The organism is Actinomycetospora chibensis, assembly GCF_028737215.1.
In the GTDB taxonomy this organism is placed as follows: Bacteria; Actinomycetota; Actinomycetes; order Mycobacteriales; family Pseudonocardiaceae; genus Actinomycetospora; species Actinomycetospora chibensis.
In genome coordinates this window covers 1-57671 of record NZ_JAQZAM010000022.1, presented here as the reverse complement: position 1 = coordinate 57671, position 57671 = coordinate 1, and the positions used below count along the sequence as shown (strand labels likewise).

Below are 57671 nucleotides of genomic sequence, written 5' to 3'. Positions count from 1 at the left end.
GGTGCCCGTCGAAGCTGACCTGGCTGCGGGAGCACCTCGGGCTCGCGGGACCGGTCGTCGTGCTGCGGGCGCGGGTCGAGGACCTCGCCGCGGTGTGGGCCGCCGGCCTGCGCGCCCGCGACGGTGCCCGCCCGGCGACGCTCGCTCCTGCGCCGGGCGCGGTGGAGACCCACGCGGTGTGGATGGCCACCCCGGACCAGGTGGCCGTCCTCGACCGCTGCGAAGGCCGCGGCGAGCGCTACGACCTCGTGCGCCTGGGGACCGGGCGCGTGGTCACCGAGGACGGCGCGCGTCTCGACGGCGTGTGGGCGTACTGGGGGGGCGCCCCGCTGCGGGCGCCGCTGCTCGTCGACGGCGCCCCGGTCCGCTGCGACGACGTCGACCAGGTGGCGGCGCGGGACCTCGTCGGCTCACCCGCGCCGCTCGATCCGGGGTCGGTGACGGTCCAGGACGGGGCGCCGGACCCTGCGGCGTGGCCGGATCGGGTGTTCGTCTACGGGACGCTCATGCCGGGCCGACGGGCCTGGCCCCTGATCGCGCCGCACGTGGTCGGGGACCCGGAGCCGGCCTGGCTGCCGGGCCGCGTCCACGACACCGGGCGCGGCTACCCCGCGCTGCGGCAGGGCGGGCCGGGGCGAGCCCGCGGGACGGTGCTCCGGCTGGCCGACCCGGTCGCGTCGCTTCCCGTGCTCGACGAGTACGAGGGGCCGGACTACCGGCGGGTGCGCGCGCTCGCGCACGGGACGGACGGGTCGGCGCCCGCCTGGCTCTGGACCTGGCGGGGAGAGCTGCCCGGCGCGCCCGTCTCCGGGCTGTGGTCGCCGCCCGAGTAGACGCCGCCCGAGTAGACGCCGCCCGAGTAGACGCCGCCCTAGAGACGAGTGCGCACGGCCACGAAGCCGCGACGAGGGGCCGACGTGACCGGGGCGGCAGGAACCGGGGCGGCAGCCCTCGGCGCGACGGGGATCGGGGCGGGGACGGGAGCCATCGGCTCGGCCGGCGGCTCGGCGGCCTCCGCCCGGCGCCGGACCTGGGCTCCGCGGACGAGGAACACGATCCCGGCGAGGAACGACACCCCGGCCAGGACCAGGGCCCCGGCGGCCACCGGCGCGGGGATCCCGGGCAGGCGCGGCACGCCGGGCACGGCCAGAGGCACCGCGCCCATCAAAAACAGGAGGGTCACACCCGCCACCGTCAGCAGCCGCATCATCGGCTCCCCTCCGCCCCCGCGAGATCCCGCACTCTGCTCGGGACGTCGCCCCTGCCACCAGATCTCGTTACGACGAACGGGGTCACGATGTGGTCCCGGTCCCGAGTGGCCCGGGCAGGTGATCTCCGACATCCTGACCCGCCGGCCCGGGAGGTGGGGAGAGCGATGCTCGAGATCGACGGGGTCTCCAAGCGGTTCGGGTCCACGGTGGCCCTGGACGGGATGAGCCTCACCGTGCGCCCCGGCGAGCTCTACGGCTTCGTCGGCGCCAACGGGGCCGGCAAGACGACGACGATGCGGATCGCGCTCGGCGTGCTCGCTGCCGACGCCGGCGAGGTCCGGCTCGACGGACGTCCGCTCGACGCCGCGTCGCGCCGGCGGATCGGCTACATGCCCGAGGAGCGGGGCCTCTACCCGCGGATGGCCGTGGGGACGCAGCTGCGCTACCTCGCCGAGCTCCGCGGACGGTCGGCCGCCGACGCCCGCGCCGCGGCCGACCGGTGGACCGAGCGCCTCGGCATCGCCGACCGCCGCGGTGACGAGGTCCAGCGCCTGAGCCTGGGCAACCAGCAGCGCGTCCAGCTCGCCGCCGCGCTCGTCGCCGACCCGGACGTGCTCGTGCTCGACGAGCCGTTCTCGGGCCTCGATCCCCTGGCCGTCGACGTCATGAGCGAGGTCCTGCGCGAGCGCCGCGACGCCGGCGCGCCGGTGGTGTTCTCCTCCCACCAGCTCGAGCTCGTCGAGCGGCTCTGCGACCGCGTCGGCATCGTCCGGGCCGGGCGCGCCGTCGCCGAGGGCACCGTGGAGGAGCTGCGCGACGCCTCGGCCCCCGAGCTCCTCGTCGTCGCGCCGCACGCCCCGCCCGGCTGGGCCGACGCCCTGCCCGGCGTGGCCGGAACGCGCGCCGCGCACGAGGGCACGGTGGTGACGCTCGCCGACCCCTCCGACGCCACGCTGACGGCCGTCCTCGACGCGGCCCGCCGGACCGGGCCCGTGCTCGAGTTCCGGCGCCTCCGGCCCCCGCTGGCCGAGATCTACCGGGACACGGTGGCCTCCACGGGCACGCCCGCCCCGCCCGAGGCGCCCGGAGCCGCCGCGTGAACGGAGCCCTGCGCCCCGTCGCGCTCATCGCCCGGCGCGAGTTCGCGTCGCGGGTCAAGGGCCGGGCGTTCATCGTCGGCACCCTCGTCGTGCTGCTCCTGCTGGGCGTCTACGCGGCGGTGGTGGCCACCCTCGCCTCGGGGGAGGACACCGCGCGCGTCGGCGTCGCCGGTCCCGCCGTGGCGCTGACCGGGCCGCTGGAGCGCGCGGCGCCCACCGAGGGCCTCACGCTCACCGTCGTGCCGCAGCCCGATGTCGCCGCGGGCGAGGCGGCCGTGCGCGCGGGCGACCTCGACGCGCTCGTCGCCGGCGACCCGATCCGCCCGCGGGTCTCCGTCGAGTCCGAGCCCGACGCCGCGCTCGAGCGCGTGATCGTCGACGCGACGAGCGCCGTGGCCCGCGACGCCTACCTCACGGGCCGGGGCGTCGACCCGGCCGGCCTGGACGCGGCGGTCGCCGAGTCCGGTCCCGTCGTGGTCTCCGCGGAGCCGCCGGACCCGCAGGCCGGGCAACGGCTGGGTCTCGGGCTCGCCGGGGCGTTCCTGCTGTTCTTCTCCATCCAGACCTACGGCGCGATGGTCGCGCAGGGGGTGGTCGAGGAGAAGGCGAGCCGGGTCGTCGAGATCGTGCTGTCGTCGGTACGGCCCTGGCAGCTGCTGCTCGGGAAGGTGCTCGGTCTCGGGGCCGTCGGCCTCCTCCAGCTCGTGGTGCTGGGCGGCGCGGGGCTCGCCGTCGCCGGCGCCGCCGGGGTGCTCTCGGGCGGGGCCGGGCTCGTGTCGACCGTGGTGTCCGTGGTCGTGTGGTACCTGCTCGGCTTCGCGCTCTACGCGACCGTGTTCGCGGCCGCCGGCTCGCTGGTCTCCCGCCAGGAGGACACGCAGAGCGTCCTGTCACCGATCACGATCACGGTGCTGCTCGGCTTCGTCGTCGGCTTCAACCTGCTCACCTCGGACCCGCGGGGCACGGCGATCACCGTCATCTCTCTGCTCCCGCCGTTCAGCCCTCTGTTCATGCCCGCGCGGATCGCGCTCGGCGTCGCGCCGGTCGGTCAGGTCGTGCTGGCGTTCGCCCTGACGATCACGTTCACGGCCGTCGTGCTGGCCCTCGGCGGGCGGATCTACGCGAACTCGGTGCTGCGCACCGGCGCCAGGGTGAGCCTCCGCGAGGCCTGGGGTCGCGCCCGTTCGTAGATCGGCCGGGAGTGTGACCGACGTCGACCCCGGGGCGCCCGGAGATCGTCCAGCACTCGCCGATCGGTCCGTGCCCTGCAAGGATCATCCGATGCTCCGACGTCCCGCCCGGCTCATGGGCGCCACGATCGCCGTCCTCGCGTTCGTCCTCGCCGGCTGTGGCGGGCTCTCCGGCTCGGGCCAGCCTGCCGCCGAGGGCGGCAGCCTCGCCGCCAGCGGGATCAACCTCGCCGGCCAGACCTACACGGTCGGCGGTCAGGAGTTCGACGAGCAGCTGCTGCTCTGCAAGATCAGCGTCTCGGCGCTGCAGTCGGTGGGCGCCACCGTCAACGACCGCTGCAACATCACCGGCTCCGCCGCGGCCCGCCAGGCCCTGCTCTCCGGCGAGATCGACATGGGTTGGTCCTACACCGGCACCGGGTGGATCGCGAACCTCGGCAACACCACGGCGATCCCCGACTCGCAGCAGCAGTACGTGGCGGTCCGCGACCAGGACCTGCAGCGCAACCAGATCGTCTGGACCAACCCGACGCCGTTCAACAACACCTACGCGATCGCGACGACCCGCGCCTTCTCCGACCAGAACAACATCCGCACCACCTCGGACTGGGCGAACTTCATCAACAGCGGCAACCCGCAGGCCACCACCTGCGTCGAGGCCGAGTTCGCCAGCCGCAACGACGGCCTGCCGAACCTGCTGACGACCTACGGCGTCACGCGTCCCTACGACGCCCCGCCGGCCCTGACGGTGCTCGACACCGGCGCGATCTACCAGGCCACCGCCAACGCCAACCCGTGCTTCTTCGGCGAGGTGTTCACCACCGACGGCCGCATCCCCGCGCTGAACCTCGTGTCGCTGGCCGACGACAAGAACTTCTTCCCGAAGTACAACGCGTCGAACACCATCCGCAAGCAGGTCGTCGACCGGAACCCCCAGGTCGTCCAGGTGTTCGACCAGATCTCGCCGCGCCTGACCGAAGACGTCATGCTCAACCTCAACGGCCAGATCTCGTCGCAGGGCCGCGACGCCCAGCAGGTCGCGACCGAGTTCCTCCAGCAGCAGGGCTTCATCGGCGCCTGATCGCCACCCGGTTCCTGATCCGACCGAAGGGCACCATCGCTCGGCTATCCCGAGCGTTGGTGCCCTTCGTGCGTCAGGGAGCGTCGAGTGTAAGTCCATCGTGATCAACGACCCGTCTCGATCACGATGGGCGCACCCTCAGCTGCGAGCTGATGGCCCGCCAGTCGCTCAGCTGGCGTTGCCGGCTGCGGCGTCCGCGATGCACTCCTCGCGGGTCATGCCCGTCTGCTCGGTGCACGAGTCGAGGGCGGCCTCGCCGGGATCTCCGTCCGTCGCGTCGGTGTCCGCGTCGTGGGCACCGCCGACCAGGAGGCCGTCTGCGGCGTCATGGCAGCCGATCGACATCAGATACGGCCTCAGCTCAGCGTTCGACAGGTCGGACCGCATTGCGATGCGGTCGCACTCGTCCGCGGACACCTCGTCGTCGTCCATGGTCGTGGTGAGCTGTTCGGTGGTCGCCGACGGCGTCGTGGAAGGGGACGGCAGGACGATGCTCGACGACGGGATGACCACAGGAACCGGCGGCAGCGGTACCTCGGCGACGACTGGTGACGGACCAGACGCGGCGCACGCCGTGAGGCCGAGGGCGGCGAACGCCGTGCCGAGGGCCAGTCCGAGACCTGCGCCGTGGTTCACACACGGATCTTCGGCTGGCCGCCCCGGTCGTTAGCCGGACCGCGCCCTATCCGCCGTCCATCACCCGAACGGGATCGGGATCTGTGCGTGATCATCCGTGTCAGGGCACGGGCAAGGGCGCACGAGACCGGAGGTCACAGGGCGTTGAAGCGGGCCAGGGCCTCCTGGCGCTCGGCCTTGTGGTCGACGATCGGCGCCGGGTAGTCGGACGGGGGCTCGGCGAGTGTCCAGGGCTGTTGGACCTTCTTGCCCTCCACGTCAGCGAGCTCGGGCACCCAGCGCCGGACGTACTCGCCCTGCGGATCGAAGCGCTCCCCCTGGGTCACGGGGTTGAACACGCGGAAATAGGGCGCGGCGTCGGTGCCCGTGCCCGCGGCCCACTGCCAGCCGTGCTGGTTGGACGCGAGGTCGCCGTCGACGAGCAGGTCGAGGAAGTGCCGCGCGCCCCACCACCACGGCAGGTGCAGGTCCTTGACGAGGAACGACGCGACCGCCATGCGCATGCGGTTGTGCATCCACGCCTCGCCGCGCAGCTGGCGCATCGCCGCGTCGATGGCGGGGAAGCCGGTGCGTCCCTCCTGCCAGGCACGGAACTTCTCGTCGGCGGACGTCCCGCTGTCCAGGGCGATCCGGTCGAACTTCGTGTCGAAGTTCTCGCGCGCCGACCGGGGCCAGAACCAGAGCACGGCGGCGTAGAAGTCGCGGAAGCAGAGCTCGTTGCGGTACGACGCCGGGCCCTTGCCGGAGCCGCCCAGGTCCGCGAGGAGCGTGCGCGGGTGGACGACGCCGTACTTCAGGTACACCGACATCCGGGACGTCGCCGGCCGGTCGGGACGGTTGCGCAGGTCGTCGTAGTCGCTGAGGTGCTCGTCGACGAACGCCTCCCACTGCTCGCGGGCGGCGCGCTCACCGGCCGTGGGCAGCTCGGCGTCCGGGGCCTCGTCGTCGGGAACCTTCACGGCCCGCGGGCCGCCGTCCTTCTCGCCCGGGTCCATCCAGTCGACGGTCGACGCGTCGGTCTCGGCGGGCGCCCGCCAGCCGTGCTGCGCCCAGGCCCGGCTGAACGGGGTGAAGACCTTGTAGGGCTCGCCGTCGGACTTCGTGACGCGCCCCGGGGCCACCGCGTAGGGCGAGCCGGTGCGCACCAGATCGACGTCCCGCTCACCCAGGGCCTTCTCGACGGCCTCGTCGCGCTCGCGGCCGTAGGGCCCGAAGTCGGCGGCGATGTGCACGCTGCCGGCCTTCACCGCGCCGGCGAGCTTCGGGATCACCTCGGCGGGATCGCCCCGGACGACGAGGAGCCGCCCGCCCAGCGACTCGTCGAGGTCGCGCAGGCTGCGGTAGAGGAAGGTCCGCCGGGCCTTCCCGGACGGCCCGAGCAGCGTCTCGTCCAGCACGAACACCGCGAGCGAGCGCTGCGCCCGTGCCGCCGCGGCATCGAAGATCGGCTGGTCGTGCACCCGGAGGTCACGGCGGAACCACACGATCGCCGTGTCGTCGAGATCGCTCATGGCACTCGGCTACCCGGGCTCGCGAGCACTACGCCCTGTGCGCGCGAGCGGAAGAACGAACGGCGCTTTCGCTGCTTCGAATGCAGCGAGAGCGCCGTTCGTTCGTTCTCGGGACGAGCCCGCTACCGCTGGTCGAGGTTCACGTACGAGCGCTCGGTGGGTCCGGTGTAGACCTGCCGGGGACGGCCGATGCGGGTGTCCGGGTCGTCGATCATCTCGCGCCAGTGGGCGATCCAGCCCGGCAGGCGGCCGATGGCGAAGAGCACCGTGAACATCTCGGTCGGGAAGCCCATCGCCTGGTAGATCAGGCCGGTGTAGAAGTCGACGTTCGGGTAGAGCTTGCGCTCGACGAAGTAGTCGTCGTGGAGCGCGTAGTCCTCGAGCCTCATGGCGATGTCGAGCATCTCGTCCCCGCCGCCGAGCTTCTCGATGATCCCGCGGGCGGTGTCGCGCACGATCGCCGCGCGGGGGTCGTAGTTCTTGTAGACGCGGTGGCCGAAGCCCATCAGCCGGGCGCCCGGCTCCTTGTTCTTGACCTTGCGGACGAACTCGTCGGCGTTGCCCTCGTTGTCGCGGATGCCCTCGAGCATCGTGAGCACCGCGGCGTTGGCGCCGCCGTGCAGCGGGCCGAAGAGCGCGTTGATGCCCCCGGAGATCGACGCGAAGAGGTTGGCCTGCGACGAACCGATCATCCGCACCGTCGACGTCGAGCAGTTCTGCTCGTGGTCGGCGTGGAGGATGAACAGCATGTCCAGCGCCTTGGCCACCTCCGGGTCGACCTGGTACGGCTCGGCGGGCAGGCCGAAGGTCAGGCGCAGGAAGTTCTCGACCAGACCCAGCGAGTTGTCCGGGTAGAGGAACGGCTGGCCGATCGAGTTCTTGTAGGCGTACGCCGCGATCGTCGGGACCTTGGCCAGCAGGCGGACGCTGGAGAGGTCGACGTTCGGCTCGTCGAACGGGTCGAGCGCGCGCTGGTAGAAGGTCGACAGGGCGGAGACCGCGGACGACAGCACCGGCATCGGGTGCGCATCGACGGGGAAGCCGTCGAAGAACTTCTTCAGGTCCTCGTGCAGCATCGTGTGCCGCTGGATCTGGTCGGTGAACGTCTCCAGCTGCTGCTTGTTCGGCAGCTCGCCGTAGATCAGCAGATAGCTGGTCTCGACGAAGGTGGAGTTCTTCGCCAGGTCCTCGATCGGGTAGCCGCGGTAGCGCAGGATGCCCGCGTCGCCGTCGATGTAGGTGATGTCCGAGCGACAGGCGCCGGTGTTCACGTAACCCGGATCGAGGGTGATCAGCCCTGTGTCGCCGAGCATCTTGCCGAGCGACACACCCGAGGCGCCCTCGGTCGCCTCGACGATCTCCATCGTGTGCTCGCCGCCCGGGTACGACAGCGTGGCGGTGCGCTTCTCGGAGTCCTCGCTGGCCATTCGCAGTCAGTCCCTCTCACGCTGGTGTGAGCGGGAGGGGCGGCCCGGCCGCCGGGGGTTGTCCCCGCGGCGCGCTCCCGCAGCATCGGGGTCGTTCGAGCGCGAACCGTAGCGCCCGCGCGGTCCGTGACGCATCACGAGGCGGCCCGTTGCCGAGCGTGGTGCATGTCACTGTGTGTCGGCCGTGTTACGGGCGGTCGTCCGAGGTCCCCGATCGAGCTCGGCGCGCCACGGCGGCTCGGCGCCCGCGCGGGACACGGTCCAGGCGGCCGCCCGGGCCGCGAACCCGAGCGCGTCGGCCCAGGCGTCCGCGTCGAGCGTGGTGACGGCGGCGCGGTCGAGCGCGTCGTGGTCGGCGAGCCACGCCAGGAGCGCGGCGTGCACGCTGTCGCCGGCGCCGATCGTGTCCACCAGCGGACCGACCTCGTCCGAGGGCACCGAGACGACCCCGCCGCCGCGCGTGTGGGCCGTCAGACCCGAGGCGCCGCGGGTGAGCACCACCGCGCCCGCTCCGGCGTCGAGCACGTCCTGGGGGGAGCGACCCCACCGGTCGGCGTCCTCGTCGGACATCTTGACCAGGCCCGCCACCGCGGCGATCCCGTCGAGGCGGGCGACGACGGCGTCGGGGTCGTCGACGAGCCCGGGCCGCAGGTTCGGGTCGAGGCTCACCAGCCGACCCCGCGCGGCCTCCCGGACCGCCAGCGCCGCGTAGCGCGACGCCCCGGGCTCGAGGACCAGCGAGAGGGTCCCGACCGCCACGGCGGCGGTGTCCTCCGGGAGCTCGCCGGGGTCGGCGACGAGACGGTCCGCGGTGCCCTCGACGTGGAACGTGTAGCGGGCGGCACCGTCGGCGTCGAGCGTCACCACCGCGAGCGTCGTCGGCTCCGGCCCGCGCTGGACATGCGCGGTGTCGACGCCCTGGGCCTGCAGGCGGGCCACCAGCGCGTCGCCGAACGGGTCCGTCGACAGGCGCGTGAGCATCGTCGTCGGCACGCCGAGGCGCCCCAGCCCGACGGCGGTGTTGAACGGCCCGCCACCCAGGCGCGGGGCGAGGGGGCGCAGGGCGGGGTCCCCGGCGTGGTCCCCGCCGGTCGGCACCAGGTCGACCAGGGCCTCGCCGCCGACCACGATCCGTCCGGTCACGACGCGTCCCGAGCCGTCACACCCCACCGGAACGACCACGTCTCCCCCGGCGCCACGATCCGCAGGTCGGTGCCCGAGTGCGCGGCGTCGGGCGGGCAGGTCATGGGTTCCACGGCGACGGCGCGGCCCCGTCCGGCGAGGTCGTCGGGGGTGAAGACCTGGACCCACCGCACGTCGGGATCCGCCCACAGGGCGGTGGCCCGCCCGTCCGGCGCGGTGAGGACGCCGAGGATCCCGCCCGGCCCGGCGGCGGCGCCGAAGCACGTGTCGAGCGTGAGGTCGGCGACGCGCCGCCCGCCGCGGAGGTCCTCCTCGGGGGTCACCGGCCGGACGCCGGTGGGGATCAGGGCGTCGTCGACGTCCACGATCCGGTCGGCGGCCAGGGTGAGCGTGCAGTCCGACGGCGCGGCGTCGCCGGCGCGCAGGTAGGGGTGGGCGCCCAGGCCGGCGGGGACGTCGACGTCACCGGTGTTGGTCAGGGCGTGGGTGACCGCCAGGCCCGCCGCGTCCACGGCGTAGGTCGTCTCGACGTGCAGCGGACCGGGCCAGCCCCACGAGGGGTCGACGTCGGCGGCGAAGGTCACGGCGTCGGCGGCGCGGTCGCGGATCGTCCACGGACGGCGCCGCAGGAAGCCGTGGATGGCGTGGCCGCGGGCCGGCTCGGTCACCTCGAGGGCGTACTCCCGCCCCCGCCAGGAGTACCCGGCACCGGCGATCCGGTTGGGCCAGGGCACCAGGACCATGCCCGCGCCCATCGGCGGGGTCGCGTCGGCGTCGAAGTCCTCCACACGGGCCCCGCCGTCGACCTCCAGCGCCCGCAGCCCGCCCCCGACCTCGGTGACGACGGCGTGCGTCGCGCCGGCGACGAGGTCGATCTGCTCGCCCGTCGGGTGCACGGCGCAACACGCTAGCGGTTGTGACGATCGGTTTGCGTCCAGTGTTCTCGGGTTTCGCGCACCGGTCGGAACGGACACTGTGCCGGACATGACGGAGGAGACCCGACGTGGCGGCGGAGCCGAGGACGGACGACCGCCGAAGGTGGTCATCGTCGGCGGCGGGTTCGCGGGCTTCCAGGCGGCGCGATCCCTGGCGAAGCGCATGGGCGACGAGGTGGACATCGTCCTCGTCAGCCCCACCAACTACTTCCTGTACCTCCCCCTGCTCCCCGAGGTGGCCGCCGGCATCCTCGAGCCGCGCCGGATCTCGGTGGCGCTCGCCGCCGCGCTGCCGCGCTGCGTGCGCCACGCCCCCGGCGAGGTCGACGAGCTCGACCTCGACGGACACACGATCGGGTGGCTCGACCCCGAGGGCGTGCACCACGAGGCGCACTGGGATCGCCTCGTCATCGCGGCCGGCAGCGTGCACAAGGTGCTGCCGGTGCCCGGGGTCACCGAGTACGCGCAGGGCTTCCGCGGCGTCCCCGAGGCGCTCTACCTGCGCGACCACCTCATCCGGCAGGTCGAGCTCGCGGCGATGTGCGAGGACCCCGAGGAGCGCGCCGCCCGGCTGACCGTCGTCGTGGTCGGTGGGGGCTACACGGGCACGGAGGTCACCGCCCAGGGCTACCTGTTCACCAAGGAGCTCGCCGCCAGCCGCGGCCTGGAGGAGGTCCCGCGCTGGGTGCTCGTCAGCCGCGGCGAGATCCTCGCCGGGCTGGCCGGGCACCTCTCCCGCAACGCCGACCGGGTGCTGCGCGAGCGCGGCGTCGACGTCCGAACCCACGAGGAGGTCGACGAGGCAACCGGCGACGGGGTGCGGCTGTCGTCCTCCGGCGAGCACATCCCCACCCGCACCCTGCTCTGGTGCGTCGGCGTGCGGCCCGACCCGTTGATCGACGACCTCGGGGTGCAGGTCGAGCAGGGCCGGATGGTCGTCGACACCCGGCTGCGGGTCCCCGACCACCCCCACGTCTTCGCCTGCGGGGACGCCGCCGCGGTGCCCGACCGGGCCCGTCCCGGCGAGTACACCGCGATGACCGCGCAGCACGCCGAGCGCCAGGGCCGCCTCGCCGGGCGCAACGTCGCCGCCTCGCTCGGCACGGGACGGTCGCGGACCTACAAGCACCGCGACCTCGGCTTCGTCGTCGACCTGGGTGGGTTCGACGCGGCGGCCAACCCGCTGGGCGTCCGGCTCACCGGCTTCCCCGCCCACGTCGTCGCCCGCGGGTACCACCTCATCTCGATGCCGGGCAACCGCGTGCGCACGGCCGTCGACTGGTTCCTCGACGTCGCGCTCCCGCGCCAGACCGCCCAGCTCGGGCTCGTGCGCTCCCCCGCCGTGCCGCTGGACTCGGCGTCGCCCGAAGTGCCGCAGCACGGGCTCGGCTTCCCGCACGGTCCGGCCTCGACCCGGGAGTCGGGCCCGGAGGCGGGGGAGGTTCAGTCCTCCGGGACCTTCCCCGGCCGCTCGGGCGGGTCGGCCGAGGCCGCGTCGCCGGAGGGCTCGGTGGAGGGCTCGTCGCCGGCCAGAGGGGCCCGGTAGCGCCAGAAGACCGGGAAGATCGCGACCACGACCACGGTCAGCACGATCACGCCGACGCCGCCGACGAAGGTCGCGACGCCGGTGCCCCACGCCTCGGCGGCCGGGCCGTGCCACAGGTCGCCGAGGCGGGGCCCGCCCGCGACGACGACGGTGAACACGCCCTGCATGCGCCCGCGCATCTCGTCGGTGGCGACCACCTGCAGCATCGTCTGCCGGAACACGGCGCTGACCAGGTCGGCCGCACCCGCGAGCGCGAGCAGGGCGACGGCGAGCCAGAGCATCGACGTCAGCCCGGACAGTGCGACGCCGGCACCCCAGACGCACACGGCGAGCGTCACCGCCACGCCCTGGCGCCGGATGCCGTGCAGTCGCCCCGAGAACAGCCCGCCGAGCGTGGCGCCGATCGCGATCGAGGCGAACAGCGCCCCGAGCGCCGGGCCGCCGCCCGGCGGGTCGCCGAAGGTCTGCTCGGCCGCCTCCGGGAACACCGCGCGGGGCATGCCCACGGCCATCGCCACGGTGTCGACGAGGAACGAGACGAGCAGGACCTGGCTCATCGCGATGTAGCGGAAGCCCGCCAGGACGCCGCCGATCCCGGCGCTGCGGCGCACCGCCAGGAACACCCCGCGCACGCCCCCCGGTCCGTCGCCGACGGGGAGGCGGGGCAGGTTGTACGCGGCCCAGATCGAGGCGGTCAGGCAGACCGTGTCGACGAGGTAGAGCGTGCCCACCGACGTGAACGTCAGCGCGACCCCGGCGAGGAGCGGCCCGGCGATGGCCCCGAGCTGGGTCACGGTGAACAGCAGCGTGTTGGCCGCGGGCAGCTGGTCGCGCGGGAGGAGCCGCGGCAGCACCGCTGCCCGGGTGGGCTGGTTGATCGCCAGGAACGCGGTCTGCACCGCGTAGAGGGACAGCACCTCCCACGGCCCGCCGATGCCGGTGACCGTGGCCAGGCCGAGCAGCAGCGACGTCACCGCGAGCCCGGACCCGGTGAACACCAGCAGCCCGCGGCGGTCGACCGCGTCCGCGATCGCGCCGCCCCAGAGCCCGAAGACGATGAGGGGCACCAGCCCGAACAGCCCCGTCAGGCCGACCCACGCCGACGACCCGGTCAGCTGGTAGAGCTGCGTCGGGACGGCGACGACGGACAGCTGCGCGCCGACGACCGTGACGATCGCGGCGATCCAGAGACGCTTGAAGGCCGGCGTGCGCAGCGGGGTGGTGTCGGCCAGGAAGCCGCGTGCCGTACGTGCCACGGCGGCGATCCTGCGCCCCTACGGCGCGAGGCGCTCCACGACCCACCCCGGATCGGTGCGCCGGAAGCGCAACCGGTCGTGCAGGCGATCCGTGCGGCCCTGCCAGAACTCGACGTGCGTGGGCACGATCCGCCAACCGCCCCAGTGCGGCGGCGGCGGGATCTCCTCCTCGTCGGCGAAGCGGTCGGCGACACCGGCGAGCAGGTCCTCGAGGGCGGCGCGGTCGCGCACGACCGCCGACTGAGGCGACGCCCACGCCCCGAGCTGCGAGCCGCGCGGGCGGGTGCGCCAGTAGGCGAGGGTGTCCTCGCGGGACAGCAGCTCGACGGTGCCGATCACCGTCGCCTGCCGCTGGAGCGCGATCCAGGGGAACGTCGCCGACGCCTGGCGGGTCTGGCGCAGCTGGTGGCTCTTCTCCGAGGTGTAGTTGGTGAAGAACGTGACGCCGCCGCCGTCGACGTCCTTGGCCAGCACCGTGCGCGTGGTGAGGCGGCCCTCGTCGTCGCCGGTGGCCAGGACCATCGCGTTGGCGTCGGGCAGGCCGGCCTCCCGGGCGGCGCCGATCCACGCGATCAGCTGCTCGTGCCACGTGGCGGCGAGGTCCGCGGCGTCGAGCGTCGCCGCCCGGTAGTCCTCGCGCATGCCCGGTAGCCCCGCGGTCTCCCCCGCCATCCGTCTCCCTCGTCCCCTGCCGTCCGCAATTCCCGCCGCACGGTAGGCGACGGGGCCGTGCCCACCACGTGAGCAGCGACACAAGCCGTCCGGCGACACCGGGAGTTGCCCCTGCCGCGGACCGCGGAGCACGGTGCTGCTGGGCCACCACCGTCGCACCCTCGGCGGATCGGCGGCCCCTCCGGGCAGCGGGGCCCGACCGGGATCCCGTGCCGCGACGCGAGGAGACGCCGTTGAGCACCGCCCCCGTCACCGCCCCCGGGCCGGCCGTCCCTCCCCCGCCGCCGGGTTTCTCCCCGGGGCTCGAGGGCGTCGTCGCGTTCCGCACCGAGATCGCCGAGCCGGACCGTGACGGCGGGGCCCTGCGCTACCGCGGGGTCGACATCACCGACCTCGTCGGCCACGTGGGGTTCGGCGACGTGTTCGGGCTGCTCGTCGACGGCGACCTCGGGCGCCCGCTGCCCCGCGAGGAGCCGGGGCTCGAGCCGCCGTTCTCGGGCGACGTCCGCGTCGACGTGCAGGCCGGGCTCGCGCTGCTCGGGTCGCGCTGGTCCCTGCCGCCCCTGCTCGACGCCACCCCGGAGCGGGCCCGCGACGACCTCGCCCGGGTCGCGTCGGCCGCGCTCGCCCTCGTCGCCCGCTCGGCCCGCGGCGACGGCCTGCGCCCCGTGCCCGAGACCGAGCTGTCCGCCGTCGACGACCCGGTGGCGCGGTTCCTGGTGCGCTGGCGCGGCGAGGCCGACCCGACGCACGTCCGGGCTCTGGACGCCTACTGGGTCTCGGCCGCGGAGCACGGTCTCAACGCCTCGACCTTCACCGCCCGCGTCGTGGCCTCGACCGGCGCCGACGCCGCCGCCTCGCTCTCGGCGGCGGTCGGCGCGATGTCGGGCCCGCTGCACGGCGGCGCGCCCGCCCGCGTGCTGCCGATGATCGCCGAGGTCGAGCGCACGGGCGACGCCGACGCCGTGGTGGCGGGCATCCTCGACCGCTCCGAGCGCCTCATGGGCTTCGGGCACCGCGTCTACCGCGCCGAGGACCCGCGCGCCCGCGTCCTGCGCGGCACCGCCCGGGAGCTCTCCGCGCCGCGCTTCGAGGCCGCCGCCGCGCTCGAGACGGCCGCATTGAGCGCCCTGCGCGAGCGCCGCCCGGACCGCGCGATCGAGACCAACGTCGAGTTCTGGGCCGCGGTGATGCTCGACCTCGCGGGCGTCCCGGCGGAGGTCATGCCGGCGATGTTCACGTGCGCGCGCACGGCCGGCTGGTCCGCCCACGTCCTCGAGCAGCGGCGCACCGGGCGCCTCGTGCGCCCGTCGGCGCAGTACATCGGGCCGGGCCCGCGGGGCGTCGCCGACGTGGCGCGGAGCGCCTGAGCCCGGGAACCTCGCATGGTCGTGGGGGCTTTCCTGACGTTGTGCGTCAGCATGGCCGCCGGGCTGGCACGACCGGGCAGTGGCCCACGCGACAGCGATCGTCGCGGGACGCTGGGAGGATGTCCGGCGTGACCACGTCGACCGACACGCTGCAGATTCCCGCCGAGCTCCTGCCCAGTGACGGGCGGTTCGGGTGCGGTCCCTCGAAGGTGCGCCCCGAGCAGCTCGCCCAGCTGGCCCAGGCCGGTGACGTCATGGGGACGTCGCACCGCCAGAAGCCGGTCAAGTCGATCGTCGGACGCGTACGGTCCGGCCTGCGTGACCTGTTCTCGATCCCCGAGGGCTACGAGGTCGTGCTGGGCGTCGGCGGGACCACCGCCTTCTGGGACGCCGCGGCCGCCGGCCTGGTGCGCGAGCGCAGCCTGCACCTGACCTACGGCGAGTTCTCCTCGAAGTTCGCCTCGGTGACCAGGGGCGCCCCGTTCCTCGCCGACCCGATCGTCGTCTCCGCCGACCCGGGCAGCGCGCCCGAGCCGACCTCCGACCCCAGCGCCGACCTCATCGGCTGGGCCCACAACGAGACCTCGACCGGTGTGGCCGTGCCCGTCACGCGCCCGAGCGGGTCCGGCGAGGCGCTCGTCGCGATCGACGCCACCTCCGGTGCCGGCGGGCTGCCCGTGCAGATCAGCGAGTCCGACGTCTACTACTTCGCGCCCCAGAAGTCGTTCGCCGCCGACGGCGGGCTCTGGATCGCGATCATGTCGCCGGCCGCGCTCGAGCGCGTAGAGCAGATCGACAAGGACCGCCCGGGCGGGCGCTGGATCCCCGAGTTCCTGTCGCTGCCCACGGCGCTGGACAACTCCCGCAAGGACCAGACCTACAACACCCCGGCGGTGGCGACGCTGCTGCTGCTGGCCGACCAGATCGAGTGGATGAACGCCGGCGGCGGGCTCGACTGGGCCACCGGGCGCACCAAGGACTCCTCGGACCGGCTCTATCAGTGGGCCGAGAAGTCGCCGGTCGCGACGCCGTTCGTCGCCGACCCGGCACACCGCTCGCAGGTCGTCGGCACGGTGGACTTCACCGACGACGTGGACGCCGCCGCCGTCGCGGCCGCCCTGCGCGCCAACGGCGTCGTCGACACCGAGCCGTACCGCAAGCTCGGACGCAACCAGCTGCGCATCGGGATGTTCCCCGCGGTCGAGCCGGACGACGTCACGAAGCTGACCCAGTGCATCGACTGGGTCATCGAGCGCCAGTCGTGACCAGTCGACTGGGCCGAACGGGCTAGCTCAGTGGTCACGTCCGCCCCGCCCGTGTCTCCCGTCCCACGCAGACGTGAGACACGGGCGGCGCGCCTCCCTCGTCCGAGGAGACCGCTCGCCTAGCGTCGGTGGGCGAGCACCGCACCCCACCGCCGCCGCAGGGCGGCACCGACGTCCGGGGTCCGGGCCCGCGAGCCGACGGGGAGGCCTGATGCGTCAGCTGCGCGTCGTCGGCCTGGGTGACGACCACGAGACCGTGATCCTCGAGGATCCGATCCGCCACGAGCGCTTCGCGGTGTCGGGGGACGAGCGACTGCGGGCCGCCGCGCGCGGCGACGTCCGGAGGCTGGGGCAGATGGAGATCGAGATCACGAGCCCACTGCGGCCTCGCGACATCCAGGCGCGGGTGCGGGCCGGCGAGTCGGTGGACGACGTCGCGGCGGCCGGCGGAGTCAGCGCCGCGCACGTCGAGCGCTTCGCCTACCCGGTGCTGCTCGAGCGCGCCCGGGTCGCCGAGATCGCCCGCCGTGCCCACCCGCTGCTCCCCGGCGATGCCGCCCGCACCGACGAGCGCACGCTCGGCGAGATCGTCGCCGCGACGTTCGCCGCCCGCGGGCAGGACCTCGACGAGGGCCGCTGGGACGCCAGCAAGGCCGAGGGCGCGTCGTGGGTCGTGACGCTGTCCTGGCAGGCGGGGCGCTCGGACAACGTCGCCCGCTGGGCGTTCAAGCCCGGCGCCGCCGGCGGCACCGTCGACCCGCGCGACGACCCCGCCCGCGAGCTGCTCGGGCAGGAGCCGACCGGGGGCCCGCGCCGGGTCGAGAAGCCGGAGGACCCCGAGGCCGGCGACGGCCCGGCGGGCGTTCACGACGCCCTGGACGAGGCCCTCGAGCAGACCCCCGCGATGGCCGCCTCCGGCGACGTCGCCCCCCGCCGACCCGCGGGGACGGGGCACGCCTTGCCGGCGCACGGCACCGGACAGGCCCGCCGACCCGAGCGCGGCGCCGCCCGCCGCGGCGGCCGTTCGGCACGCCCGGCGATGCCGCCGGCCTCTCCGCCCCCGCGACCCGGCTCCTCGGGTGGCGACCAGGTGCCGGTCCCCCGCGCGGGCCGGCGCGACGAGACCGACGTGCCCACGGTCGACCCCGGGCCGGCCGCGGCCGAGGTCGTCCCCCCGACCACCGACCCCGGCGAGGGCGGTCGCCGGGGCCGGCGCGCGCACCCGATCGTCCCGTCGTGGGAAGACGTCCTGCTGGGGACGCGCTCGCCCCGCACCTGACGGGCCGGGACGGGCTAGAACGCCGCCACCGCGAGGAACACCAGCGCGAGTCCGGTACCGAGGAACGTGCCGTACACCGCCCAGCGCCAGGTGGGCACGTGCCGGTTGAGCCACAGGGCCGGCACGAGGCCCGCGACGACGGCGGCGTCGACGGCCAGCCCGATCACGCCGAGACCGGTCACCAGTGGCGCGGCGAGGGCGAGGTTCGCCAGCAGCACGACCCCGGCCACGAGGGCGACGAGGAGGAGCCCGACGCCCCAGGGGGTCGGTTCGGCGGCCGCGGTGGCGGCGTCGAGCTCCTGGCCCTCGGCGGACAGGTGGGGCGTCGCACCGTTGCCGTTCTCGCTCGCCCGGACGGGCAGCGGCGGCACCGGCGGCGGGTACGGGGTCCGCGTGACGGCGCGGAGCGCCACACGATGGCCCGTCACGGGGTCGCAGTAGTCGACGGGCGCGTCCAGCTCCACGGACAGGCGTGCGGCGAGCCGGCGGCCGCGATGGCTGATCGTCTCCGTGGCCGGGTCGGGCGTCGCGGCGCCGGGCGCCGGCGCGGGGACCGACGCGGCCACGCGCGCCCACTCCTGCAGCGCGTCGACGAGGTCGGGCGGCAGGCCCCAGGTCCGGCCCCCGGCGCCCGGGCTCCCGCTGCCCGGACCCACAGCGCCCGGACCCACAGCGCCGGCCTCCCCCAACGGCACCCCGGCGACCATCGCCCGCCCCCGCTCGACGCGGACCTCGACGACCTTCACGACGCCGATCCCGCCGGGCCCGCCGTGGCGTGGAACGCGACCGCCGCGGCGGTGGCGACGTTGAGCGAGTCGACGTCGCCAGCCATCGGGATGCGGACCCGGACGTCGGCGGCGGCGAGCGCCTCGCCGGACAGCCCCGGCCCCTCCGCGCCGAGCATGAGGGCGACGCGCTCGAGCCCGGCGAGCTCCGCCAGCGCCCCGGGGTCCCCGCCGGGCGTCAGCGCCGCGAGCGTGAACCCCGCGTCCCGCAGGGCCGTCACGGCCGCCCCGAGCCCGGACGTGGCGAACGGCACCCGCAGGACGTGGCCCATCGAGACGCGGACGCTGCGGCGGTAGAGCGGGTCGGCGCACTCGGGGCCCACGAGCACGGCGTCGACCCCGAGGGCGGCGGCGTTGCGGAACAGCGCGCCGAGGTTCTCGTGGTCGTTGACGCCCTCGAGCAGCGCCACCCGACGGGCGCCGGCCAGCAGCGCCGCGAGGTCGGGCGCGGGCGCCCGGTCGGCGCTGGCGAGCACGCCCCGGTTGAGGTGGAAGCCGACGACCTCCGCCATCGTCGCGGCGTCGGTGACGTAGGCCGGCACGTCGGCCCCGGCCAGGTCGGGCGCGAGGTCCTCCAGGCGGCGGGCCACGCCGAGCAGGGCCCGCGGCGGGTAGGGCGAGGCGAGCAGGCGACGGACGACCACCGTGCCCTCGGCGAGCACCAGACCACGCCCGCCGGGACGGTCGGGACGCCGGTCGGCGCGGGCGAGGTCGCGGAAGTCGGCGAGGCGCGGATCGGCCGCGTCGTCGACCGTCACCACACGCGCCACGTGCGTATCGTCCCAGACCCGACTGGCGGGATCGGAGGCGGCGAGGCACCGTCCTGGGCGAGCGGAGCGACGGGGAAGGCGCGGCGAGCGGAGCGACGGGAGAAACCGTCCGCGGCGAGCGGAGCGACGGGAGAAACCGTCCGGGGCGCGCGACCGGGTCCGTGTGTCGTCCGGACCGGGCGGGGCATCCGGGTCGGGCAAGCGCCGCGGCGGGATTCGGCGGGACGGAAGCTCTCCGGGAGCGCCCGGAGACGTGGGAGGCTGGGACCGTGAGCGAGATGCGGGTGGTCGGCGTGCTGGCCGTGGACGACGCGACCCAGCAGGGCGGCGGCTCGGGTGCCGGGCCGGGCGAGAGCCGGCACCCCGTCGTGCTGCTGCAGGAGACCGAGGGCAAGCGCTGCCTCCAGATCTGGATCGGGCTGGCCGAGGCCGAGGCGATCGCCCTGGAGCAGCAGGGACGGCTCCCCGAGCGCCCGCTGACCCACGTCCTGATCTCCGACGTGGTCTCCGCCCTCGGGCGGCGTCTCGAGCGCATCGAGATCACCGAGGTCCGGGGAGGCACGTTCTACGCCGACCTCGTGTTCGACCGCGGGCTGCGGGTCTCGGCGCGTCCCAGCGACTCGATCGCGATCGCGCTGCACGCCGACGTGCCGATCCACGCCACCGAGGGCGTCCTCACCGACGCCGGGGTGGTGGTCGAGGACGACGAGGCCGAGGAGGCCGCGACCACGGCCAGCAGCGCCGGCGGCGCCGACGAGGACGAGGTCGACCGCTTCCGGGCGTTCCTCGACAACATCTCGCCGGAGGACTTCGGGCGCAGCGGATGACGCGAGGCCGAACGGCCGCGCGAAGGTCGCCCCGTCGTGGGCCAGAGGTCACCCTGTGTCGACGAACGGTCGGCCACCGAAATGGCCTACGCTGAACGGACTCTTTCCGCGGGCGGACGGCCTGGGCGGGTGGCGTCGACCTCCGGGCTGTGTCAGCGTGTCCGGTCGTCGGGGTTCGCGTGAGTCGGGGGTGCCGCGCCGGTCGTGGCGGTATCCGGTGGACGTGTCGGATCGTGGACGGGAGCCGGGCGGGTCATGGGCCAGCACCTCGCCGCCACCCTCTTCACCGCCTCCGACCAGGCTCGGTACCGACACCGGATCCACCGTTGCCTCGAGGCGTTCGGCCGGATGGTCACCGAGGGCCGCTTCGCCGCGGACGAGCCCAGCACCGGGGTGGAGATCGAGCTCGCCCTGGTCGACGAGGACATGCGCCCGGCGATGCTCAACCACGCCGTGCTCGACCGCTCCGCGTCCGACGTGCTCACCTCGGAGCTCGGCCGCTGGAACCTCGAGATCAACCTCCCGCCGCGGATGCTGCCCGGCGCCACCGCCCGCGACCTCGAGAAGGACATGCTCGACGCAGTGTCGAGCGCCGGGGAGTGCGCCCGGGGCGTCGGCGCGAGCGCCGTGACGATCGGCATCCTGCCCACCCTCGGCGCCGAGCACCTCGCGTCCGACCAGCTCACCGAGGACCCTCGCTACGCGCTGCTCAACCGGCAGATGCTCACCGCGCGCGGCGAGCCGTTCCGCCTCGACATCACCGAGCCCCCGGCGGCCCGCGGCGGGCCGTCGGACGGGTCGCCGGCCGAGCACCTCGTGCTCGACGTCGACTCGATCGCCCCCGAGGCGGCCTGTACGTCGCTGCAGCTGCACCTCCAGCTGACCCCCGAGACCTTCCCCGCGTACTGGAACGCCGCGCAGGCGATCGCCGGCCTGCAGGTGGCGCTCGCGGCGAACTCCCCCTTCCTGCTCGGCCGCCGGCTCTGGGCCGAGACGCGGGTGCCGCTGTTCACCCAGGCCGTCGACACCCGGCCCGTGGAGCTGCGCAACCAGGGCGTACGGCCCCGCGTGTGGTTCGGCGACCGCTGGGCCCAGTCGGCCTACGACCTCTTCGAGGAGAACGTCCGGTACTTCGGCGCGCTGCTCCCGCTCGCCGAGGACGAGGACCCGTTCTCCGAGCTCGACGCCGGACGTGCGCCGAGCCTCCACGAGCTGCGCCTGCACAACGGCACGGTGTGGCGCTGGAACCGCCCGGTGTACGACGTCGCCGACGGCGTCGCGCACCTGCGGCTGGAGAACCGCGTGCTGCCCGCCGGCCCCACGGCGATCGACGCCGTCGCCAACGCGATGTTCTTCTACGGGCTCATCCGCGCGCTCGCGGAGTCCGACCGCCCGCCGTGGCAGCAGATGTCCTTCGACGCCGCCGAGGCGAACTTCACGGCCGGCGCGCGGCACGGGATCGACGCCGCCCTGTACTGGCCCGGGATCGGCACCGTCCGGGCCGACGAGCTCGCGCTGCGCCGCATGCTGCCGCTGGCGCGAGAGGGCCTCGCGGCCTGGGGTGTCGACGGGTCGGAGGCGGACCGCTACCTGTCGGTGATCGAGGAGCGCTGCGTGCGCCGGTGCACGGGCGCCGCGTGGCAGATCCGGGCCGTGAGCGAGGCCGAGCGTCGTGGCGCCGACCGCCCGACCGCGATCCGGCACATGATGCGCGCCTACCTCGAGGGCATGGAGGCCAACGAGCCCGTGCACACCTGGCCGGGGATCTGAGGTGCCCTTCGGGCTCGTGAGCACTTCGAGGTGCTCGAGCACCTCCTAGTGCTCACGTGCGCGCAGCGCACACGGCCCGGTGGAACACCACCCGGCCGAAGGTGCGCGTCCGGCGGGCCACGGCGTCCACGTCGGTGAAGCCGGCGTCGCGCAGCATCGTCGCGACGTCGTCCGCCCCGGTCAGGTGCGGCGAGCCGTGACCGTGCCCGTGACCGCGCCCGTGGCCCTCGCCGTGGTCGTGGCCCGCGAACCAGCCCAGGATCCCGGGGTCGGTGCCGTCGGGGTCGACGAGGTGCAGGCTCCCGCCCGGCGCCAGGACCCGCCGGGCCTCGGCGAGCATCGCCCGCTGCTCCGCGGGCGGCAGGTGGTGGAACATGAACGAGGAGAGCACCCGGTCGACGGAGCCGTCGTCGTACGGGAGCTGGTCGGCGTAGCCGCGCACCAGGCGCAGGGGGACGCCGCGCCGTGCCGCCTTACGGCGGGCCAGGTCGAGCACGGCCGGGTCGGGGTCGAGGCCGACGAGCGTCGCCCCGGGCGCGACGCGGGCGGCCAGCAGCAGCACCTCGCCGGTGCCGGTGCCCAGCTCCAGCACCGTCTGCCCGGGCGCGACCCCGGCCTGCGCGACGAGCTGCCAGTGGATCGCGCGCGCCCCCAGGACGCGAGTGAACACGTCGTAGGTGGCGGTGGGCGCGCCGAAGCCCATCGCCGGCAGGAACGGGCGCTCGCCGGCGGGCGCGGACTGGGACACGATGGCCTCCGTCAGGGACATGAGGACGGTCTTCCGGGTACCTCTCCACCCTGCGGGCGCACCCACCTGCGGACAAGGGACGAAGCATGGGCGGGACGGGACGATCCTCGGTTCCCCTGGTGGGCTTCCCTCGGATCCCGGGCGCCCCGCCGGTGGCGGTGGAGCGCTGGTCCGACGCGACCGCCCGGCGCGCGGCGGTGGTCGGCGGGGCCCACGCGCACGACTTCCTCGTGCTGCTCCACGTCGAGCGGGGCCGGGGGCCGGTGCGCGTCGACGACCGGGTCTGGGAGCTCGAGGACGGCGACGTCCTGGTGATCGCGCCCGGCGCGGTCGTCGCACCGCCGGAGGACCGCGTGAGCGCGGACGCCCTGATGTGGGCGGTGTTCTTCCCGGCGGACGCGGTGGACCCGGCCGGGGTCGCGCCCTTGGTGTCGTGGCGCGCCCACCCGCTGCTGGCGCCGTTCTCCGGCGGGCGCGCGGGCCGTTTCGGTGGGGGGCAGCGGCTGCGGGTGCCCCCGGACGAGCGCTCGGCCTGGCGGGCGGAGCTCGAGGCACTGGCGACCGAGCTGGCGCAGCGGCGCGAAGGCGTGGCGGAGGCCGTGCGCGCGCACCTCACGCTGCTGCTCGTCCGGCTCGGCCGCCTCGAGGTCGACGTGGCGGGCGCGCTGGCCGACCGTCCGGTGCTCGCGGCGGTGTTCGACGTGCTCGAGCGCCGGTTCGCGGAGCCGATCACGCCGGTGGACGTCGCCCGCGAGGTCGGCCTCACGCCCGGTCACCTGACGACCCTCGTCGGGCGTGACACCGGCCGCACCGTGGGCCAGTGGCTCACGGAGCGGCGGATGCGCGAGGCTCGCCGCCTCCTCACCTCCGACGATCTCACCGTGGCCGCGATCGCCCCCCGCGTCGGCTACCGCGACCCGGGCTACTTCGTGCGCCGGTTCCGTCGCGAGCACGGCGTGCCGCCGCAGACGTGGCGGCGCGCGGGCGAGGCAGCCACCTAGACAGGCACGGCGGCGGCAGTCGTCCTCGTGCGCCGCCAGACGACCCACAGCCCGGCGATCACCGCGGCCAGCACCGACGCCACCCCGCCGAGTACCAGCGGCGCGCGGCCGCCGAACTCCTCGGCGAGCCATCCCAGCGCGGGCCCGCCCACCGGGGTGCCACCGAGGAGCACGAGCATCCACAGGCCCATGACCCGCCCGCGCACGGACTCGTCGACCCCGAGCTGGATCGCGGCGTTCGCGGCGCTGGTGAACAGCAGCTGGGCCGCACCGGTGGGGATCAGCAGCAGCGCCACGCCCAGGTAGCTCGGCATCAGCCCGGCGGCGGCCTCACAGACGCCGAAGACCGCGGCGGCCAGCAGGACGGTACGCAGACGGGGCCTGCCGACGCGGCGCGCGGCGTGGAACGCCCCGAGCAGGCAGCCGACGGCCAACGCCGAGGTCAGCAGGCCGTAGGACTCCGCGCCGCGGCCGAAGACGTTGCGGGCGACGATCGCGAGGGTCACGAAGAAGTTGATGCCGAGCGTCGACACGAAGAAGACGATCACCAGGAGCAGCACCACGTCGGGGTGGCGCCGGACCTCGCGCAGGCCCGAGAGCACGGCCCCGCGCTCGCGGGGGGCGCGGGCGTAGACGAACATCTCGGCCGGGCGCATGAGGGCGAGCCCGGTGAGCACCGCGACGAAGGTGACCGCGTTGAGCAGGAACACCCACCCGGTGCCGACCGCGGCGACGAGCAGGCCCGCGATCGCCGGGCCGACGACGCGCGCGGTGTTGAACGTCATCGAGTTCAGGGCGACGGCGTTGGCGAGCGCGCCCGACCCGACCATCTCGCCGGCGAACGACTGGCGCACGGGGCCGTCGAGCGCGGAGATGCAGCCGAGCAGCACGCACAGCACGTAGACCTGGGTGAGCGTCACCAGGCCGCCGACGTCGAGGACGCCGAGCACGAGCGCGCACGCGCCCATGCCGACCTGCAGGCCCATGAGGAGGCGGCGCTTGTCGTAGCGGTCGGCGATCGCGCCGCCCCACAACGAGAGCAGCAGCGTCGGCCCGAACTGCAGGGCCGCGGCGACGCCGAGGGCGACGGGGCTGCCGCCGGAGAGCTCGAGGACGAGCCAGTCCTGGGCCACCCGCTGCATCCAGGTGCCGACGAGCGACACGACCTGGCCCGAGGCGAAGAGCCGGTAGTTGCGGACGCGCAGCGCCGCGAACATGGCGCCGGTCCGGCGGTCGGTGTGGGTGGTGTCGACCTCGCTCACGGGGTCTCGCCGTCCCACACCACGGTCTTGAGCTTACCTAACGAGTTGGAGGTCGGCGGGGTGGCGGCGACGGGCGGCGCCACCCCGCCGCGCGATCAGGGCTTGGTGTCCTCGAGGGCGAACCCGACCTTCAGCGTCACCTGGAAGTGCCCGACCTCGCCGTCCTGCACGTGACCGCGGATCTCGACGACCTCGAACCACTCGACCTGACGCAGGGTCGAGGAGGCGCGACGGATGGCGCCGCGGATGGCCTCGTCGACGCCCTCCGCCGAGCTGCCGACGATCTCGGTCTTGCTGTACGCGTTGTCCGCCACGCGGGCTCCCTGTCCTCTGACGATGTACGGGTTCTCCCGAACCGGTACCCGTTCTCCGACGGACACCCACGTGACGCCGGCCGAGGTGGGATCACACCGGCTGCGGACGGACGTGGTCGACGGCCGCGCCGAGCGCGAGGGCGAGGACCTGGAGGTCGCGGTGGAGCCGGGCGAGCATCAGGCCGCCCTGGACGGCGGCGAGAACGGCCACGGCCATCTCGCCGGCGTCGCGGGCCGGATCGACCACCCCCTGCGCCTGGCCGCGGGCGAGCAGCGCCGCGATGCGCTCCTGCCACTGCCGGAAGGCCGCGGCCTGGTGCTCGCGCCACCGGGGCTCGGCGTCGACCTGGCCGCTGAAGACCCCGAGGGGGCAGGCGAACGGCCCGCCACCGTCCCGGTGCAGCTCGACGAGCGACGCCGCCCAGGCGCGGACGTCGTCCTCCCGCGAGGCCGGATCGAGCGCGGGCTGCGCGGCGAGCACCCGCTCGAGCTGCCGGTCGATCACGGCCAGGACGAGGTCGGACTTGCCCTCGAAGTAGTGGTAGAGCTGCGACTTCCCGGTGCCACTGGCCTTGAGCACGTCGCCGAGCCCGGTCGCGGCGATGCCCCGCTCGTGCATGAGGTCCGCCGCGGCGTCGACGATCGCGTCGCGGGTGCGCCGGCCCCGGGCCGTCGGGGGACGGTGCCCCGGGTCGAGGCTCATCGGCCCGTGCTCCTCCCCACGCCTCGAATTGTACCGATAGGTACAGTCTGCGCTAGGGTCCCCGCATGACCACCGTGCGCCCCACGGACCCGCCCGAGGCCGGGACCGGTCCGGAGCCGCGCGTGGCCCCCGAGCCCGAGTACGGCTTCCCGAGGGCGCTCTTCCGCGCCGTCGGCCGGATCCCCGTGCCCCCGCCGGCCGACCCGAGGACGTGGCGCAGCCCCCTGCGCGGGACGTGGCTGACCTCGGTGTTCGGGGCGGTGCTGCTCGTCGGCCTGCCGATCGTGATCGTCACGGGGCTGCTCTCCTACATCGCCTACGGCCCGCAGTTCGGCCAGGCGATCCCCGCCGACGTCGGCTACCTGCACCTGCCGTACTTCGACTGGCCGTCGAACCCGGCCTGGCTCTACCGGCTCACCCAGGGCCTGCACGTGACGCTCGGGATGGTCCTCACGCCGATCGTCCTGGCCAAGCTCTGGTCGGTGGTGCCGAAGCTGTTCGTCTGGCCGCCGGTACGCAGCGTCGGGCACCTGCTCGAGCGGATCTCGCTGCTGGCCCTGGTCGGCGGCATCCTGTTCGAGTTCGTCACCGGGCTGATGAACGCCCAGTACGACTACTCGTTCGGCTTCAGCTTCTACCTCGCGCACTACTACGGCGCGTGGGTGTTCATCGCGGGCTTCGTCAGCCACGTCGTCCTCAAGGTCCCGACGATGGGCCGGGCGCTGCGCGCGGGGCCGGGCGGCACCGGGGCCTTCGGGCGCTGGCTCAACGACGGGGTCGCCGAGACCGAGCCGGAGCCGATCGACGAGACGGGGCTCGCTCCGCTGGCCCCGAACCGGCCGACGCTGAGCCGTCGCGGGCTGCTCGCCGTGGTCGGCGGCGGCAGCGCGCTGGTCGCGGTGCTGAGCGTCGGGCAGACCTGGGACCCCCTGCGCCCGCTGGCGCTGCTGTCGCCGCGCGGGCAGTCCTACGGCACCGGCCCGAACGACTTCCAGGTCAACCGCACGCTCGCGGGCTCCGGCATCGACCCGTCGCGGCTCGGCGCGGGCTGGCGGCTGACCCTGCGCGGCGGGGCGACCGAGGTGTCGCTCACCCGCGACCAGCTGCTCGGCATGGCGCTGCACACCGCGACGCTGCCGATCGCCTGCGTCGAGGGGTGGTCGGTGTACCGGACGTGGACGGGGGTCCGGCTGCGCGACCTCGCCGCCCTCGCGGGCGTGCCCGACCCCGCCAACGCCTTCGTGCAGTCGGTCGAGACCACCGGCGCCTACGCCCGCGCGACCCTGCAGAACAACCAGGTCCTCAACCCGGACTCGCTGCTCGCGCTGCGCGTCGGCAACCCGGGCGAGGAGACCGTCGACCTCGCCCCCGACCACGGCTTCCCGGCCCGGGTGATCGTCCCGGCGCTGCCCGGGGTGCACAACACCAAGTGGGTGTCGTCGATCGACTTCCGCCCGAGGACCGGCTGATGGCGGCCCTGCGGTCCTGGCGCCGCTTCTACGGCGAGAACCCGCTGCACCTGCTCTCGGTGCTCGGGTGCTTCGCCCTCTCCGGGTACGTGGTGTCGCTGGTCTACACCGACCCGAGCGCGATCTGGCTCGCGGTCTGGTTCCTCGGGGCCGTCATCGCCCACGACCTGGTGCTCTATCCCCTCTACGCCCTCGCCGACCAGCCGCTGACGATCAGCCGGTGGGCGCGGCGCCGCTACGGTCCCGACCGCCCCCCGCTCGTCCCGGCGATCAACCACGTCCGGGTGCCGGCGTTGGGCTCGGCCGTCCTCTTCCTCATCTACCTGCCGACGATCACCGGGCGCGGCGAGGACGCCCTCCGGTTCACGTCCGGACTGAGCACAGCCGGCATGTGGGACCACTGGCTGCTGATCACTGCGGTTCTCTTCCTGGGCAGCGCGGTGATCTACGCGGTGCGACTCGGGGTGGCGGTACGACGCGACCTCGCCGACCGCGACGGCTCTCCGGCGCCCTCCGACGGCGAGGACGGCGGCGGCGAGCCCACGTCCACGCCCATCGCCCCGGGAGCGGCGTCGGCGGGCGCCTTCGCGAGCAGGTCGGCCCTTCTCGTCGGCGCCCTGCTCCTCTCGCTGGTGCTCGGCCGGACCTAGGGAACCCGCGCGACGCAGGCGAACGTCGCGAGCATGTACTCCGGCCGCGGCTCCCAGCCGTCCATCGTCGCGTGGGCGGCCTCCCACCGGGCGAGGTCGTCGGGCCCCGCGAGCCCGGCGGCGACGAGGGCCTCCCGCGCCGCCCACGCCGGGCCGCGCACACCGGTCGGGACGGGCCCGATCTCGAACCAGCCGCGGAACTCGAGCACCTCGAGGCCGGCCGCGCGCGCCAGCGTCGCCAGCCGCCGCCCCACCCGCAGGTCGTTGCCCTGGTCGACGTGCCAGCGCCGGTAGCGCTCGACCAGGTCGTCGGCGTCGGGCGGGGCCGGCGCGACGCTGGCGCTCAGGGCGTCGACGTCGAGCAGGTAGACGTGCCCGCCGGGGCGCACGAGCCGGACGAGGTGGTCGACGATCGACTGCTCGCCGCCGCCGTTGTGGGCCAGGACGTGGCGCAGGACCGCGACGTCGAACGTGCCCTCGGGCAGGCCGGTGGCCTCGGCGCGCGCCTGCCGCACCTCGGCGCCGACGGCGCCCGCCGCGTCCAGCCCGGCCCGGGCCGTCGCCACCGCCTCGGGATCGGCGTCCACGCCGACGACCCGACCGGCGGGCGCCACGGCCTCCGCGAGAAGGGTCAGCACCGCGCCGGGTCCGCACCCGACGTCCACGGCGCAGGCGCCCGGTCGCAGGCCCGCGAGGTCCCACAGGTCCGCCTCCCGCTCGCGGGCCCGCACGGCCATCATCCGGTAGCGCGCGACCTCCTCGTCGGACAGGCGCAGGGCGTAGCCCCTGGTGCTCACGGCGCGCTCACGGGTTCGGCCGGGGCCGTGGACGACGGTGCCGCGGCGGTGAGCGCCCCGGCGCGCTCCTGGGCGACGAGCAGCCGTCGCAGGATCTTGCCCGACGGCGAGGTGGGGATCGCGTCGACGAACGCGAGCTCGCGGGGGCACTTGTGCGGCGCCACGCGTGCCGCGACGTGGGCGAGGATCTCCGCGGCGGAGACCCCGCCGGCCGCCACCACCACTGCCTTGGGTCGCTCGCCGGCCCGCTCGTCGGGGATCGGGATCACGGCGGCGTCCGCCACCGCGGGGTGGGTCCGCAGCACGGACTCGACCTCGGCCGGGGCGACCTGCAGGCCCTTGACCTTGATGAGCTCCTTGAGCCGGTCCTCCACGAACACGTTCCCGGCGGCATCGATGCGGGCGAGGTCGCCGGTGCGCAGCCAGCCGTCGGCGTCGACCGTCGCGGCGGTGGCCGCGGGGTTGCCGAGGTAGCCGGTCATCAGCTGCGGGCCCCGGACCCACAGCTCGCCGGTGCCGTCGGCGGGCAGGTCCTCGCCCGTCATGACGTCGACGATCCGGGCCTCCACGCCCGGCAGCAGGACCCCGCACGAGCCGGGCAGGATCGGCGCGGCCGTGTCGACCAGCGTGATCGCGGCGACCGCCTCGGTCATCCCGTAGCCCTGGCCCACCGGGGCGCCGACGCGGGCCGCGCACTCCTGCTGGAGGTCGGCCGACAGCGGCGCGGCGCCGCAGCCGACGAGGCGCAGGGAGGACAGGTCGAAGCGGTCCACCGCGGGGTGGCGCGCCATCGCGAGCGCGATCGGCGGCACCACCACCGAGATCGTGAGCCGGTGGGTCTCGATGAGCCCGAGGTAGGCCTCGAGGTCGAAGCGGGGCAGCGTGACGATGGTGCCGCCCGTCCGCAGGGTGACGCCCGCGACGACGTTGAGCCCGACGGCGTGGAAGAACGGCGCCACGGCCATGGCCCGGTCGTCGGCGGTCTGCGCGAGCGCGACCTGCATCTGCGCGATGTTGGTGACGATCGCCCGGTGGGTGAGCATGACGCCCTTGGCCAGGCCCGTCGTGCCCGATGAGTAGGGCAGCAGGGCGAGGTCGCGACCCGGGTCGATCAGCGCGACCGGCATCCCCGCTCCCTCGGCGCCCGCGGCGAGGACGTCGGCCCACGCCGTCTCGCCGTCCGGGTCGCCGAGCACGACGATCTCGACCGGCCGGTCCCCCAGCGCCCGCGCCGCGCGGACCAGGGGCAGGAACGGGGGGATGGTGAGCACCCAGCCGGCGTCCCCGTCGCGGAGCTGGGCGGCGATCTCCTCGGCCGTGTAGAGCGGGTTGATGCCGGAGACGGTCCCGCCGGCGCTCATCGCGCCGTAGCAGCCGACGAGCCACTCGGGCATGTTCGGAGCGACGATCGCGAGGACGTCGCCGCGGCCGAACCCGCAGCGCGCCAGGCCCCGGGCGCAGCGGCGCACGTCGCGGCGCAGGTCGCCGTAGGTCAGCGTGCGGCCCGACGGGCCGTCGATCACCGCCGGCGCGTCCGCGCGGGCCGCCGGATGGTCGAGCAGGAACTCGGGCACACCGACGTCCGGGACGTCCACGGCCGGCCACCGGCTGCGGTACGTGCGGTCGTCGGTGCGGGTCGTGGCCGTCATCGGGGCTCCCGGGTCGGTCGTGGCGGGGCGTGGCCGTCCAGCAGACCGGCGATCCGTCGCCCGGCGCGTCGGGGCCGGACCCCGAGGATTCGCGGCTAGTCAGTTCTCCTGATGGTGCGCCGGTCCCGCACCTCCTACCGTCGACCTCCACGGGGACGAGCGACGCGACGGAGAGCCGCCGATGACGCGCGGTGCGACGATGACGGGTGCGGGCGTCCTCGAGCGCGACCACGAGCTGTCCGTGCTCACCGGGGTGCTCGACGCCGCGGCCGCGGGGCGCGGCACGCTGGTGTGGGTCGAGGGGCCGTCCGGGATCGGCAAGACCCGGCTGCTCGAGACGGTCCGCGAGCGGGCCGGCGCCCGCGGGATGACGGTGCTCGCGGCGCGGGCCGCCCGCCTCGAGCGCGACTTCTCGTTCGGGGTGGTGCGGGGCCTGTTCGAGCCGCTGGTCGCCGCGGCGTCCGAGGTCCGCCGCGCAGAGCTGCTTGCGGGCGCCGCCCGGTTCGCCGCCCCGGTGGTCTCCCCCGACGTCCCTCCCGATCCCGCGGAGACCGGCGACACCGACGCCGGCAGCACCCTGCACGGCGTCTACTGGCTCACCGCCAACCTCGCCGAGGCCGGCCCGGTGCTGCTCGTCGTGGACGACGCGCACGTGGCCGACCCGGCGTCCCTGCGGGCGGTCGCCTACCTGGCGCGCCGCCTGGCCGAGCTGCCCGTGGCGATCGTGCTGGGCGCCCAGCCGCCCACCGTCGACACCGCGTCGCCGGTCGTGGACGCCCTGCGCGAGGCCGAGGCGACCACGGTGCTACGCCCGGCGCCGCTCAGCCGGGACGGGGTGTCGGCCCTCGTCGGCGCCCGGTTCCCCGTGGCGCCGGACCCGGCCTTCTCGGCGGCGTGCCACGAGGCCACCGGCGGCAACCCGCTGCTGGTCCACGCCCTGCTCACCGCCGTGCTCGAGGCCGGCGGCGACGCCGACGCGGCCGGGGTGGCGGCCGTGGCCGAGCTCGCGCCCGCGGTCGTGGCGACGTTCGTGGCGCGGCGTCTGCGCGAGGCCGGCGAGGAGGCGGCCGCCGTCGCCGGGGCCGTCGCGCTGCTGGAGGGGCGCGCCGAGCTGCGCCACGTCGTCGCGGTCACCGGGCTCGACCCGGCGGCGGTCGCCCGCGGCGCGGAGACCCTGGTCGGGGTCCGGCTGCTGCGGCCCGGCCGCCCGCTGACGTTCGCCCACCCGCTGTTCGGGCAGGCCGTCGCCGAGCGCGCCGACCCCGCCGCACGGCACCGTGGGCACCGCCGCGCGGCGGACGCCCTGGCCGCCGACGGCGCCGGCGCCGAGCTGGTGGCCGCGCACCTCCTGCACACCGAGGCCCTCGGCGACCCGGTGGTGGTCGCCCGGCTGCGCGCCGCGGGTCGTGCCGCCCTGGCCAAGGGGGTCCCCGAGACCGCCATGACCTACCTGCGCCGGGCCGTCGCCGAGCCGCCCCCGCCCGAGGAGCGGCCCACGGTGCTGCACGAGCTCGGGGCCGCCACCGCCCGGGTGTCCCACCGCGAGGGCGTGGCGCTGCTGGAGGATGCGTTCGCGGCGGCCGTGCACCCGCACCGGCGCGGGCTCATCGCGCTGGAGCTCGCCCGCGCGCTCAGCGTCACGCTGGCGTTCGACCGCGCGCTGCAGGTCCTCGACGAGGCCGCCGCCGGCCTCGACGACGGCAGCGAACTGGCGACCGAGCTCGCGGCCGCGACCGTCGGCCTCGCCCGGCGCGACCCCGCGCGTCGTGCCGCCTCCGCCGAGCTCACCCGCACGCTGCGCCGCGATGGGCGTCTCCCCCGCCACGGCGGCGCGGCACTGCTCGCGACCACCGCGCTCGACGCCCTGCAGACCGAGGCGGACACCACCGCGGTCGACCTCGCCCACGAGGCGCTGGCCACGACCCTGCGCGAGAGCGCACCCGACCCTGGCGTGATCCTCCCGGCGACGATGGTGCTGGTCGCGATCGACCACCTCGAGCCGGTGCGGGCGGCCGCCGAGGGCATCCTCGCCAGTGCCCGGCGGCGCGGCTCGACCTACGACTTCATCTCCGCCTGCGTGCTGCGCACCCAGACCCGGTACCTGCAGGGTGAGCTGGCCGAGGCGGAGGCCGACGCGCGGCTCGCGGACGGGCTCGCCGTCGAGCACGCGGTCCACGCGGCGCGCCGCTACACCCTCGCGTGGCTGGTGATCGTCCTGGTCGAGCGGGGCCTGGCCACCGAGGCCGACGAGACGCTCGCCAGAAGTGGGGTGCGGGGCGACCTCGCCTACCTGATGGCCGCGCGCGGGCTGCTGCACCTGGCGCTCGGCCGGCCCACCGAGGCCGTCGACGCCTTCGTCGCGTGCGGGGACCGCCTGGCCCACCGCGGCATCCACCACCCGGGGGTCCTGCCGTGGCAGTCCGGCGTGGCGGTGGCGCTGCACCGGCTCGGGCGCGACACCGAGGCGGTGACCGTCGCCGACGAGGCCGTGCGCACGGCCCGCCGCTTCGCCGCCTCGCGGGCGCTCGCCGTCGCGCTGCGCACGCGCGGCCTCGTCGGCGGCACGATCGAGCCGCTGCGCGAGGCGGTGACCCTGCTCGAGCCGACCCCGGCCCGCCTCGAGCTCGCCCGCACCCGGATCGAGCTGGGCGGCGCGATGCGCCGGGCCGGTCAGCGCGTCGCCGCGCGCACCGAGCTCGCCGCGGGCCAGGACCTGGCCCGGCGCTGCGGTGCCGACCCGCTGGTCGCGCGGGCCGGCGACGAGCTGCGTGCGTCGGGCGCCCGGCCTCGCCGGCTCGCCATGACCGGGGCCGACGCGCTGACCGCCAGCGAACGGCGGGTCGCCGAGCTCGCGGCCGACGGGCTGAGCAACCGCGACGTAGCCCAGGCCCTGTTCGTCACGACGAAGACCGTGGAGACCCACCTCGGGCACGCGTACCGCAAGCTCGGCGTGACCGGGCGCGACGAGCTCGCCGCGCGCCTGCCCTAACCGCGCTGGTCGATCGGGGGGTAGTCGGCGTGACGGTGGGTGAGCCACCAGCGAACGTCGAGACGCCGGAACCCGTGTGTGACCCGCAGGGTCATCGGCCGCGGCGCGCCCCCGTCCACCCGCACGACGCCGCGCTCGAAGCCGACCGTGAGGCCGAGGTCGCCACTGACCGCGATCACCGTGTACTCGGGCGGTTCCATCACGCCGTCGCTGAAGCGGGAGGCCACCCACGAGAACGTGCGGGTGACCTGCTCGTGGCCCTGCTCGATCGGGCCCCAGGCGCCGTAGAGGGTCACGTCGTCGATGTCGGCCCAGAGCGCCGCGTACGGCGCCGGGTCGCCGACGAAGATCGCGTCGAGCGCCCCGGCGACGCGGTCGAGGAACGCGAGGAAGTCCGGCGGTGCGCTGACCGCCTCGGTGGTCGTCATGGCCGCGAGGCTCCGCCCGACCGCGCCCACCCGCGTCGGGGCGCCACCCCGAGATTGCAGGCGGGACGTCAGCGGTGGTCGCCGGTGCGGGATCGGCTCCGGGGTCTCCCCAGGCCGGTCCGCCCGACCCTCGGCGAGGCCGTCCTGGTAGCTGGCGAGCCGGTCCTCGAGGTCCGCCGGGGCCGGGCGGGCCGCGACGTCGGGGCCCGGACGCCGGGCGGTGCGGCGCGTCGATCGCCCCCGGGACGAGCTGCGCGAGGGGATCCCGCTGCGGGAGGCCGGCGTCGGTGACGCCCGCGGCGGGAGGCTCCACGGCCGCCCGGGCGGCGCTGTGGCCGGCGTCGGCGGGCGACGACCAGCGCGGTCCCACGACGCGTCGTCGAACGTCGAGAGCCCCGGTCCATCCGGGCGACCAGCAGCTCGAGCTCGAGATCATCTCGTACGACGTCCATCGGGCCCCCCACGACACGGGCCCCGCTCACGAGGCCCGCGCCATCGCGTGCCGCACCAGCACGACGAGCATCTCGACGGTCGACTCCCGGGCGTCGCAGTAGCGCAGCGGCGTGCCCGCCGGGAGCTCCATCGCCTCCCGGACCTCGTCGAGGTCGTGCCGGCGGGCCCCGTCGAAGGAGTTGACGCCGACGACGTAGGGCAGCCCGCGAGCCTCGAAGAAGTCCATGGCCGCGAAGCACGCGTCGAGCCGGCGGGTGTCGGCGAGGACCACGGCACCGATCGCCCCGCGCACGAGGTCGTCCCACATGAACCAGAACCGCTCCTGTCCCGGCGTGCCGAACAGGTAGAGGATCAGGTCCGAGGGCAGGGAGATCCGCCTGAAGTCCATGGCGACGGTGGTCGTGGTCTTCCCGGGGGCCGGCGGGAGCTCGTCGACCCCGGCGCCCGCCTCGGTCATCACGGCCTCGGTGACCAGGGGCGCGATCTCGGACACCGCACCGACGAAGGTGGTCTTCCCGACCCCGAACCCCGGCGACGACGATCTTCGCCGGGGCGGGGGACGCCTGCGGCGGGGCGATGTCAGAGACGTTGGAGGCCATCGAGCACCCTCTCCATCAGCGCCAGGTCGGGACGATCGGTCGAGGCCACGTGCAGCACGACGAGACCGTCGCCGGCCATGTCGTCGAGGAGCACCCGCACCACGCCGAGGGGCAGGGCGATCCGGGCCGACACCTCGGCCACCGAGATCGGGCGGACGCACAGCCGGCAGATCGCCTGCTGCTCCTGCGGCGCACCCCGGGGATCGGCACCCGAGGCCGTCTCGACGAGTGTCTCCACCGCGAGCGCCACTCCGGTCCGCGTGCGCCCGCGGGTCATCGTGTAGGGCCGGACACGCGGGGAGCGCTCGGGTCCGGCGCCGGAGGTCATGTCGCCCGGGCGGTGCGCAGCTCGCGACGCACCGCCGGGGTGAGGGCCTTCCCCACCCGGTCGGCCAGGAGGGTCATCTCGTAGCCGACCAGGCCGCGGTCGCAGTCGGAGGTGGCCAGGCAGACGAGGCTCGAGCCGTCCCGGATGGCCATGAGCAGCACCACGCCGTGGTCCGTCTCGACGACGGTCTGGACGACCTCGCCGGCGTCGAAGCACCGCGCCGCCCCTCCCGCCAGGCTCACGAGCCCCGAGGCGATCGCGGCCAGCTGGTCCGCCCGCTCGTCGGGCAGGTGCTCCGAGCGGGTCAGCAGCAGACCGTCCACGGAGATCACCACGGCGTGGGCGACGCCGGGGACCCGCCCGACGAAGTCGTCGACCAGCCAGGAGAAGCGGTGCGTGGGAGGGGTCCCGGTCACGTCATCGACCTCCCTGATCGTGGTGCCCGCCGCCGGCCGCGGCACCGGCACCGGCGTCGAAGGGCTCGCCGGGGTCGGTGTCGGTGTCGGTGTCGATGTCGATGTCGGTGTCGCTCTCGCCGTCGACCTGCTCGAACGAGTCCGTGTCGACGTCGCGGCGTCCCCGCCGGATGCCGTCCTGGAACGAGCCCATCCGCCCCCGCAGGGCCTCCGCGTCGACGGCCCGGCGCGGCCGCGGCACGTCGTCCGCCTCGGCGGGGGCGCCCCCCGGCACGAGCTCGGCGCCGCGGCGGCGTCGGGGCAACCCGGACCCGGTCTGCTCGCGCGGCGTCTCCGTCGTCCCCGCGGTGCGCGCGGCGACGGCACGCCATCCCTCGTCGGCGGTCGAGCGCCACGCGGGCGCCGCGTCCTCCGCGGACGCCCGGGGCGCCGGCGGACCCTCCTCGGAGAACCACGCCGAGCACATCTCCCGGAAGATCGGGCTCTCGTCCGCACCGTCCTCGACCCCGACGACGGGAAGGCGGTCGGTCAGGGGATCGCTCTCCGGGTCGCCCACCGGATCGCCGGCCGCACCGGCGCGCGGCGCCGGGACCACCGGGTCCGGCTCGACCCGCACCGGGCGGACGAGCAGCGCGGCGGGCACCTGCACGCTCGCCGCGATCCCTCCGTCGTCACCGGGGAGCAGCCGGGCGACGATGTCGTGCCGGCGTGCGAGCGCGCCGACCACGAACAGGCCCATCTGGCGCGGCACCGAGCTGTCGAGCAGGACGGGGCGCTCGAGCCGGGCGTTCGCCTCGGCGAGCTCGTCGGCGTCCATGCCGAGGCCCTGGTCGGTGACCTCGAGGACCAGCCCCCCGTCGGGCGCGCGCGAGGCGCTGACCACCACCGGGGCACCGGGCGGCGAGTAGGTGGTCGCGTTGTCGAGGAGCTCGGCGAGCAGGTGGGTGAGGTCGTCCGCAGGACCCCCGCGGACGTGGACGGCCGGCGCCGGGCGGACGTCGACGCGCGTGTAGTCCTCGATCTCCCCGACCGCCGCGCGGACCACGTCGGTCAACGGCACGGGGTCGGTGCCACCCCGTGCCGGCGCCGAGCCGCCCAGCACCAGGAGGTTCTCACCGTTGCGGCGCAGGCGGGTCGCGAGGTGGTCGAGTGCGAACAGCTCGGCGAGGACGTCCGGGTCCTCCTCCCGGCCCTCGAGGGAGTCGATGACGAGCAGCTGGCGCTCCACCAGCCCCTGGGAGCGCCGGGAGAGGTTGACGAACAGCGCGTTGAGGTTGGTGCGCAGCCGGGCCTGCTCGCCGGCCAGTCGCACGGCCTCGCGGTGGACGGTGTCGAACGCGCGGGCCACCTCCCCGACCTCCTCGTCGGTGTGGATCGGGACCGGCTCGACGTCGGTGTCCTCCTCGTCCCCGCTCCCCTCCTCGAGGCGCTGGATCGACGTGGGGAGGCGGCGTTCGGCCACGTCGAGTGCCGAGTAGCGCAGGCGCCGCAGGGGCGTGATCAACGAGCCCGCGATCAGGGCCGCCAGCACGACGGCGAGCAGGACCCCGAGGACGACGGCCACCGCCACGATCAGCACGGTGGTGCCGGCCCGGGAGACGAGCGCGTCGGCGGTGCCCTCGAGCTCGGTGAACAGGCCGGTCTCGACGGTCCGCATCGCCTCGCGGGTGGCGCCCGCGGCGCGGTCCCAGGCCACGGGGTCGACCCCCGGTGGTTGTCCCCCGCCGTCGCGCAGCAGCGCGGTCTGCAGGATGCGGATGCGCTGGTCGACCTCCGGCCCGGCCACGGTGTCCTCGAAGACCTGGACCTGCGCCGGCGACGCCCCCGCCTCGAACTCGGCGGTGGCGGCGGCCTGCTCGGCCACCGCGCTGCGCAGGGCCTCGCCGTCCCCCGACGGGAACGTCCCCCCGGCGGCCGCGACCAGGAGCAGGGCGTGCTGGATCTCGGCCTGCTCCTTCGCCCGGCCCAGGGCGGCGAGGCTCGTCGCCGGACGCACGACAGCGGTCTGACCGGCCGTCCCGGCGACGTCGCGGGCGAGGTCGAGCAGGGGCTCGACGAAGCCGGTGTAGGAGGTGACCACGCTGGGGGCCGGGTACCGGGTCGCGACCGCGGCCGACCGCAGCGCCCCGAGGCCGTCGAGACGGGCGAGCGCGACGGCGTAGCGGTCCTGCACGCCGGGGTCGAGATCGGTCACCGAGGGCCCGGCGTCGCGCAGCGCCCCCACGGCCCGGTCGACGCGATCGGCGGCCAGATCCAGCGGCGTGCGGTCGGAACGCCGGTCGGCGGCGACGAACGCCGTGGCCTCGCTGCGCTCGATCTGCAGCGCGTCGACGAGGCCCGCCACCGTGCCGCTGAGCCGGGTCCCGGCCGCCACCTGCTGCAGCGCGCTCCGCTCGGCGAGCTGGTTGCCGACGGTGACCGCGGCAAGGACCAGCGCGAGCAGGAGCGGGACGAGGACGACGGCGACGACCTTGGTGCGGACACGCCACCGGCTGGGAGCCCAGGGACGAGGGTCGGGACGCGGGTCGACCCGGGGCACGGCGGATTCGCTGCCCTCGGCCACGGACGACCCCCATCGTCGGATGAGACTGCGAAGGGCCACGCCTCGCGAGCCGGCGGCCCGGTGAGATCACGGGACGCCCGACCCCGATGTCGGTGGATATCCCCCTACGAAATGGCGACCATTGCTGACGCTCTGTGGAATGACGGTAGCTTGTTCGTGAGTCGGGCGACACCCGATCGTGGCCTTCTATCGCCCATTACGACGAAGGGCCGATCCGGAACCGGGCCACGCTCGCCCGAAAGGAGGTTGATTGTGCGCAATCGAACCAGTTATCGGCCGTATCCGCTGCGATCACTCTTCATCCGATTGCTGACGATTGTGCTCGCTCTCGCCCTCTCGGGATGCTCGGCGTCGGGCGCCGACGACGCGGCGCCGGCGAGCCCCCGGGACGGTGGGCCGGAGCGGTCCACACTGCGCGTCGGCATGCTCGACATCGTCGACACGGCGTCGTTCTACCTGGCCCAGCAGCGCGGGTTCTTCCGGGAGGAGGGCCTGATGGTGGAGCCGATCGCGGCCCAGGGCGGTGCGGCCTCGACGCCGGGCCTGGTCGGCGGACGTCTCGACGTCGCATTCGGCAACTACGTGTCGTTCTTTCTTGCGCAGAGTCAGGGTGTCGGACAATTCCGTCTGGTGTCGGACGGATATCAGGCGGATGCGAACGCTTTCCTGCTCCTCGCCCGACCCGACGGCGCGGTGCGCACTCCGCGCGATCTCGCGGGGCGACGCGTCGCGGTGAACACGTTCCGCAACATCGTCGAGCTCAACGCCCGGTCCGCCCTGCAGACCAACGGCGTCGACCCGAATTCCGTGCAGTTCGTGGAGATCCCGTTCCCGGAGATGGGCGCAGCACTGGCCACCGGGCGCGTCGACGCCGCCGCGATGGTCGAACCGTTCATCACCTCGGCCTCGCGCAGCCTCGGCGCCCTCCCGGTCCTCGACACGGCGTCCGGCCCGACCGCCGACATCCCGATCGCCGGCTACGGCACCACGGAGGCCTTCGCCCGGGAGAACCCGCGCACCGTCGCGGCCTTCCAGCGCGCGATGGCCCGCGGGCAGCAGGCGGCCTCGGACCGTCGCAACGTCGAGCAGGTGCTCCCGACCTACGTCCGGATCGACCAGTCGACGGCCTCGCTCATCACCATCGGCACGTTCCCCCAGTCGCTCGACGCGACGCGCCTGCAGCGGGTGGCCGACCTGATGACGCAGTTCGGCCTGGTGCCGGGCCGGATCGACGTCGCGCCGATGCTCGGGCCACCGGCCTGAGCGCCCCCGGGCCTCGTGGACGCCACCCCGAGGCACCGTGAGCGGACTTCGGGGCTATAGCCCCGAAGTCCGCTCACGGGGGGTCAGGCCTGGGCGAGCGCCGGCGCCGGCTCGGCGTCGGGGAGCTCGGCCTCCATCTCGCGGATGATCGGCAGCACCTTCTCGCCGAACTGCTCGATCTCCTCCTTGACGTGCAGGAAGCACAGCAGGGAGAGGTCGACGCCGAGCTTCTTGTACTCGACGAGGCGCTCGGCGACCTGCTCGGCGGTGCCGATCAGCTGGGTCTTGAAGCCGTCGTTGTACTGGACGAGGTCCTCGAACGAGGAGTCCGCCCACATGCCCTTCTTGTCCGACGCCGATGCGCCGGCCTGCTGCACCGCCTGCCGGAACCCCTCGACCTGCTCGACGTTCGCCTTGTCGACGATCTCGCGCAGGGTGTCCCGGGCCTCCTTCTCGGTGTCGCGGACGATCATGAAGCCGTTGAGCCCGAACTTCACGGAGCGGTCGTGCTCGGCCGCGGTCGCGTTGATGACGTCGAGCTGCTCGGTGACGCCGTCGAAGTCCTTGCCGTTGGAGAAGTAGAAGTCCGACACGCGACCGGCCATCTTCTGCGCGGCCGTCGAGTTGCCGCCCTGGAAGATCTCCGGGTGCGGGCGCTCCGGGGTGTTCAGGGGCTTGGGCTTCAGCGAGTAGTCGTGGAAGCGGTAGAAGTCGCCCTTGAACTCGAAGTGGTCCTGCTCCCAGATGCCCTTGAGGCAGGAGATGAACTCCTCGGTGCGCCGGTAGCGCTCGTCGTGCTCGAGCCACGGCTCGCCGAACGCGGTGAACTCGCCCTTGAACCAGCCCGAGACGACGTTGGTCGCGAAGCGCCCGTTCGTCAGGTGGTCGGCGGTGGCACCGAAGTTGGCGAACACCCCGGGATGCCACATTCCCGGGTGCACCGCGGCCATGACCTTGAGGCGCTCGGTGGCCATCATGATCGCCAGGGACAGCGACGTGGACTCGTGCTGGTACTCGGCGGAGTAGCTCGCCATGTACCGGACCTGCGAGAGCGCGTACTCGAAACCGTTGTTCTCGGCGGCGATCGCGGTGTCGCGGTTGTAGTCCCAGTTCCAGTCGGTGCGCTGCTCGATGCCGCTGGTGACCAGCCCGCCCGAGACGTTGGGGACCCAGTAGGCGAACTTGAGCGGCTGGGTGGGGATGCCGACGGACACGGCTGTGTGCCTCCTCGAAGAGGGGTGGGGCGCGGGAGGACCGCGCGGGAGATCGGGGGAGGAAGGGAGCTCAGCGACAGAGCGTGGTCGCGAGCTTCCCGTGGTCGACGTGCCGACGGCGCGTCAGTGGTGTCCAACCCATCGCGCCCGACGCTTCCGGTACCGCGAGAACCTGTCAACCGGAGCCGGGTGCCGGTCACACCCCGGTGACGCGATCGGGCCGCTCTCAGGACCGGTCGGGGCGGCGCCACACGTCGCGGGAGTGCAGGAGCTCGATCTGCTTCTCGGTCACCTCACGGCGGTACTCCGCGTGGTCGTAGGGCGCGCGGTCGAGGTAGAGGTTCTTCGGGTAGATCGGGTCCCGGTAGATCGCCCGGTACTGCTCGGTCGTGAGGTCCTTGAGCCAGTTGCCGAACTGGGCGCGGGCCCGGAAGTCCCGCAGCGCCCCGATGTCGACGGTGCCGGCCAGGTAGGTGGAGTGGCCCGCGTACCCGACCTCACCCACCACGGAGCCGCGGTAGTCGCAGATCATGCTCGGTGAGCCGAAGGTGTCGATCGGGACGTCGGAGTCCGTGTACAGGTAGTACGTGCCCACCTGGTTGGCGACGACGTACATGTTGTTGTCCAGCGCCCGCGCCCTGTTCTGGATCTCGTAGAAACCGTTGCCGGCGTGCGGGTGCGGGTAGGGCCCGCGGTAGGCCACCTCGCAGCCGTTCATCGCCAGCCCGCGTGCGTTCTCCGGGTAGGACGCCTCGTTGGCCATCATGATCCCGAGGCGCCCGATCTCGGTGTCGGCGACCGGGTAGAAGGCGTCGAGCCCGTCGCCGTAGAGCTCCACCCACCGGTCCCACACGTTGTGCGGGGTGACCGAGTGCTCGACGGGCTGCAGCGGCGTGACCTTGTGGTGGACGAGCACGATCTCCTGCTGCGGGGAGATCGCGAACCCGACGTTGAAGAACCGGCCGGGGAACTCGGGGTGTCGCGCCTTGGCGGTCGCCATCACGTAGGCGTCGTAGGTGGCCGCCATCCGACCGAGCGCTTCGGTCTCGGGGCCGGGGATGTCGATCGCGCACTCGCGCGCGAACCACTCGTGGTCGTGATCGAGCACCTCGTCGTTGAAGCCCTGCAGCGCGCCTTCCGGGATGGTGATCAGGCGGACCGGCAGCGCCATCGCCGAGAGCCAGGACGCCGCCTTCGCCAGGTGCTCGAGGTGCTCGAGGTTGTGCTTGATCTCGTCCCGGTACCGGATCCCGCGCATCGTCGGGATCAGGCCGACCACCTGGTAAGGCTCGATCACGCCACCGAGTACCTCACAGGCCGAACAGCACCCGCAACGGTGTGACCGCGAAGTAGAGGACGAACGCGACGGCGACGACCCACATCAGCGGGTGGATCTCGCGGACGCGGCCGGTCGCGGTGCGCAGCAGCACCCAGCTGATGAACCCTGCGCCGATGCCGTTGGCGATCGAGTAGGTGAACGGCATGACGACGATCGTCAGGAACACCGGCAGCGCCACCGAGAAGTCCGACCACTCGACGTCGCGGACACCGCCGATCATCAGGGCGCCGACGATGACGAGCGCGGGCGCGGCCGCCTCGACCGGGACGACCTCGTAGAGCGGGGTGAAGAACATCGCGGCCAGGAAGAGCAGGCCGGTGACGACGTTGGCGAGCCCGGTGCGGGCCCCCTCGGCGACGCCCGACGCGGACTCCACGAACACCGTGTTGGAGCTCGCCGACGCGGCACCGCCGGCGACGGCGCCGGCACCCTCGACGACGAGCGCGCGGCCGATGTTCGGCAGCTGGCCGCGGTCGTCGAGCAGCCCGGCCTGGCGGCCGAGCCCGGTCATGGTGCCCATCGCGTCGAAGAAGTTGGCGAGCACGAGCGTGAAGACCAGCAGCGTGACCGCCAGCGCGGGCAGCCGGGCGAACGCGCCGAGCGAGACGTCGCCGACGAGCGAGAGGTCGGGCAGCGAGACGATCGACTCGGGCAGCCCGGGGTAGCCGAGGTTCCAGCCCTTCGGGTTCGTGCCGTTGGACGGGCCGACGGCGACGATCGCCTCGACGATGATCGCGAGCACGGTCGTGGCGAGCACCCCGATGAGGATCCCGGCGCGTACTCCCCGGGCGACCAGCACGCCGGTGAGCAGCAGCCCGACGCAGAACACCGCGGTCGGCCAGGAGGCGATCGAGCCCTCGATGCCGAGCCCGACGGGCACGGTCGTGTTCGCGGCGTCCGGCAGGCGGCGCACGAACCCGGCGTCGACGAACCCGATGAAGGCGATGAACGCGCCGATCCCCGCCGCGATCGCGATCTTGAGCGGGTCGGGGATGGCGTTGAACACCGCCGTGCGGAATCCGGTGAGCCCGAGGATCACGATGATCACACCGTTGACCACGACGAGGCCCATCGCCTCGGGCCAGGTGACCTGCGGGGCGATCGTCACCGCGACCAGGGTGTTGATGCCCAGGCCGGTGGCCATCGCGAACGGGAAGTTGGTGACGAGTCCGAAGACGATCGTCATGACGCCCGCGACCAGCGCCGTCACCGCGGCGACCTGCGGCACCGAGAGCGTCATGCCGAGCACGTCGCGCTTCGCCGACGGGCTCGAGGGATCGAGGCTGCCGAGGATCAGCGGGTTGAGGACGACGATGTAGGCCATCGTCACGAAGGTGACGAGCCCACCGCGGACCTCCTGGGTGACGGAGGTCCCGCGCTCGTTCAGGCGGAAGTAGCGCTGCAGCACGGCGGGCAGGCTAGCCGGAGCACACCTCCTTCATGTGCGTGATCTTCACAGCGATCGAGCTCTGAACATCCCTCACGTAGGGTTCTGCGGGTGAACCGGTTCGACCTGCACGCCGAGCCGCCGCCCCTGCCGCGGCGGCTGACCGACCCCGTGCCCGTGATCCTCGCGGGCTCGGCGGTCTGGGCGGCGGTCGCCGTGGTGCTCGGCGTCCTCGCCGCGACGGGCGTGCGGCCCCTCGACGTGTGGTTCGCGGCGACGCTCGTCGGCGTGGGTCTCGGCGCGGTGGGGCTCGCCGTGCTCGCCCTGCAGCGCCGCGCCCTGCGCCGCGGCGTCAGGGGCGCCCAGAAGCTGTAGCGGGGCCCGGCGACCGGGTGGTGCGCCGGTACTCGCTCGGGCTGACGCCCCGGGTCCGCTTGAACGCCGTGCTGAACCCGAACGCGTCCGAGTAGCCGACGGCGTGGGCGACCTCGGTGAGCGTCGCCGACTCCTGCTCGACCAGCCGGTCGGCGGCGAGCGTCATGCGCCAGCGGGTGAGGTAGGTCAGGGGCGGCTCGCCGACGAGGTCGACGAAGCGCTTCGCGAGCGTGGCCCGCGAGACGCCGGCGCGCCCGGCCAGCGAGGAGACCGTCCAGGCCGCCGCGGGCTCGGCGTGCAGCAGGCGCAGCGCGTCGCCGACGACCGGGTCGCGCTGGGCGGCGTACCAGGCCGGGGGCTCGCCGCCGGGCCGGTCGAACCACGTGCGGATCGAGCACACGAGCAGCCAGTCGAGGAGCCGGTCGAGCACCACCTGCTGCCCGGGGGTGTCGGTGGCGACCTCGGCGGCGAGGTGCTCCAGCACGGGGTCGCCCCCGCCCCCGGAGTCGACGCGCAGCACGGTCGGCAGGGCGTCGAGCAGCCGCCCACTGATCTCGCCGCGCACCGGGTAGGCGCCGACGACGAGCGTCGTGGCCCCGGCGGCCCCGGCGTCCCCCGGGTCGTGCCACCCGCGCCGGTGCCGCGTCCCGCCCTCCTCGGGCGCCGTGCAGAACTCCCCGCACGCCACCGGCGTCGCCCGCGTGCCGACCTCGTCGACGAAGGTGAACGTCCCGGGCCCGCGCACGATGACGGTGTCGCCCGGGCGCAGCGACTCCGGTGGGTGGCCCTCCGGCACGACCCAGCCCCCGCCCCCGAGGACGGCGCACAACGTCAGCGGCGCGCCGTCGACGAAGTGCAGGGACCAGGGCGGGGTCAGGGTCGAGCTGCCGAACAGGGAGCCCTGCGCCCGCACCCCGCGGATCATGTCGCCGAACGCGTCCACGCCCCCAGGCTAGACGAACGCACAGGCGATCGCGCGCTTCGCCTATGGCGCCGTCTACCGCTGCGGCGTTGACTCGTCGCCATGACCACGGACACCACCCTCGTCCTCGGCGCCACCGGCAAGACCGGCCGGCGGGTCGCCGCCCGCCTGCGCCTGCGCGGCGTCCCGGTGCGCGCCGCCTCGCGCTCCAGCGGGACCCGCTTCGACTGGTCCGACCCCACCGGGTGGGACGCCGCGCTGCGCGGCGTCAGCGCGGCGTACGTGGTGCCGCCGTCCGTGCCCGGGCCCGTGCACGCGTTCGTCGCGCGGGCGGAGGCCGCCGGCGTGCGGCGCCTGGTCCTGCTCTCCGGGCACGGCGCCGACACGTGGGGCGACTCGGACTTCGGGCGCGACATGCGCTCGGCCGAGGACGCCGTGCGCGGCTCGGCGCTGGAGTGGACCGTGCTGCGGCCGGCCAACTTCGCGCAGAACTTCGACGAGGAGCTCTGGCACGCCCCGCTGCTCGCCGGCGAGCTGGCGCTCCCGGCCGGCCCGGTCGGCGAGCCGTTCATCGACCTCGAGGACGTCGCCGACGCCGCGGCCGCGGTGCTCACCGAGCCCGGGCGCCACGCCGGGCGCACCTACGAGCTCACCGGGCCGCGCTCGATCACCTTCGGAGAGGCCGTCGACCTGATCTCCCGGGCCACCGGACGACCCCTGCTCTACCGGCAGATCTCGCCCGCCGAGTACACCGCGGCGCTGGTCGAGCAGGGGGTGGGCGAGGAGGACGCCCACCACGTCGCCGAGATGTTCGTGCTCATGGAGCAGGGCCTCATCGCCGGGACGACCGACGCGCTCGCCGGGCTCCTGGGCCGCGCGCCCCGGACGTTCGAGGACTACGTCCTGCGCACCGCCGTCACGGGGGCGTGGGGACGATGAGCGACGAGCACCTGACCCCCGACGACCTCGCGTTCCTCGCCCGTCCCCTGCTCGGCTTCCTCACCACGGCGGCGGGCCCGACGCCGCCGTCGTCGCGGCCGGTGTGGTTCGAGGCCACCGCGGAGGGGACCGTCCAGCTCTTCACCGGACCGGACACGCTGAAGATCCGACGTCTGCGGCGCGACCCCCGTGCCGCGATCATCGTCGCCGCGCCGGCCGACGAGCGGGAGCGCTGGGTGTCCGTCGCCGGCCGCGCGACGATCGAGACCGACGGGGCGCACGACCTCGCCGCCCGCCTCGCCGCGCGCTACTGGGACCTCGACGACCCCGTCCGGGCCGCCGACCTCGCCGGCATCCTCGCCGAGGACCAGGTCCGCGTCGTCCTGCACCCCGAGGAGGTCCGCCGCGTCACGTTCTGACGCCTCACCTCCCCGTCACACCGGGGCGTGCGCCCGGAAGGCGTCCACGTGGTCGCGCGCCCATTCCGCGAACGTGCGGGGCGGGCGTCCCGTCACCTCCCGCACGGTGTCCACCGGGATCGAGCCGACCGGCGGCGGGTCGTTCTCCAGGGCGATCGTGAACTCGACCGCCTCGGGCGGCAGGCCCGCGACGGCGAGGTCGGCGCGCGCCTGGTCCTCCGAGAGCCGGGTGAGCGTCACGGGCCGCCCGAGCGCCTCCGACACGGCCGCGAGCTTCTGCTCGAGCGTCACCGCCTCGCCGCCCGTGAGCATGTACCGGCGGCCGGTGGGCGCCGCGCCGGTGAGCACCGCGAGCGCGACCGCGGCGATGTCCGCCTCGTGCACCGCGGCGCTGGTGCGCCCGCCGTCGTAGACCCGGACCTCGCCGCCGGCGCGGATCGCCTCGGCGTGGTCGAGGGTGTTGGCCATGAACTCGACGGGGCTGAGCAGCGCCCACGGGACGCCGGCCGCGTCGAGGGCCGGCTCGAGCGTGCTGGTGTCCCAGCCGCCGAGGACGCTCACCCGGCCCACGCCCGCGGTGCGCAGCGCCGCCACGATCTCCGGGCCGTTCTCCAGCGCCTCGTAGCCGTCGCCGCCGAAGGTGATCAGGTGCGCGGCCTCGACGCCGTCGAGCACGCGCGCGAGGCCCGCGGCATCCGTGATGTCGCCGCGGACGACCTCGGCGCCGGCCGGGAGCGCGGCACGCTCCGGATCACGGCTGAGCGCCCGCACCCCGTGCCCCGCCGCGAGCAACTGGGTCACCAGGGAACGCCCCACCGTGCCGCTCGCGCCCGTCACCAGGATCGTCATCTCGCTCCTCCTCGTCGCCGTGCTGACGAGATCGATCCTCGCGAGAGAGGCGGACAGCTCCGGTCCGCGATGGTCCTCTAGGACGACAGGGCGGCGATCAGCCCGCGCACCGGGTCGTCGGCGTGCACGACGCCGGCGTCGTCGACCCACGCGCTCGGGGTGTACTCGACGGGGGCGCCGCCGCGGTCGTCGTCGACGACGAGGACGCGCAGGCGGTCGTGGAGCACCAGCGCGCCCTCGGGCAGCGGGCGGCCCAGCGCCGCCGCCCAGGCGACGGCCGCCGGCATCTGCTCCCACGGCACGGCGCGGCCGCCCTCGCGCACCGTCACGCGCACCCGCTCGGAGGCCGGCGCGAGGTCGAGCAGGTCGGCGAGCACCGCCGGGTCGCCCGTGCCGGGCAGCACGAGCGCCGCGGGCGGGAGCACCGCGACGAGCTGGGCGCGGTCGAGGACGGCGGGCGGCACGGCGCGTCCCGGAGCGGCGTCCCGGACACCGCCGTCGGCGGTGCGGACACGGTCCGGCGGATCCACGTCGGCGACGACGACCCGGCCGGCGGCGACGGCCTCGGCCAGCGCGGCGTGCGCGGTGGCCGCGCGCGCCGGGGGCACGGTGCGGGCGGGGTCGGCGAGGCGGGCGAGCAGGTCGGCCGCGTCCTCGGCGCACCGCACCCGGGCCTCGGTGCGCACCCCGACGGCGGCGAGGAACGCCGGGTCCAGGCGCGCCGCGACGTCGTCGGGCACCGGGTCGTAGAGGCCCTCCACCGCGGTCGCCCCGGGCAGGCGCCAGGCCGTCGGCGGCTGCCCGGCCAGGCGCCCGTGCCGCCCCAGCCACCACGCCGTGTACGGCCAGGGCCGGGTGTCTCCGGCGGACTCGACGGGGCGGGCACCGCCGAGGGCCTCGCGGACCTCGCGGTCGGCGGCGAGCACCGGCCACGCGTCGTCCCAGCGGTCGTCGGCGACGAGCTCGAGGTCCCGGACGGCGACCAGCGGTCCCGGGTCCGGGCCGTCGCGCCCGTGGTCGGCGGCGGGGTCGACCTCCTCGGCCCACCACGTCTCCTCGTCGTCGAGGTCGTGGTCGGGGCCCGCGGGGGCGTCATCGCGCAGGACGGCGAACCCGTCGAGCACGCCGACCGCGATCAGCGCGTGGTGCGGGTGCCCGCCCGCGACCGTCGGGTCGAGCACCCCGAGCGGGCCGTCCGGGTCGACCAGCCCGCGCAGCAGGCCCTCGGGCAGGAGGAGCTCGTCGGCGCGGCGGTACCCGCCCGCGGTGTCGCGCAGTGCCAGGGCACCGAGGTCCCGGTCGGCGTGGCCGTCGGCCACGAGGTCGAGCACCAGCGCGGCGAGCGCGTCGAGCCGGGCCCGCCCGTCGGCGTCGGGGCCCTCCTCCGCGTCGTCCACGGAGCGGTCGACCGCCTCGCGAAGCGCCGGGTCGGCGAGCAGCGCGGGGCCCTCGAGGGGTCGCGCGCCGAGGGCCACGAGCAGCTCACGGGCCGCCGGGTCGTCGTCGAGGCCCGGCGCGGCCACGCGCAGCCCGGGGATCGCGGCCGCGGCGAGGCGGGCGGCGAGCGCCTCGTCGCCCCCGGTCAGCAGAACGCCGCGCGCGCCGGCGACCACCCGGCCGTCGGCCAGCGGCACCGGCAGGCCCGCGAGCTCCGCGCGCGTCCCGGGCGCGGTGAGCCCGGGCAGGGCGGCGAGGCCCGCGAGGACGTCGCGCCACCACGACACCGGCCGGTCCAGCCCGGTGAGCGCGTCGACCAGCGCCGCCGGGCCCACGCGGGCGACGCCGACCGCGGCCAGGGCGGCGGCGTGCCGCGGCGCGGCGAGGCGGGCGTCGACGAGCCCCGGCAGGACGGTCGCGAGCCGCTCCGCGAGCGCGGCGAGGACCTCCGGCGGGCCCGCGGGGTCGAGGTCGAGCACCTGCGCGCCGGCGGGCGGGAGGTCCTCGGCGCCGGACGCGGGCGGCAGCCACGGCGCGGTCCGCAGCGCGCCGACCACCGCGTCGCGCAGGGTCGCGTCGACCGCCGAGGCGGGCAGCGCGGGCGCGGGGACGAGGGCGGGACGCTCCTCGGCGGGCCGGGCGCGCACGAGATCGGGGTACCGCGCGGCGGCCGCGGCGAGGACGTGCTCGGTGACCGCACCGTCGCGCACGTGGCGGCGGTCGGGGTCGAGCGGCACGGTGGCCAGCAGCCGGGCCGGCAGCGTGGTCCGCTCGTCGGTGGGAGTCGGCGCGTGCAGGACGTCCGGACGCTCGGGCCCGGCGAGCGCCCCGTCCCCGGGCAGGGCCCACGTGGCCCGCCAGACCGTGCGGGCGCGGTCCTCGACGGCGAGGCCGGCGAGCAGCGCGGACGGCACGTCGCCCTCGGCGCGCACGACGTACCACCGGCGGTCGCCGACGCGGACCGTGTCGGCGTCCCCGATGTCACCCGTGCGTCGCACGATCCCGTCGGGCAGATCGACCGCCGCCAGCGCGGGCAGGGCGAGCAGGAGGTCGGGCGCCTGCGCCGCCGCGAGGGCGACCAGGTCGTCGGCGTCGAGACCCGCACGCAGCGGCAGCCGGACCTCCGTGTCGGCTCCCGGCGGGAGCTCCGCCTCGCCGGGTCCGGTGGGCCACACCAGCCGCAGGGCCGGCGCCGCGCCGTCGCGCCGCGCCAGCTCGTCGGCGAGGCCCGGCGCTCCGGCGTCGGCGACGGCGCGTGCCGTGCGGGCGCGGTCGAAGACGACGCCGCCGGTCCTGGTGACGACCCGGGGCGCGTCGCTGATCGCCGTCACCGCCGCGAAGCCGACGCCGAAGCGCCCGACGCCTCCGGACCCGCGCTTGGCCGACGCGCGCAGCGAGGCCAGACCCGCGACGCCGTCGGCGTCGAGCGGCGCGCCCGCGTTCGCGACGTGCAGGACGCTGCCGTCCGCCCGCACCCGCAGCGTCGTGGTGATCCCGGCGCGCTCCGCCGCGTCGGCGGCGTTCTGCGCGAGCTCGACGAACCACCGGTCGCGATAGCCCCCGCGCAGGAGGTCCTCTTCCGCGTTGGCGTCCTCGCGGAAGCGCGCCGGGGAGGCGGTCCAGGCGTCGAGCACCGCGCGCCGCAACGAGGCGGTGTCGAACGGGTCGCCGGAGCCCAGGGCGGCCGTGTCCCCGGTCGGCATCGTCTCAGCTGCGTCCGGCGAGCTCGGAGTCCATCTCGACGCCGTCGTCGTAGACGAGGTCCGCGACCGCGATGATCGAGCCGCTGTCGACCTGCAGCTCGGAGTGCCCGCCGCAGCCGTACTCGGCGTGCACCACCCGGCCGTCGGCCGGGACGTTGCCGTTGCCGCACACCCCGAACGCGGCGCGCAGCGAGCCGGCGACGGGCAGGTAGAACCCACAGGTCCCGCAGTGCGCCGACGCCGCGCGGGCCATGTCGGCCCCCGGCCCGAAGTCGCCGTCGGCCCAGCGCACCGCCGCGTCCAGGCGTCCCTCGCGGCTCATCACGCGCGGGCGGCCCATGCCGAGCTCGTCGCCGACCTCGCGGACCCCGGGCCCGGGCACGACCTCGTCGGAGGGGAGGTCCTCGTCGTCGGCGTCGAGCACCGCGTGGGCGGGGACGAGGCGCTCGTCGTCCTCCTCCACCGGCAGCAGGTCGCCGGGGCCGAGGTCCTCGGCGCGCACCCGCTCGTTCCACGGCACCCAGCTCGGCGCGACCACGGACTCCGGCCCGGGCAGCAGGACGACCTCGCTGACGTTCACGTCGCCCTCGGGGCCGGCGACGGTGACGGCCCAGTACCAGCCGCGGTAGCCGGGCTTGTCGGCCGCGAAGTAGTGGGTCGCGGCGTCGGGGACGTCCTCGCCCCGCACCGCGACGACCTCGCCGACCTGCGCGGCGTCGCCGTCGGCGGTCTCGACGGCCGCGACGCGCGCGAGATCCCCCGCGGCGGCCAGGTGGGCGGCCACGGGTGTCTCCGACGGATCGGCGGTGTCGTGGGTGTCGTGCATGTCGGCGGCGGACGTCGGGTCGGCGAGCTCGGGGACCACGTCGTCGATTGTGCCCGTCACCCGGCGGTGCGCGAGAGGCGGGCGACGATGTCGGGGGTTCCGCCGCCCGGCGGGCAGGGACCGCTGAGCCGGTAGGTCAGGGTGTCGGCGCGGTGGGTGAGGGGCGCGGTGCCCGACGACACGCACGCGCCGCCGTCGTCCCGGCGTCCACCCGGCCCCCCGTCCCGCCACGCCCGGTCGTCCCGCGGTCACCGAGGGTGTCCCGGTCGGCGGCCTGGTCGGTCATCATGGACCCGTGACCGGACCGTTCCGGCGCCCGCCCGGCGACGACCCGCGCCACCGGCCGACGCCCACCCCGCCGCCGGGGTCCGGGCACCACCCGTACGGTCCCCCGCCGCCGCGACGGCCCGGGCGGCTGCCCCCCACGGCCCGCCAGACCCGCCCGTACCCCGAGGAGCCCGGCACAGGTCCGGATCCCCGCGACACCCCTGCCGGGCCGCCCGACGGCGGGCCTCCCGACGACGACCCCGGTCCCCGCAAGATCACGGTCACGCGGGTCGCGGCCTGGCGTGCCCGGCGCCTGACCCAGCGGGGCGCGCAGGCCTTCCACCGCGCCGCGTCCGCCGACGGCGCCGACCGCTCCGGGCTCACCGCCCTGACCTACGCCTGGATGGCGAACTACGCCTCCGACGCGACGCTCGCCGTGGCGCTGGCCAACACCCTCTTCTTCTCCGCGGCCAGCGCCGAGAGCAAGAGCAAGGTCGCGCTCTACCTGCTCATCACCGTCGCCCCGTTCGCGCTCGTCGCCCCGGTCATCGGTCCCGCGCTCGACCGGCTCCAGCAGGGCCGCCGCGCGGCGATGGCGGCCTCGACGGCCGGCCAGGGCGTGCTCGCCGTCGTGCTCGCGCTGTGGATGGACACCTGGGTGCTCTATCCGGCGGCACTCGGGATCATGGTGCTGTCGAAGTCGTTCGGCGTGCTCAAGGCCGCCGTGACACCCCGCGTGCTCCCGCCCGGCATCACGCTCGTGACCACCAACTCCCGGCTCACGGTCTTCGGGCTGATCGCCTCCGGGGTCGCCGGAGGGATCGCGGCCGGGATCGCCTGGCTGTTCGGGTCGCCCGGCGCCGCGTGGCTCACTGCGGCGATCTGCCTGGCGGCCGTGTGGCTCTGCCTGCGAATCCCGGCGTGGGTGGAGGTCACCGAGGGCGAGGTCCCGACGACGCTGCTGCCGATCCCCGGGCGGGAGCCCGCCCGGCGTGCGCGGATGGGCCGCGACGTCGTCACCGCCCTCTGGGCGAACGGCACGATCCGCAGCCTCACCGGCTTCCTCATGCTGTTCTCGGCGTTCGTGGTCAAGAACGAGACCCAGGGCGCGCCGGGCGACCAGCTGATCCTGCTCGGCGTGGTCGGCGCCGCCGCCGGGGCGGGCGGGTTCCTCGGCAACTTCGTCGGGGCCCGACAACGCTTCGACCGGCCACGGGTCCTGATCGTCGTGAGCCTCGTGCTCGCCCTCGCGGCCGTCGTCGCCGCCGCCTGGGTCACCGGGCTCACCACCGCCGCCGTCGCCGCGCTCGTGGCCGCGACGACGAGCGCGCTGCTCAAGGTGTGCCTCGACGCCGTCGTCCAGCGCGACGTCCCCGAGGCGAGCCGCGCGTCGGCGTTCGGCCGGTCCGAGACGATCCTGCAGTTGTCGTGGGTGTTCGGCGGCGCGCTCGGCGTGCTGCTGCCGCCGACGTGGTGGATCGGGTTCACCGTGATCGCCGTCGTGGTGGGCCTCGGTACGGTGCAGACCGTGCTGATCAGCCGGGGTTCGTCGATGCTGCCGCGGAGACGGAGCGCAGGCGGGGTCGACCCCGAGAACGGGGTGCGGCGGTGAGGGCGCTCTCCCGTCGCACCCAGGTGCTGATCGGGCTGGCAGCGCTGGTCGTCGTCGCGGTCGTCGTCGTCCTCGTCGTGCGCGCCACCGCCGGGCCGTCGTCCCCCGGCGACGTCGTCTTCGGCGCGGGCGGGGCGCGCGTCGAGGTCGGCGCCAGCCAGTTCTGCGACGTGCAGGTCACCGACTGCGGGTCCGACCCCGAGGCCTCCGGTGTCCTGCGGGTCCCGCCGAACACCCCGCTGTCCGTCACCGTCCCCGAGGAGGTCGCGAGCACGCCGTGGCAGCTCGCGTTCACCTTCCGTGACGCCGGTGGGGCGGTCCAGCAGGGCCGCAGCGCGGTCTTCGCGCCCGGCACCACCCCGACCTTCACGCTCGTCCTGCCGGCCGCGACGGACCAGCTCGAGAGCGCCGAGGTCCAGCAGTACGGGGCGCGCATCAGCCAGGGCCCGAACGGCCTCGAGTTCGCGACGCGGGCCACGTGGGTACTGAGCGTCGACGACCGATGACATAGCAGGCGGGGCCACCCGGTCCAGTACGACCGATCGAGTGGCCCTCGGCTGTTTCATCCGTCCGGCCCTGTGCCGGTGGGACGATGGTCGAGAGCGTCTGCCTGCACAGGCGGTTCTCGGGGGGAGCACTTCACATGGTCAGGCCCAGCGCTGTCACCGTCCGTCGACGAGCGCCCCGCGTGCTCGCCACGCTGGGCGTCCTTGTCGCCGCCGTCCTGGCGCTCTCGACGGTCACCACGGCCCCGAGCGCCGACGCGGCGACCGTCCTCGGCCAGTTCCGCAACGCCGCCGGACGCTGCCTGGAGAACCTCAACAACGCGACGACGGCGAACAACAAGATCCAGATCAACGCCTGCGGGACCGCGACCAACCAGGCGCAGCAGTTCAGCCGCTGGACCGCCGACGAGTCGATCAAGACGCCGGCCGGGCGGTGCCTCGGCACCCTCAACAACGCGACCGCGGCCGGCACCTCGGTGGTGCTCCAGGCGTGCAACCCGGCCCTGCAGACCCAGCACTGGGTCGTGCGCACCGACGGGCTGGTGGTCAACCGGCAGGCCGTGCGCTGCCTCGCTCCGCTGAACAACTCGGCGACGAGCGGCACCCGCATGGTGATCGCGGCCTGCACCACCTCGACCGCGATGCGCTGGAGCGTGCCGGCGGCCTCGACGCCGACCACCCCGCCCACGACCACCACCACGCGCCCGACCACGACCACCACCGTCCCGCCGACGACCACCACCACCGTCCCGCCGACGACGACCACGACCACGACGCCGCCCCCGGCCGGGCGCGACCCGATCCGCCAGCCGTTCGCGTCGAGCTCGATCTGGAACATGCCGATCGGCAGCGGCGCGGTGTACCGGCCGGCGAACCTGCCGGCGCTCCCCGGGGGCAGCACCGGGGCCCGCGTGCCGCAGGTCGACGACGAGCCGCTGGTGCTGACGCCCACGGCGCCGCTGACCCCGATCCTGGCGAGCCCCGGCGGGTGGGGCGGCAACCGGTGCGTCACCAACCCGACGACGCTCGCCACCGTCCCGATCCCGGCGAACTACGTCCTGCCCAGCGACAACAAGAACCAGAGCGCCGCGTTCCTCGCCGCCGACGGGCGCACGGTCGTGCAGACCCAGCCCCTGGCCCGGTGCGCGGCGGGCGGCCCGGCGACGAGCTACGTGCGTTTCGCCGACCAGGACATCTACGGCCCTGGCGTCCTCGGCTCGCACGGCGGCTCGGGCATGAGCGCGCTCGGCGGCTCGATCCGGGTCGGCGAGCTCCGGCCGGGCAGCCAGGGTCCGCGCCACGCCCTGAAGGTCAACCTCTACGCCAAGGGCGAGCTCGCCCAGTGCGCGACGCGGGCCGAGTGCTTCCGCTGGCCCGCCGTGAAGTCCGACAGCTACGCGGTCGGCTGGTACGGCGCGAACGGCGGCAACACCAACACCGCGATGCGCATGGGCGCGCTGCTCGCGATCCCGCCGTCGGTGAACATCGCGACCATGGGCCTGACCACCGAGCCCGGGCGACAGATCGCCTGGACGCTGCAGAACTACGGCGCCTACGTCGTCGACGACACCTACGGCCCGTCGTTCGCGCTCAACGCCGAGAACGGACCGGGGGGCAACACCCGCACCCAGTTCCGCAACGACTACGGGCAGGACTTCGAGGTCTACGCCAGCTCGCCGAACGCCTGGAGTCGCGACATCCAGCGCATCCGCCAGGCGCTCCAGGTCGTCGACAACAACGGCCCGTCCTCCGTGGGCGGGGGCGGCACGCCGCGCCAGCCGCTGCTGCCCGAGCTCGTCGAGCCGCTCATCTCGATCCCGCCGACGGTCCCCACCCCGCCGGCGACGACCGAGACCAGCGCTCCCGGGGCCGTCACCTCCACCCCGGCCGTCCCGGCGAACTGACGCCGCCGGACGGAGCAGGGGCGCTGATCCACTCACGACGTATCGCTGGTCAGCGCCTCGACAGCACCTCGACCGTCACCCCTTCGGCCCTTCTCGTGGCGGTTTCGTTACTGAACTCTGTCGCGACCGCTGGATCCTTGGGGGGACCGCATCGTGACGACACCGACACCGACACCGACCTCGTCCGTAGCCGGCCGTCGGCGCGCGAGGCGCTCGCTCGCCGCGTCCGCCGTGCTCGCCGCCGTCCTCGCGGTCCTTTCCGTCGTGGTGGCACCGTCGGCGGCGGCCGACACCGTCCTCGGCCAGTTCCGGAACGCCGCCGACCGGTGTCTCGAGAACGCCGCCAGCGCGACGGCGCCGGGCAGCCGCATCACGGTGAACACCTGCGGCCCGTCCACGGCGACGGCCCAGCAGTTCAGCCGCTGGTCGGACGGGTCGATCCGGACCCCGGCGGGCCTGTGCCTGGACACCGCGGGCGGCGGGTCCGGCAACAACACCGCCGTCGTCCTCGCGAACTGCAGCACCACGGCGACGTCGCAGCGGTGGGCGGTCCGGACCGACGGGACGATCCTCAACCAGAAGGCGAACCGGTGCCTCGCACCGCAGAACAACGGCGCCACGCCCGGCACCGCGGTCGTCATCACCGGGTGCTCGACGGTGGCGGCGCAGCGCTGGACCGTCCCGGCCGTCTCCACCCCCACGACCACCACGACGACCACGCCGCCGCCCACCACGACCACGACACCACCGACGACGACCACCACACCGCCGACCACGACGACACCGCCGACCACGACCACCCCGCCCCCGACCGGCGAGCGTGACCCGCTGCGCCAGCCGTTCGCGTCGACCTCCATCTGGAACATGCCGATCGGCAGCGGCGCCGTCTACGTGCCCGCGAACCTGCCCGCCCTGCCCGGCGGCTCCACGGGCGCGCGGGTCCCCCAGATCGACGACGAGCCGATCGTGCTCACCCCGACCGCACCACTGACCCCGATCCGGGCGAGCTCGGGCGGGTGGGGCGGGGACCGGTGCAAGCTCCAGCAGACGACCCTCGCCACCGTGCCGATCCCGGCGGGCTACGTGCTGCCCAGCAACAACAAGAACGAGAGCGCGTCGTTCCTCGCCGCCGACGGCCGGACGGTGGTCTCGACCCAGCCGCTGGCGCGCTGCGTCGCCGGCGGGCCCGCCTCGAGCTACGTGCGGTACCCCGACCAGGACATCTACGGTCCCGGCATCCAGGGCTCCCACGGCGGCTCGGGCATGAGCGGGCTCGGCGGCTCGATCCGGGTCGGCGAACTGCGCCCCGGCACCACCGAGGGCCCCCGGCACACCCTGAAGATCAACCTGTACGCCCGCGCCGAGCTGGCCCAGTGCGCGACGCGGGCCGAGTGCTTCCGCTGGCCCGCGGTGAAGTCCGACAGCTACGCGGTCGGCTGGTACGGCTCGGTGGGCGGCAACACGAACACCGCGATGCGCATGGGCTCGCTGCTCGCCATCCCGCCGACGGTGGACATCGCGTCGCTGGGCCTGACCACCGAGCCCGGGCGACAGATCGCCTGGACGCTGCAGAACTACGGCGCCTACGTCGTCGACGACACCTACGGCCCGTCGTTCGCGCTCAACGCCGAGAACGGGCCGGGCGGCAACACCCGCACCCAGTTCCGCAACGACTACGGCATGGACTTCGAGGTCTACGCCAGCTCCGCGAACGCCTGGAGCCTCGACCTGCAGCGCCTCCGTCAGGCCCTCGCCGCCGTCGACAACAACTCCCCCACCAGCGTCGGCGGGGGAGGCACGCCGCGCCAGCCGCTGCTGCCCGAGCTGGTGGTGCCGGGCGCGGCCGCGGCGCCGACCTCGGCGACGCCTCCGGCGACCACCGAGTCCAGCGCCCCGATCCCGGTCACCTCGACGCCCGCGGTCCCGGCGAACTGAGGGGCCGGAGGCCCACCACAGGACGCGGCGCCGGCACGCCACAGACCACGCGACGGAGGAGCGTGGTCTGTGGAACCGGCTTGCCGCGACTCCTAACCCTCGAGCTCCCGGGCGACCGCGCGCACGACCTCGGCCAGCTGCTTGGTGTGGCGGCGGTCCGGGTAGCGGCCGCGGCGCAGGTCGGGCTGGACCCGGGCCTCCAGGACCTTGATCATGTCGTCGATCAGGCCGTGGAGCTCGTCGGGCGAGCGGCGGGCGGCCTCGGCCACCGAGGGCGGGGGGTCGACGAGGCGGACCTGCAGCGCCTGCGGCCCGCGCCGGCCCTCGGCGATGCCGAACTCGACGCGCTGCCCGGACTTGAGCGCCTCCACCTCACGCGGGAGCGCCCCCTTGGGCACGTAGACGTCGGCCCCGCCCTCCTGGGTGAGGAAGCCGAAGCCCTTCTCGGCGTCGTACCACTTGACCTTGCCGGTCGGCACCGTCGTCTCCCGTTCTCTGCTCGGACTCCGCTCACGACGACCCTGTCGCTCACGACGAAGAAGCGCCCCGGCGACCGCCGGAGCGCAGACGTCCAGCTTATCCCCGCGCGGCCACCGCGAATCGGCCGAGCGGGCGCCGTCCGAGCGGAGCG

The 57671-nt window shown here is 74.9% G+C and carries 51 protein-coding genes and 1 pseudogene (1 of these 52 running past the window's edge); 22 read left to right on the top strand and 30 right to left on the bottom strand.

Going from position 1 to position 57671, the window contains the following annotated elements; translation table 11 throughout:
• A protein-coding gene (locus PH189_RS25965; RefSeq protein ID WP_274191747.1) for a gamma-glutamylcyclotransferase crosses the window boundary here: on the top strand, positions 1–833 show its 3' portion. Its footprint begins 154 nt before the window's first position; the window shows 833 of its 987 coding nt (coding positions 155–987); the start codon falls outside the window, past its left edge; it ends in the stop codon at positions 831–833.
• Positions 834–871: 38 nt separating this feature from the next.
• Here PH189_RS25965 and PH189_RS25960 read toward each other — a convergent pair whose 3' ends face one another.
• The gene (locus PH189_RS25960; protein ID WP_274191746.1) at positions 872–1210 is read right to left on the bottom strand and encodes a hypothetical protein; all 339 of its coding nucleotides are present in this window, start codon (positions 1208–1210) and stop codon (positions 872–874) included.
• A 165-nt stretch (positions 1211–1375) separates the two neighbouring features.
• Between PH189_RS25960 and PH189_RS25955 the strand changes: the two genes are divergently transcribed.
• From PH189_RS25955 to PH189_RS25945, 3 genes are all read left to right on the top strand, one after another.
• A complete protein-coding gene (locus PH189_RS25955; RefSeq protein ID WP_274191745.1) occupies positions 1376–2311 on the top strand; it encodes an ABC transporter ATP-binding protein in 936 nt (311 codons plus the stop codon).
• Positions 2308–3501 carry an ABC transporter permease gene (locus PH189_RS25950; RefSeq protein ID WP_274191744.1) on the top strand — a complete coding sequence of 398 codons (1194 nt, stop codon included), beginning with the start codon at positions 2308–2310 and terminating at the stop codon, positions 3499–3501. The genes PH189_RS25955 and PH189_RS25950 overlap by 4 nt, the downstream gene beginning before the upstream one ends.
• A gap of 91 nt (positions 3502–3592) precedes the next feature.
• Positions 3593–4582: a glycine betaine ABC transporter substrate-binding protein gene (locus tag PH189_RS25945; protein ID WP_274191743.1), complete on the top strand. Its 990-nt coding sequence runs from the start codon at positions 3593–3595 to the stop codon at positions 4580–4582.
• 168 nt (positions 4583–4750) lie between these two features.
• On the opposite strand, the gene PH189_RS25940 is transcribed toward PH189_RS25945, so the two are convergent.
• The 5 genes from PH189_RS25940 to PH189_RS25920 form a co-directional block, all read right to left on the bottom strand.
• Complete coding sequence (locus PH189_RS25940; RefSeq protein WP_274191742.1) at positions 4751–5014, bottom strand: hypothetical protein; 264 nt, start codon at positions 5012–5014, stop codon at positions 4751–4753.
• A gap of 338 nt (positions 5015–5352) precedes the next feature.
• Positions 5353–6729, bottom strand: coding sequence for a cryptochrome/photolyase family protein (locus PH189_RS25935; protein WP_274191741.1), 1377 nt, complete (start codon positions 6727–6729; stop codon positions 5353–5355).
• A gap of 122 nt (positions 6730–6851) precedes the next feature.
• The gene (locus PH189_RS25930) at positions 6852–8156 is read right to left on the bottom strand and encodes a citrate synthase (protein WP_274191740.1); all 1305 of its coding nucleotides are present in this window, start codon (positions 8154–8156) and stop codon (positions 6852–6854) included.
• Between the two features lie 168 nt (positions 8157–8324).
• Positions 8325–9299 (bottom strand): carbohydrate kinase family protein, encoded by a 975-nt coding sequence (locus PH189_RS25925; protein ID WP_274191739.1) that lies wholly within the window; start codon positions 9297–9299, stop codon positions 8325–8327.
• Positions 9296–10195, bottom strand: a complete 900-nt coding sequence (locus PH189_RS25920) for an aldose 1-epimerase family protein (RefSeq protein WP_274191738.1) — start codon at positions 10193–10195, stop codon at positions 9296–9298. Before PH189_RS25920 ends, PH189_RS25925 begins: the two co-directional genes overlap by 4 nt.
• 88 nt (positions 10196–10283) lie before the next feature.
• Between PH189_RS25920 and PH189_RS25915 the strand changes: the two genes are divergently transcribed.
• The gene (locus PH189_RS25915) at positions 10284–11780 is read left to right on the top strand and encodes an NAD(P)/FAD-dependent oxidoreductase (RefSeq protein ID WP_274191737.1); all 1497 of its coding nucleotides are present in this window, start codon (positions 10284–10286) and stop codon (positions 11778–11780) included.
• Here PH189_RS25915 and PH189_RS25910 read toward each other — a convergent pair.
• Together PH189_RS25910 and pdxH are read right to left on the bottom strand one after the other, a co-directional pair.
• Positions 11678–13036, bottom strand: coding sequence for an MFS transporter (locus PH189_RS25910; RefSeq protein ID WP_274191736.1), 1359 nt, complete (start codon positions 13034–13036; stop codon positions 11678–11680). The two genes, PH189_RS25915 and PH189_RS25910, sit on opposite strands and share 103 nt — an antisense overlap.
• Positions 13037–13054: 18 nt before the next feature.
• A complete protein-coding gene (gene pdxH / locus PH189_RS25905; protein WP_274191735.1) occupies positions 13055–13708 on the bottom strand; it encodes a pyridoxamine 5'-phosphate oxidase in 654 nt (217 codons plus the stop codon).
• A 233-nt stretch (positions 13709–13941) separates the two neighbouring features.
• On the opposite strand from pdxH, the gene PH189_RS25900 reads away from it, so the two are divergent.
• The 3 genes from PH189_RS25900 (at position 13942) to sepH (ending at position 17622) form a co-directional block, all read left to right on the top strand.
• On the top strand, positions 13942–15078 hold the full coding sequence (locus PH189_RS25900) for a citrate synthase 2 (RefSeq protein WP_274191734.1): 1137 nt from the start codon (positions 13942–13944) through the stop codon (positions 15076–15078).
• A gap of 128 nt (positions 15079–15206) precedes the next feature.
• The gene (serC, locus tag PH189_RS25895; protein ID WP_274191733.1) at positions 15207–16343 is read left to right on the top strand and encodes a phosphoserine transaminase; all 1137 of its coding nucleotides are present in this window, start codon (positions 15207–15209) and stop codon (positions 16341–16343) included.
• Positions 16344–16554: 211 nt separating this feature from the next.
• Entirely contained in the window at positions 16555–17622 is a 1068-nt protein-coding gene (sepH, locus tag PH189_RS25890; RefSeq protein WP_274191732.1) for a septation protein SepH, read from the top strand.
• Between the two features lie 14 nt (positions 17623–17636).
• On the opposite strand, the gene PH189_RS25885 is transcribed toward sepH, so the two are convergent.
• Together PH189_RS25885 and PH189_RS25880 are read right to left on the bottom strand one after the other, a co-directional pair.
• The gene (locus PH189_RS25885; RefSeq protein ID WP_274191731.1) at positions 17637–18368 is read right to left on the bottom strand and encodes a DUF2537 domain-containing protein; all 732 of its coding nucleotides are present in this window, start codon (positions 18366–18368) and stop codon (positions 17637–17639) included.
• Complete coding sequence (locus PH189_RS25880) at positions 18365–19177, bottom strand: TrmH family RNA methyltransferase (protein ID WP_274191730.1); 813 nt, start codon at positions 19175–19177, stop codon at positions 18365–18367. The genes PH189_RS25885 and PH189_RS25880 overlap by 4 nt, the downstream gene beginning before the upstream one ends.
• Positions 19178–19446: 269 nt before the next feature.
• Between PH189_RS25880 and PH189_RS25875 the strand changes: the two genes are divergently transcribed.
• Positions 19447–20004, top strand: a complete 558-nt coding sequence (locus tag PH189_RS25875) for a bifunctional nuclease family protein (protein ID WP_274191729.1) — start codon at positions 19447–19449, stop codon at positions 20002–20004.
• 255 nt (positions 20005–20259) lie between these two features.
• The gene (locus tag PH189_RS25870; protein ID WP_274191728.1) at positions 20260–21774 is read left to right on the top strand and encodes a glutamate-cysteine ligase family protein; all 1515 of its coding nucleotides are present in this window, start codon (positions 20260–20262) and stop codon (positions 21772–21774) included.
• 52 nt (positions 21775–21826) lie between these two features.
• Here PH189_RS25870 and PH189_RS25865 read toward each other — a convergent pair whose 3' ends face one another.
• Positions 21827–22543, bottom strand: coding sequence for a class I SAM-dependent methyltransferase (locus tag PH189_RS25865; protein WP_274191727.1), 717 nt, complete (start codon positions 22541–22543; stop codon positions 21827–21829).
• Between the two features lie 98 nt (positions 22544–22641).
• On the opposite strand from PH189_RS25865, the gene PH189_RS25860 reads away from it, so the two are divergent.
• Positions 22642–23523, top strand: coding sequence for an AraC family transcriptional regulator (locus tag PH189_RS25860; RefSeq protein WP_274191726.1), 882 nt, complete (start codon positions 22642–22644; stop codon positions 23521–23523).
• Here PH189_RS25860 and PH189_RS25855 read toward each other — a convergent pair.
• The 3 genes from PH189_RS25855 to PH189_RS25845 all read right to left on the bottom strand — a co-directional run bounded on the left by PH189_RS25855 (position 23520) and on the right by PH189_RS25845 (position 25802).
• Positions 23520–24785 (bottom strand): MFS transporter, encoded by a 1266-nt coding sequence (locus PH189_RS25855; RefSeq protein WP_337994195.1) that lies wholly within the window; start codon positions 24783–24785, stop codon positions 23520–23522. The genes PH189_RS25860 and PH189_RS25855 overlap by 4 nt on opposite strands.
• Positions 24786–24880: 95 nt before the next feature.
• The gene (locus PH189_RS25850) at positions 24881–25099 is read right to left on the bottom strand and encodes a dodecin (RefSeq protein ID WP_274191725.1); all 219 of its coding nucleotides are present in this window, start codon (positions 25097–25099) and stop codon (positions 24881–24883) included.
• 91 nt (positions 25100–25190) lie between these two features.
• A complete protein-coding gene (locus tag PH189_RS25845) occupies positions 25191–25802 on the bottom strand; it encodes a TetR/AcrR family transcriptional regulator (protein WP_274191724.1) in 612 nt (203 codons plus the stop codon).
• A 65-nt stretch (positions 25803–25867) separates the two neighbouring features.
• On the opposite strand from PH189_RS25845, the gene PH189_RS25840 reads away from it, so the two are divergent.
• Both PH189_RS25840 and PH189_RS25835 read left to right on the top strand, forming a co-directional pair.
• Positions 25868–27271 carry a molybdopterin-dependent oxidoreductase gene (locus tag PH189_RS25840; RefSeq protein ID WP_274191723.1) on the top strand — a complete coding sequence of 468 codons (1404 nt, stop codon included), beginning with the start codon at positions 25868–25870 and terminating at the stop codon, positions 27269–27271.
• Positions 27271–27921, top strand: coding sequence for a hypothetical protein (locus PH189_RS25835; RefSeq protein ID WP_274191722.1), 651 nt, complete (start codon positions 27271–27273; stop codon positions 27919–27921). Before PH189_RS25840 ends, PH189_RS25835 begins: the two co-directional genes overlap by 1 nt.
• Here PH189_RS25835 and PH189_RS25830 read toward each other — a convergent pair.
• Positions 27918–28718: a methyltransferase domain-containing protein gene (locus tag PH189_RS25830; RefSeq protein ID WP_274191721.1), complete on the bottom strand. Its 801-nt coding sequence runs from the start codon at positions 28716–28718 to the stop codon at positions 27918–27920. The genes PH189_RS25835 and PH189_RS25830 overlap by 4 nt on opposite strands.
• Positions 28715–30367, bottom strand: coding sequence for an AMP-binding protein (locus PH189_RS25825; RefSeq protein ID WP_274191720.1), 1653 nt, complete (start codon positions 30365–30367; stop codon positions 28715–28717). The genes PH189_RS25830 and PH189_RS25825 overlap by 4 nt, the downstream gene beginning before the upstream one ends.
• A gap of 181 nt (positions 30368–30548) precedes the next feature.
• On the opposite strand from PH189_RS25825, the gene PH189_RS25820 reads away from it, so the two are divergent.
• The gene (locus PH189_RS25820; RefSeq protein WP_274191719.1) at positions 30549–33356 is read left to right on the top strand and encodes an ATP-binding protein; all 2808 of its coding nucleotides are present in this window, start codon (positions 30549–30551) and stop codon (positions 33354–33356) included.
• On the opposite strand, the gene PH189_RS25815 is transcribed toward PH189_RS25820, so the two are convergent.
• The 5 genes and pseudogenes from PH189_RS25815 to PH189_RS25795 form a co-directional block, all read right to left on the bottom strand.
• Positions 33353–33784: a YybH family protein gene (locus PH189_RS25815; protein ID WP_274191718.1), complete on the bottom strand. Its 432-nt coding sequence runs from the start codon at positions 33782–33784 to the stop codon at positions 33353–33355. The genes PH189_RS25820 and PH189_RS25815 overlap by 4 nt on opposite strands.
• Before the next feature lie 478 nt (positions 33785–34262).
• Positions 34263–34836: pseudogene (locus PH189_RS25810) on the bottom strand (GTP-binding protein).
• On the bottom strand, positions 34817–35164 hold the full coding sequence (locus tag PH189_RS25805; protein WP_274191717.1) for a DUF742 domain-containing protein: 348 nt from the start codon (positions 35162–35164) through the stop codon (positions 34817–34819). The pseudogene PH189_RS25810 and the gene PH189_RS25805 overlap by 20 nt, the downstream one beginning before the upstream one ends.
• The gene (locus PH189_RS25800; protein WP_274191716.1) at positions 35161–35580 is read right to left on the bottom strand and encodes a roadblock/LC7 domain-containing protein; all 420 of its coding nucleotides are present in this window, start codon (positions 35578–35580) and stop codon (positions 35161–35163) included. The genes PH189_RS25805 and PH189_RS25800 overlap by 4 nt, the downstream gene beginning before the upstream one ends.
• 1 nt (position 35581) lies before the next feature.
• Positions 35582–38143 (bottom strand): sensor histidine kinase, encoded by a 2562-nt coding sequence (locus PH189_RS25795; protein ID WP_274191715.1) that lies wholly within the window; start codon positions 38141–38143, stop codon positions 35582–35584.
• 252 nt (positions 38144–38395) lie between these two features.
• Here PH189_RS25795 and PH189_RS25790 point away from each other — a divergent pair, with 252 nt between their 5' ends.
• Positions 38396–39406, top strand: a complete 1011-nt coding sequence (locus tag PH189_RS25790) for an ABC transporter substrate-binding protein (protein ID WP_420791502.1) — start codon at positions 38396–38398, stop codon at positions 39404–39406.
• 83 nt (positions 39407–39489) lie between these two features.
• Here PH189_RS25790 and sfnG read toward each other — a convergent pair whose 3' ends face one another.
• From sfnG to PH189_RS25775, 3 genes are all read right to left on the bottom strand, one after another.
• Positions 39490–40620, bottom strand: coding sequence for a dimethylsulfone monooxygenase SfnG (gene sfnG, locus PH189_RS25785; protein ID WP_274191714.1), 1131 nt, complete (start codon positions 40618–40620; stop codon positions 39490–39492).
• 226 nt (positions 40621–40846) lie between these two features.
• A complete protein-coding gene (locus PH189_RS25780; RefSeq protein ID WP_274191713.1) occupies positions 40847–41917 on the bottom strand; it encodes a nitrilase-related carbon-nitrogen hydrolase in 1071 nt (356 codons plus the stop codon).
• A 13-nt stretch (positions 41918–41930) separates the two neighbouring features.
• A complete protein-coding gene (locus PH189_RS25775; RefSeq protein ID WP_274191770.1) occupies positions 41931–43376 on the bottom strand; it encodes an NCS2 family permease in 1446 nt (481 codons plus the stop codon).
• Positions 43377–43457: 81 nt separating this feature from the next.
• On the opposite strand from PH189_RS25775, the gene PH189_RS25770 reads away from it, so the two are divergent.
• Positions 43458–43721, top strand: a complete 264-nt coding sequence (locus tag PH189_RS25770; RefSeq protein WP_274191712.1) for a DUF2530 domain-containing protein — start codon at positions 43458–43460, stop codon at positions 43719–43721.
• On the opposite strand, the gene PH189_RS25765 is transcribed toward PH189_RS25770, so the two are convergent.
• A complete protein-coding gene (locus PH189_RS25765; protein ID WP_274191711.1) occupies positions 43699–44664 on the bottom strand; it encodes an AraC family transcriptional regulator in 966 nt (321 codons plus the stop codon). The two genes, PH189_RS25770 and PH189_RS25765, sit on opposite strands and share 23 nt — an antisense overlap.
• A gap of 81 nt (positions 44665–44745) precedes the next feature.
• On the opposite strand from PH189_RS25765, the gene PH189_RS25760 reads away from it, so the two are divergent.
• Together PH189_RS25760 and PH189_RS25755 are read left to right on the top strand one after the other, a co-directional pair.
• Complete coding sequence (locus tag PH189_RS25760) at positions 44746–45582, top strand: NAD(P)H-binding protein (protein WP_274191710.1); 837 nt, start codon at positions 44746–44748, stop codon at positions 45580–45582.
• A complete protein-coding gene (locus PH189_RS25755; RefSeq protein ID WP_274191709.1) occupies positions 45579–46001 on the top strand; it encodes a pyridoxamine 5'-phosphate oxidase family protein in 423 nt (140 codons plus the stop codon). Before PH189_RS25760 ends, PH189_RS25755 begins: the two co-directional genes overlap by 4 nt.
• Positions 46002–46016: 15 nt before the next feature.
• On the opposite strand, the gene PH189_RS25750 is transcribed toward PH189_RS25755, so the two are convergent.
• The 4 genes from PH189_RS25750 to PH189_RS25735 all read right to left on the bottom strand — a co-directional run bounded on the left by PH189_RS25750 (position 46017) and on the right by PH189_RS25735 (position 50998).
• Positions 46017–46850 (bottom strand): NmrA family NAD(P)-binding protein, encoded by an 834-nt coding sequence (locus tag PH189_RS25750; protein WP_274191708.1) that lies wholly within the window; start codon positions 46848–46850, stop codon positions 46017–46019.
• A gap of 77 nt (positions 46851–46927) precedes the next feature.
• Positions 46928–49990: a sacsin N-terminal ATP-binding-like domain-containing protein gene (locus PH189_RS25745; RefSeq protein WP_274191707.1), complete on the bottom strand. Its 3063-nt coding sequence runs from the start codon at positions 49988–49990 to the stop codon at positions 46928–46930.
• Positions 49991–49994: 4 nt separating this feature from the next.
• Positions 49995–50816, bottom strand: coding sequence for a DUF3027 domain-containing protein (locus tag PH189_RS25740; protein ID WP_274191769.1), 822 nt, complete (start codon positions 50814–50816; stop codon positions 49995–49997).
• A gap of 56 nt (positions 50817–50872) precedes the next feature.
• Positions 50873–50998 carry a hypothetical protein gene (locus PH189_RS25735; RefSeq protein WP_274191706.1) on the bottom strand — a complete coding sequence of 42 codons (126 nt, stop codon included), beginning with the start codon at positions 50996–50998 and terminating at the stop codon, positions 50873–50875.
• A 113-nt stretch (positions 50999–51111) separates the two neighbouring features.
• Between PH189_RS25735 and PH189_RS25730 the strand changes: the two genes are divergently transcribed.
• The 4 genes from PH189_RS25730 to PH189_RS25715 all read left to right on the top strand — a co-directional run bounded on the left by PH189_RS25730 (position 51112) and on the right by PH189_RS25715 (position 57040).
• Entirely contained in the window at positions 51112–52695 is a 1584-nt protein-coding gene (locus PH189_RS25730; RefSeq protein ID WP_274191705.1) for an MFS transporter, read from the top strand.
• A complete protein-coding gene (locus tag PH189_RS25725; protein ID WP_274191704.1) occupies positions 52692–53201 on the top strand; it encodes a DUF2771 family protein in 510 nt (169 codons plus the stop codon). Before PH189_RS25730 ends, PH189_RS25725 begins: the two co-directional genes overlap by 4 nt.
• Before the next feature lie 182 nt (positions 53202–53383).
• Positions 53384–55105 (top strand): RICIN domain-containing protein, encoded by a 1722-nt coding sequence (locus PH189_RS25720; protein ID WP_274191703.1) that lies wholly within the window; start codon positions 53384–53386, stop codon positions 55103–55105.
• 153 nt (positions 55106–55258) lie between these two features.
• Positions 55259–57040 (top strand): RICIN domain-containing protein, encoded by a 1782-nt coding sequence (locus PH189_RS25715; protein ID WP_274191702.1) that lies wholly within the window; start codon positions 55259–55261, stop codon positions 57038–57040.
• A 92-nt stretch (positions 57041–57132) separates the two neighbouring features.
• Here PH189_RS25715 and PH189_RS25710 read toward each other — a convergent pair whose 3' ends face one another.
• Complete coding sequence (locus PH189_RS25710; RefSeq protein WP_274191701.1) at positions 57133–57519, bottom strand: cold-shock protein; 387 nt, start codon at positions 57517–57519, stop codon at positions 57133–57135.
• Positions 57520–57671: the final 152 nt, after the last annotated feature.

Bases quoted from the DNA above. Each gene is read 5' to 3' on its own strand.
- PH189_RS25960 (WP_274191746.1), bottom strand. From the start codon at position 1,210: ATGATGCGGCTGCTGACGGTGGCGGGTGTGACCCTCCTGTTTTTGATG.
- PH189_RS25955 (WP_274191745.1), top strand. From the start codon at position 1,376: ATGCTCGAGATCGACGGGGTCTCCAAGCGGTTCGGGTCCACGGTGGCC.
- PH189_RS25945 (WP_274191743.1), top strand. From the start codon at position 3,593: ATGCTCCGACGTCCCGCCCGGCTCATGGGCGCCACGATCGCCGTCCTC.
- PH189_RS25940 (WP_274191742.1), bottom strand. From the start codon at position 5,014: ATGGACGACGACGAGGTGTCCGCGGACGAGTGCGACCGCATCGCAATG.
- PH189_RS25935 (WP_274191741.1), bottom strand. From the start codon at position 6,729: ATGAGCGATCTCGACGACACGGCGATCGTGTGGTTCCGCCGTGACCTC.
- PH189_RS25930 (WP_274191740.1), bottom strand. From the start codon at position 8,156: ATGGCCAGCGAGGACTCCGAGAAGCGCACCGCCACGCTGTCGTACCCG.
- PH189_RS25915 (WP_274191737.1), top strand. From the start codon at position 10,284: ATGACGGAGGAGACCCGACGTGGCGGCGGAGCCGAGGACGGACGACCG.
- pdxH (WP_274191735.1), bottom strand. From the start codon at position 13,708: ATGGCGGGGGAGACCGCGGGGCTACCGGGCATGCGCGAGGACTACCGG.
- sepH (WP_274191732.1), top strand. From the start codon at position 16,555: ATGCGTCAGCTGCGCGTCGTCGGCCTGGGTGACGACCACGAGACCGTG.
- PH189_RS25870 (WP_274191728.1), top strand. From the start codon at position 20,260: ATGGGCCAGCACCTCGCCGCCACCCTCTTCACCGCCTCCGACCAGGCT.
- PH189_RS25865 (WP_274191727.1), bottom strand. From the start codon at position 22,543: ATGTCCCTGACGGAGGCCATCGTGTCCCAGTCCGCGCCCGCCGGCGAG.
- PH189_RS25845 (WP_274191724.1), bottom strand. From the start codon at position 25,802: ATGAGCCTCGACCCGGGGCACCGTCCCCCGACGGCCCGGGGCCGGCGC.
- PH189_RS25840 (WP_274191723.1), top strand. From the start codon at position 25,868: ATGACCACCGTGCGCCCCACGGACCCGCCCGAGGCCGGGACCGGTCCG.
- PH189_RS25835 (WP_274191722.1), top strand. From the start codon at position 27,271: ATGGCGGCCCTGCGGTCCTGGCGCCGCTTCTACGGCGAGAACCCGCTG.
- PH189_RS25825 (WP_274191720.1), bottom strand. From the start codon at position 30,367: ATGACGGCCACGACCCGCACCGACGACCGCACGTACCGCAGCCGGTGG.
- PH189_RS25820 (WP_274191719.1), top strand. From the start codon at position 30,549: ATGACGCGCGGTGCGACGATGACGGGTGCGGGCGTCCTCGAGCGCGAC.
- PH189_RS25815 (WP_274191718.1), bottom strand. From the start codon at position 33,784: ATGACGACCACCGAGGCGGTCAGCGCACCGCCGGACTTCCTCGCGTTC.
- PH189_RS25805 (WP_274191717.1), bottom strand. From the start codon at position 35,164: ATGACCTCCGGCGCCGGACCCGAGCGCTCCCCGCGTGTCCGGCCCTAC.
- PH189_RS25760 (WP_274191710.1), top strand. From the start codon at position 44,746: ATGACCACGGACACCACCCTCGTCCTCGGCGCCACCGGCAAGACCGGC.
- PH189_RS25755 (WP_274191709.1), top strand. From the start codon at position 45,579: ATGAGCGACGAGCACCTGACCCCCGACGACCTCGCGTTCCTCGCCCGT.
- PH189_RS25750 (WP_274191708.1), bottom strand. From the start codon at position 46,850: ATGACGATCCTGGTGACGGGCGCGAGCGGCACGGTGGGGCGTTCCCTG.
- PH189_RS25745 (WP_274191707.1), bottom strand. From the start codon at position 49,990: ATGCCGACCGGGGACACGGCCGCCCTGGGCTCCGGCGACCCGTTCGAC.
- PH189_RS25740 (WP_274191769.1), bottom strand. From the start codon at position 50,816: ATGCACGACACCCACGACACCGCCGATCCGTCGGAGACACCCGTGGCC.